Origin of the sequence: Bacillus sp. FJAT-50079, assembly GCF_018343515.1 — a bacterium.
In the GTDB taxonomy this organism is placed as follows: Bacteria; Bacillota; Bacilli; order Bacillales; family Bacillaceae_C; genus Lederbergia.
This window is the reverse complement of record NZ_JAGYPD010000006.1, coordinates 1-57,671: the sequence shown is the minus strand read 5'-3', so window position 1 is coordinate 57,671 and position 57,671 is coordinate 1. Positions and strand designations below refer to the sequence as shown.

Genomic DNA, 57,671 nt, shown 5'->3' with positions numbered 1-57,671 from the left:
TCTACTTTTTTCAAGGCACGTTCTTTATTATAACCATTTAATTCATCTGCAACATTAATAACACCACCCGCATTGATTACATAATCAGGTGCATACACAATGCCAAGCTCATGAATTTGATCTCCATGGCGAGCTTCTTTCAATTGATTATTCGCAGAACCAGCAATCACTTTTACTTTTAACTGCGGGATCGTTTCGTCATTAATTACGGCTCCAAGCGCACATGGAGAAAAAATATCCGCTTCAACATTGTAAATGTCAGCAGGATCAACTGCTTTTGCTCCAAAAGCTTCAACGGCGCGCTGAACAGAATCTTTATTAATATCTGTTACAATCAGCTGTGCCCCTTCTTCATGTAAGTAGCGTGAAAGCTCAAATGCAACATTTCCTACACCTTGAAGCGCAATCGTTCTTCCTTCGAGTGAATCCGTTCCAAACGCTTCCTTCGCTGCCGCTTTCATCCCGACGTAGCAGCCATACGCCGTTACAGGAGCAGGATTTCCTGATGAGCCAAACGCCTGTGATATACCCGTTACAAAGCTTGTCTCTTCATGAATAATATCCATATCGGCTACCGTTGTTCCTACATCTTCCGCTGTTATGTATCTGCCATTCAAACCTTGCACAAAACGACCGAAGGCACGGAACAATGCCTCACTCTTATCTTTTTTCGGATCGCCAATAATAACCGTTTTTCCGCCGCCAAGATTTAAGCCAGCCGCAGCATTTTTATAGGTCATCCCTCTAGCAAGTCGCAGTGCATCCTCAATTGCAGCATCTTCGCTCGCATATGTCCACATTCTTGTACCACCAAGTGCAGGACCTAACGTTGTATCATGAATCGCAATAATCGCTTTTAAACCTGATTGTTCATCTTGACAAAATACGAGCTGTTCATAGTCGTAACTTTCCATATAATCAAAAATTTTCATCTTTATTCCTCCGCCTTTACTCTTTCGCTGTTTATTAACAAACTTCTCAATTCGATTTTTATCGGATTTTCCATACCATTACATTGTAACGAAAAGCCGGTTTCTTGACAAATGATTCCGTTGGTATATGATTTTTTTAAGTACTAAAAAGTATGTAATTTTCCATCAAGTAGATAGGCAAAATGAAAATATTACTTTTTTTCTATAAGTGCGGGTTCAAAAAAGAGGAGAAAAAGGACCAAGAAGTCGAGGCGGCGCAGCTTTGAGCAGCAGACTTGTACAGGATGTACTAATTTCCGTGTTGCCCACAGGACGTGGGCGGTTTTAACGGAGGTTCCCCCTCGTAATGAAGACATTCGAAGTGTCATTTTTACCGAACTTTTTGAACATCCTCTATTAAGATGGAATGAATGAAGGAGAATGAAATGGTAAGGCTAATTGCACTTATAATATTATTAATCCCCGGAATTCTAGCAGGATATGGCATTAAATTGATGAGGGATATGTTGTTTGGAATACTTTTAAGCCCGTTCCCTTATTTATGGTTGCAATTTTTTGCAGGATTATTGTTTTTCATTATCGGACTTGGTTTTATTGCTGGTTTTATTTTACATCGTGATCGTAAGCGTAATAAGGTTCAAAAGCGGTTTAAAAAACAGTAGAGTATATACATAAGAAAAGCGCAAGCGCCCGTTTAGCAACGTACAAACTGCGCCATCAAGATGTTGGTGCGTCGACGTTACCACAGGACGTAGCGACCTTAGTCGACGATCCTTAACGTAGAAAGTGTTAGTCGCTGGGCGACTGGAGCTAGACAAGAATATGCTACTTCTTGAAAACAACAAAAATTTATACTTTCTTTTAAAAAGAGCGTTTGGGAAAATGTCCCAACGCTCTTTTTTAGGCAATTCCACATTTGTTGAGCCATTCTTTTTGGAGCTTCTTCGCCTTTTTTGGGTAGTCAGTGATGATTGCTGTACAGCCAATCGCTAGCAGTTTTTTCATATCACGTATACTGTTGATCGTATAGGGCCTAACTGCTACACCAGCTTCCATCGCCGCTTGAATATCCGATAATGAGATGGAAACAAGCTTTGGATGGATACCGCTACATTGTAATGACCAAGCATACTCCCATGGTTTCGTTATTTTTCTTTTGTATAGCGGAGCTGTTTCAATTGTTGGAGCTATCCGCTTAATTCGGAGAAGGGATTGATGATTAAATGACGAAATGACGATTCGCTTTTCTAACCCGAATTCTTTAATAAGCCCGATCACCTTTTCCTCGAGCCCTTCATATGGAATATCATTGTTTTTCAATTCAATATTACAGCTCAACTTATTACATTTCATCCATTCAAATACTTCCCTTAATGTTGGGATTCGTGAAGCTCGTTTAAAAAAATGCTTATAATGACAATTTGCCTTTAGTTGTTTTAATTCAGCTAATGTAAAATCTTTCACTTTTCCTGTTCCATTTGTCGTTCGATCGAGCGTCGTATCGTGAATGACAACGACTTCTCCATCCAAGCTTAGTTGAACATCCAATTCAATTCCATCTGCTCCATACTTTTCCGCTGCAATAAAAGCGTCCATTGTGTTTTCCGGATGCGTTCCAGCAGAGCCACGATGAGCAATAATCAGTGTCATGCAATCACCACCTAGCATAGTGTATACTCTCATCATACCGTGACAAAACGGTAAATGTGAATAAAAAAGACACCATGCTCATCATTAGTCTTCAGATAAAACAGAAGGATAGATACATGCATTGTTTTGAAAAATAGTTAAATTCTTTTTCTGTTCCCTCCAATGAAAATAACGCCGTACATAAAAAAGAGCCAGGCTAGTAAAAGAATAGAACCTCGATACTTAAACTCAGTAAATTGGATAATCAATCCCATAGCTATTATCACAGCCACCATAATAATAAACCATACTTTAACTTCCTTGTTTTTAAAGCTTACTTCAAGTCAATTGCTCATCTGCCTCGCTCTATCGGCTTCATAGTATCCATCGTTTTTTTGAAAAAGGGAATTCACATTTAATGAGGTATTATCGACTTCATTAATAAATAATTGCACGACTTTAGAATGAACTTGCATACCTTCGAGTACAAATTGGGTTAGTATGTAAAAAGACACCTTTCTTTACTGATAATTTAACCAATAAAAAATGATGTCTTTGCAAAAATGAGCTACTTATGTTTTGTTACAATACTGGATAAGTGCTTTTAAACGAATTTAAATCTTTTTAATTTTAAGAAGCTTGATGTTCCAGTCTTAGCTTGTCTGCAACCATCGCGATGAATTCTGAATTTGTAGGTTTTGCTTTAGACATGCTGATCGTATAGCCAAATAAGGAGGAAATTGAATCGATGTTGCCTCTGCTCCACGCTACTTCGATTGCGTGACGAATCGCTCTTTCTACCCGGCTTGCTGTCGTGTTAAATTTCTTCGCGATATCTGGATAGAGAACCTTTGTAATCGATCCAAGCAATTCGATATCATTATAAACCATCGAAATCGCTTCACGTAAATATAAATATCCTTTAATGTGAGCCGGGACTCCAATTTCATGGATGACAGATGTGATGCTCGCTTCAAGATTAAGCGGCTTTTTGTCTTCTTGAACTCTCGTAGGTGCCGATTTTCTTGGTGAGTATACTCCCTTTCCACTAACTTGCCGTATATGGTTCGTTAAATGTTCCATATCAAATGGCTTGAGAATGAAATAAGAAGCTCCAAGCTCAACCGCTTTTGTTGTTACGTCTTCCTGACCAAAAGCAGTTAGCATAATAACATTTGGAAAAGGAGTTGTATGCGCTTCCCGCAAGTGTTCTAGCACACCTAGGCCGTCTAAATGTGGCATAATAATATCTAATATGAGTACATCTGGGGAGACTTCTTCGAGCAATTGTAAGCAGTCTTGTCCGTTGTGCGCAGTCCCGATTACTTCCATATCTTCCTGTGAAGAAATAAACTCATCAAGTAAGCCGACTAGTTCACGATTATCGTCTACAATACAAACTTTAATTTTTCTCAAATCCAACTTCCTCCTCAAATTCCAAAAATTGATTTTATTTTGTATTTTATATTCTAACAGATAATTTCTCCAAAAAGTCGCAAATCCCTGCAATTTATATTAAAAGACATAACATTACATATGTTTCCTCTTTATTCCTTCATATATCTCTATTTTACGACTTCTTCCGCCAAGAAATCGCCACTTTGTCGAAAATTCTTTATTTTTTATATCATAGCATATAAAATGAACTACCGCTACGACCGTTAGACCCAAAAAAAAGAGGGTTTTCACCCCCTTAACTCGCTTTATCCTTTTCGTAAATATCAATCCCAGCTTCCTGCAACATCCATTCGATATGAACTCCGTATCCAGAAGTCGGATCATTCACAAATACATGTGTAACTGCACCGATTACTTTTCCATCTTGAATAATGGGACTACCGCTCATCCCTTGCACGATTCCACCTGTTTTATTTAATAACGTTGGATCGGTCACTTTTATAACCATCCCTTTTGTCGCCGGAAACTTTTGCGGAACGGTACTGACAATTTCCACATCATATTCCTCAACATTATTTCCGTCAACAACGGTTAAGATTTTTGCCGGTCCTTCCTTCACTTGACTCGACAATGCAATTGGCATTGGCTTATCAAGAATGCCATTTTTAATTGGTTTATTTAGTTTGCCAAATATTCCAAATGGACTATTTAGTGTAATATTGCCAATCACTTCTTGATTCTCGGAAAAACGGGCAAGCTTTTCTCCTGGTGTTCCGTTTTTCCCTTTCTCAATCGCTGTTACGGTTGAATTAACAATTTGTCCATCTTCAACTACGATCGGCTTTTTCGTATCCATATCTGAAATAACATGACCAAGCGCCCCATATTTTTTTGAATTTGGTTCAAAGAAGGTCATTGTTCCGATTCCAGCCGCTGAATCCCTAATGTAAATACCGATTTTATACACTTTTGCCTTGTCATCAAAAATTGGCTTTAACATCGTATTAAATTTTTCTTTTCCTCGTTGCACGCTCAATTGCAGCGCCTGTCCATTTTTCCCAGCTTCTTCAACAAATGGTCCTACATCCGCCATACTGTTAATTTTCTTTCCTTCGATCGATGTAATAATATCTCCAACTTTGATCCCCGCATCCTCTCCAGGGGACAATTTCTCGTCCTTCGTTGCCACAAGATGATGCCCGACGACGAGTACGCCAAGTGTATTTAATTTAACACCAATCGATTGTCCACCGGGGTATACTTTAAAATCCTTTAAAATGTTTACATCGACTTTTTTGACTGGAAAACCAGCCATTTCTAATAATAATTTATCTTCTCCCGCCTGCATTCCCTCAAGTGAAATCGCATATTGACTTTCATTCACATCGATATGCTCATTCGTCGCTGCGGTCGCCACCGCTAGATGATCTGCTTTGTTAAACGTTAGCTCCTGTCCTTCAAAAATGGTTATTTGATCAGGAATTTGGATATATTGTTGAAAAGGCTTATAAAAGCCAAGCAATAATAGTGAAACAAGGAGAATTCCACCTGTTATTTTTCTTATGTGTTCAAATCTCAATTATGTTCACTCTCCTCGCTTTCTGGCCCACACCTTTAATTTAGCCTCCTTTCCATCCATTTATAACTGCTTAACAGGAAAAAAGCTCTCCAAAGTAGGATAGCTTTTCAAGTAACTTTTAATGTATAGGCAATTTCTAACAATTCCTTAGCATGTTGCTTCGTTAAATCCGTTATTTCTGTTCCAGAAATCATCCGACCAATTTCCTTCACTTTTTCTTCTTCGTTTAAAATCAAAAGCTTTGTTCGTGTTCGGTCATTATTGACCTCTTTTAATATGAGTACGTGTGTATCAGCCATTGCCGCAACTTGTGGCAAATGGGAAATACAAAGCACTTGAGAATGGGTAGATACTTGATTAATCTTTTCAGCAATCGCCTGGGCCACTCTGCCGCTTACACCTGTATCGACTTCATCAAAAATAATCGATGTTACCCCTTGATGTTTTGAGAAGATCGTTTTAAGTGCAAGCATAATCCGTGACAGCTCTCCGCCTGAGGCAACTCTTGCTAACGGCTTTAATGGTTCACCAGGATTCGTGGAAATATGAAAGACAACGTCATCTAACCCATGTTTAGTTATTTTCGGTTCATCATATTTAAGAAACACTGGCTCAAATATCGTTTTATCCATATAAAGCTGCTTCAATTCATGATGGATCGCTTTCGTTAATTGCTTTGCCCATCTTTTTCGCAAATCGGTTAATTGTTCGCCCTCTAATAATAAATCTTTCTTTAAAGACGTCAATTTTTTTTGAAGCTGATGAATGCGGTCATCTTTATTCGTAATCAGCTCAATTTCTTCTTCGATTTTTGCACTATATTCGAGAATTTCTTCAATCGTTGATCCATATTTACGTTTCAACTGATTAAGATCATGTAAGCGAGATTCAATTTCGTTTAATCGGACTGGATCAAATTCCAGCTTTTCCATTTCGTTTCGCAACGTCGCAGCCGCATCTTCAAGGGCATAATAACTATTTGCGACACTTTCAAAAACCGAGGCATACTCCTTATCCAAATCAGCAGCGATTTCCAAATGTCCCATTGCATGTCCAATGAAATCTAAGCCTCGCTGCTCTCCTTGCAATCCTTCATAACTCGATTTCACCGCAGCAAATAGCTTCTCAAAATTCCCAAGACGATTTCTTTCCTTCGTTAATTCCTCATCTTCATTTAGCTTCACATTCGCTTTGCGAATTTCATTAAGCTGAAATTGCAATAAATCAAGGCGATGAGCCATTTGCTGCTCATTTTCAGTTAGTTGTTTTAATTGCTTTTCCGTCTGATCATAAGCCATATATGCTTCCTGATAACATGCATAGGCTTTTTCGATTTCTTGTTTGCCGTACTGATCAAGTAAATGAAGATGGAGCGATTCATCCATTAGTTCTTGATGTTCATGTTGTCCATGAATATCAATTAATGTGCTGCCAATTTCACGCAACGTGGAAATTGTTACGAGCTTACCGTTCACTCGGCAAACACTTTTTCCGGTATTGGAAATATCACGGCGTAAAATGAGCATTCCCTCTTCAATCTCAATTCCAAATTGAGTGGCTCGTTCAAAGCATGGATGATGTTCCTCAAGAAAAAACAAGCCTTCAATTTCTGCTTTTTTTTCACCGTGGCGTACAAATTCAGACGATCCGCGTCCGCCAACGAGCAAATGGAGAGCGTCGATAATAATGGATTTTCCCGCTCCTGTTTCACCCGTTAATACGGTTAAACCTTTCTCAAATGATATCGATATTTGATCAATAATTGCAAAGTTCTTAATTGATAATTCTTGTAGCAAAAATAAATCGCCTCACTTCCTAAAAATCCAATTACAATGTGTGTTCAAAAAAGAGGATAAAACTTCGAGCCGCGCAGATTGGGACAACAGGCTTATGCAGGATGTACTTACTTTCGCGTTGCCACAGGTTTGGACGCTATTAACCGAAGTTTATCTCTCACTAACGAAGAAATTCGATGCGCCATTATTTCCCGCACTTTTTGAACATTCTCTTACAACATTTCAATAAATTTATCGTGAATGGTTATCGCATCATCATTTGTTCGACAAATAATTAAGCATGTATCGTCCCCACAAATCGTACCCATAATTTCGGACCAATCTAAATGATCAATCAGCGCCCCAACTGCTTGTGCATTTCCAGGCAATGTCTTCATTACGATTAAATTTTGTGCATAATCAATTCCAACAAATGAATCCATTAATGATCGTTTTAATTTTTGCAATGGATTAAAACGCTGATCGGCTGGTAGGCTATATTTATACCGACCATCCGCTAATGGGACTTTGACAAGATGTAACTCCTTAATATCACGTGAAACCGTCGCTTGTGTGACATTGTAGCCTTCCTTTTTCAATTGATCGACAAGTTCATCTTGTGTTTCAATTTCCTTCGTTCCAATTAATTCTCTAATCTTAATATGTCGTTGACCTTTCGTCATCATTCTCATCCTTTAATAAAAAACTTGTATTTTTATACTTCATTATACATGTATTATATAAATTCAAAGCAAAAAGGGCAATTCTTAACGAATTGCCCTTCATTTCCAATATCGGTTCATTTTAAGCTTTGATGCGCTTCCTTTACAACATCGATAACCGTTACATCAAGTTTATCGGTGCCTTGATCACCATGATCATCCCAGCGTAAATGAATTAAAAATTCAATATTTCCTTCACCGCCGGTAATGGGTGAATACGTAAGGTTTTGAACATCGTATCCTTGCTCAAGCGAAAAGGTTTTGATCTTATTAATCACGGCCTCATGGATGCTCGCCTCGCGAACAATTCCTTTTTTCCCGACTTGATCCTTACCAGCTTCAAATTGAGGCTTAATTAAGGCAATAACATCACTTCCTGGTGCAAGCAATGTTTTTAAGACAGGCAGGATGAGCCTTAATGATATGAACGAAACATCGATTGTCGCAATTGTCGGTATTTCTTTCTTTAGATCTGCGGGCTCGACATAGCGGAAATTGGTCCTTTCCATTACAATGACACGTTCATCTTGGCGAAGTTTCCATGCGAGCTGATTATAGCCGACATCGATCGCATAGGACATAATTGCGCCGTTTTGGAGCGCACAATCCGTAAAACCGCCAGTCGACGCACCAACATCAATCATTACTTTACCTTCCATCGAAATCGCGAACTTTTCCAAAGCCTTTTCTAGCTTCACCCCACCGCGACTTACATAAGGCATCGTATTTCCTTTTACGGTAAGCGGAATATCTTCGCTCACTTTATCACCTGGTTTATCAAGGCGAGTTTCATTTGAAAAAACAATGCCGGCCATAATCGCACGCTTTGCTTTTTCCCGTGTTTCACATAAACCCCGTTCAACTAATAGTACATCTACTCTTTGTTTTTTTACCTTCATCATGTTACGCCCTTTTTTTTCTTTCCGGTAAAATCATTTTTACTTTACGAATGATATTTTCCGGCGTCATGCCAATTTCACGATATAATTCCTTCACAGATCCATGTTCGATAAAGTGGTCTGGTACACCGATTCGATCGATTGTAATATGATGATAGCGGTGATCATGAGCAAATTCCATGACCGCGCTGCCGAACCCACCTTGAAGGACCGCTTCTTCCACGGTTAAAATTGGCATGTTTTTCTCCATTAAATCGTGAAGCATAGCCTCATCCATTGGTTTGATAAACCTTGCATTAACAACTTGAACGGAAACGCCCTGCTTCTCCAAGTGATAGGCCGCTTCCATTGCCATTGGAATCGTTGTACCAAATGTTAAAATCGCAACATCATGGCCCTGTTTGATGACTTCCCATTTTCCAATTGGAATCGTTTGTAGTTCCGAATCCATTTGAATTCCATAGCCATTCCCACGTGGATATCTAATCGCAATCGGCCCATCATCGTATTTTACCGCCGTATTGACCATATGTTGCCCTTCATTTTCATCTTTCGGCATCATAAGGACCATATTTGGCAAGCTCCGTAAAAAAGCAATATCAAATACCCCTTGATGTGTTTCACCATCGGCACCAACAAGTCCGGCGCGATCAATTCCAATAAACACGTTTAATTTTTGCCTGCAAATGTCATGCAATACTTGGTCGTAGGCTCTTTGGAGAAAGGTCGAATAAATCGCAAGAAAAGGTTTCATCTTTTGCGTTGCGATTCCAGCAGCCATCGTTGCCGCATGTTGTTCCGCAATGCCGACATCAAACATGCGATCTGGAAACTCTTCAGCAAATTTTTCAAGTTTCGAACCAACAGGCATCGCAGGTGTGATCGCTACAATTCGTTTATCTTCACGAGCAAGCTTACGCACCGTTTCACTGATGACGGAGCTCCATGCTGGTGCGGGATTGACCGCTTTAATTAAATCACCTGTTTCAATTTTATATGGACCTGTTCCGTGCCAAGTTCCAATTGTATCTTGTTCAGCTGGAGTAAATCCTTTGCCCTTTTTTGTGATGACATGCAATAAAACCGGGCCTTTTGTTTTTTTCGCATATTGAAGATTTTCAAATAAATCTTCATAATCATGTCCATCGACCGGCCCTAAATAAGTAAAGCCAAGCTCTTCAAAAAAGACCCCTGATACGAGCAAATATTTTAAGCTGTCTTTAACCCGCTCCGCTGTTGCCGCTAACTTTCCACCGACAGCAGGGATCTTTTTCAACAGATATTCAAGCTCATCTTTCGCCCACTTATATTTCCCAGCCGTGCGCAGCTTGCCTAGAATATTATGCAAGGCTCCAACGTTTGGAGCGATTGACATTTCATTATCATTTAAGATGACGATCATGTCTTTTTTCTCATGACCAATATTATTTAACGCTTCTAAGGCCATTCCTCCTGTTAATGCCCCATCGCCAATGACTGGGATGACATAGGAGTTTTCACCTTGAATATCACGGGCAACCGCCATTCCCATCGCCGCTGACAGCGATGTTGAGCTATGACCCGTTTCCCAAACATCATGCTCGCTTTCCGACATTTTTGGAAAACCGCATAATCCTTTATATTGCCTAAGGGAATCAAACTGTCCCGCTCTCCCCGTTAAAATTTTATGAACATATGATTGATGCCCTACATCCCAGATAATTTTATCCTTGGGACTGTCGAAGCATTTATGAAGTGCAATTGTTAATTCAACGACACCTAAATTTGGACCAATATGCCCACCTGTGATTGAAAGTTTTTCAATTAAAAAATTTCGTATTTCTTCGCTTAATTGTTCTAATTCTTGTTTGTTCATTTTTTTTAGAAATGAAGGGTCTTTAATAGACATAAGATCCAATGGGACCACTCACTTTCGCTTCTTGAATTTTTGCTTTGCTTTTTTCTTCTTATTCTCTTTCATTATAGTCAAATGGAGGTTTTCCTCAAGAAATTGCAGTACTTTTCCTACTTGAAAAATAATATCTTTCGAATAGGTAATGGCAAATGTTTTCCCAAACGCCTTTCCCCCGACTGTAATGGCCGCAATTAAGCTCGTTAAGCCTATATTGATTCCATATTCAAACGGTGAATGTCTTGCGATGTCAGCGCTCTGAATAAGCTGAATAATCACTAATGCGGTCGCTGTTCCACTAATAATACCCGATATATCCCCAATCACATCATTACAAAAGTTTGAAAAACGGTCAGCATTGCGAATGATTCGAATGGAATACTTAGCGCCGAATATTTTCCTAGCAGCCATTGAGTGGAATGGTGTTTCATCTGCCGCAGTAGCAGCAATTCCGATCATATCAAAAAGTATACCAATTAATACAATGAAAAGTACAACAAGAAGACCAAGTGACCATGGCGCCCCATTCAATATGCCATTTGAAGCAACTGAAAAAATAGCCGCTAACACGAATGTGATAACGGCAATTGTAATACTCCACTTCATTGAGTTTTTTACGATTTCTTTCATTTTATTATTCATTCACCATTCATCGAAATGTAGTGGATGGTCACAAATTGAGTAAAATTTACGGCTTAGGTCCAGTAGGATTTCCCAAACAAGTACCAGCTGTCGCCATACTGACGGTTTCCCTTTAAACCTGTTTTGACAGTGTCACCATCTGTCAGACTGGATTACCACTTAGTCCGCACTCTAATCCTCAACTTGTGTCAATGAGAATAGTCTAGGAGATTTCCTCAACGACCTTTAACCTGATTTCTAGCCTCTTTTGCAAAGCCGATTTCATATGGACGAAAGAGTACAGGTCGATGGCCAACCGAGACTGTTCTCCTATAACCATAATCCCCTCAAACTTCACGCAAGGCAGGCTACGCTGCTAGTGGTGCCTTCACCACATCGCAGGTCTATACTCCACATGTACGCGCATGCATTTGAGCTAGCCGAGTAATGTGAAGCCTCCGCGGTAAAGGGTCAACGCCCACATGCCTTTGTGGATCGCCCTTACACCTTTACTCCCAGCTCCGACCCAAGGCTGGGCGCCCTAAGCCGAAACAAGGAACTTCATCGATGTGCCCTTTAGTGGATTTTTAGGCCCACCTTCAAAATCGGTAGATCGACTAGAATACTACACCATCCATCAATCTGGTGAAATTATAACATAAAAATAGGCGTTTTTCAATGTTAGGAGTTACTCGGATTTAGCGGTTTCCATATGGACCTGCTTTTTGAACGGATTGCTAAAAAACGGACATCACTATCTATTTGACGATGCCTTATATAAAAACAACCGTCGCTGTCTATTAGACGAGCGTTTATAGACTGGATTCATTAATAAACAGCCTTCACCGTCGATTAGACGAGCGCTTATAGACTGGATTCATTAATAAACAGCCTTCGCTGTCGATTAGACGAGCGCTTATAGACTGGATTCATTAATAAACAGCCTTCACCGTCGATTAGACGAGCGTTTATAGACAGGATTCATTAATAAACAGCCTTCACTGTCGATTAGACGAGCGCTTATAGACTGGATTCATTAATAAACAGCCTTCACTGTCGATTAGACGAGCGCTTATAGACTGGATTCATTTAAAAACAGCCTTCGCTGTCTATTAAACGCAGTCTCTAATAGAGCAAATTAAGAAAAGCGCAAGAAGCCCGCTGTAAATGAGGACATTGTCTAAGCTCGAATAGAGGAATAAAGTTTAATTTCGCCATGTCCTGTTGTAACACCTCATTGTGCTAGCGCCTATGCAACTCACGGCGTGCGGCCTCGCGGGAGTTCTTCAGCCATCACAGCAAGCGGCCCGCCTGCTTTGCTATATCCAATCTATGCCAATTGAGCATAAACTTCTCGAATAGGCTTCCCTGAGGATTATGACCTGAGTCGATAGCTTTTAAAGCTAAATACGTATACATAAAGCGATATCTTTTCTATAAAAACAGGCATCATTCAACCCGATTTTCCATCGAGTTTGATGATGCCTATTTCCATATAAAGGTTTGTCTAATTAATGATCACGAGCACCAATCATTGTTGTTATTTCTTCTAGTAATGATGTTTGTAGGTTCGTTTCAATGAGAGCTTGCTTCGCTGCCTCAATATGCATTTCAAGTTGTTGCTTCGCACCTTGTAAAGTTAATACAGATGGGTACGTACTCTTTATATTTCCCGTATCGCTGCCAACTGGCTTGCCTAGTCGTTGTTCGGTCCCTTCAACATCCAATATGTCATCGCTAATTTGAAAAGCAAGTCCTAAATGCTTAGAAAAAGTTTCAAATAAAGCAAGTTGTTTCGGGGTGGCCCCGCCGATCATCGCCCCCGCCATGACGGCATAGGAGAGCAGTTTCCCCGTTTTATGGAGGTGAATATACTCCAAGTCCTCGAGTGCTAAATGTTGATTTTCTCCTTGAATATCTGCCGTTTGTCCGCCAACCATTCCTTCTGGGCCCGCACAAGCAGCAAGTAAAGAGATTAATTTAATTTTCAAATCAGGATTTAAGTTTTTGTCTTCGGCAATTAATTGGAAGCTGTACGTTAATAGTCCATCTCCAGCCAAAATAGCGATCGCTTCCCCGAAAACTTTGTGATTTGTTGGCTTTCCGCGTCTTAAATCATCATCATCCATGCTTGGCAAATCATCATGGACGAGCGAATAAGTATGAATCATTTCCAATGAGGCAGCCGCCGTTAATCCAAGCTCTGGCTTTTTTTCGAATGCAGCGATCGCCGCAAATAATAAAAGCGGTCGTATTCGTTTTCCACCAGCTTCTAATGAATATCGCATCGATTCTTTAAGTATGCTCGGTGCTTTCAGTTCATTAACTGCCGTTATCATTGTCTGGTCAAGTATCGGCTTATACGTGTTGATGAAGCGATCTAATTGATTCATCAAGCCTGGTCCTCCTCACGAAGTTGGAAATCCTCTTCGCCATCATCCGTTAAAACCTTTGTAAGCTGGGCTTCGGCATTTTTTAATTTATCATGACAAAGCTTTGATAGTTCAACACCCTTTTGATAAATAACCAATGCCTCTTCAAGAGGAATATCTCCTTCCTCCAATTTTTGAACAATCGTATCCAGTTGATCCATTGCTTCTTCAAACGTTAATTTATCACTCATTTTGCTCACCTTTTTCAATTTGGTTAATCGTACACGATATCTTACCATCTGTGACGATTAGTTTCATTGTTTCTCCTGGCCGCACCTGATCCACATTTTTTACAATTTTCCCTTCTTGATCATGAGCAATGCTAAAGCCCCTTTGCAATGTGCTCAACGGACTAAGCGCCTCTAAAGTTGCAACTTTGCCGATAAACGCCTGTGATTTATCTTTCAATCGCTTTCGTGCTTCAAGTACGAGTCTACGTTTTGTTTGATTATACCTTTCAACACTTAACCGCAATGTGTTTGCGGGATGATATCTACGCAATGAACGATTCAACTGAATATAGCGCTCCCTACGTTCTTTGAAAATCGTCGTTTGACCTACGTAAAGTCTTTCGGATAATCGATCAAGCCGTTCCCATTTTTGCTCGTATAGTTTCTGAGGATTTCTCATCATATATGATTGGTCAAGGGCTTTAAGCTTGTTTCTTTTCTCTTTCGTTAGCTGACTCATGCTTCTGAATATCCGCATTTTCCGATTCATCAGTCGCTCTAATAACTCTTCAATATGCGGGACCGCTATTTCAGCCGCAGCGGTCGGCGTTGCCGCTCTTACATCAGCAACAAGATCGGCAATCGTGAAATCCGTCTCATGACCAACAGCCGAGACGATCGGAATGCTTGATTCATAAATCGCCCTTGCAACGATTTCTTCGTTAAAAGCCCAAAGCTCCTCAATCGATCCGCCTCCCCGCCCAACGATTAAAACATCGATATCTGCTCGACTATTTGCTTGTTGAATTGCTCTAGCAATTGAGGTTGAGGCTTGCTGTCCTTGCACGAGGGCGGGTATGAGCAAGACTTTTCCAATAGGATAGCGGCGGCGAATCGTTGTAATAATGTCTCGTATGGCTGCACCTGTTGGAGATGTAATGATTCCAATCGTTTGAGGATAAATAGGTAGCATCTTTTTTCGACTAGGATGAAATAAGCCTTCTTTCTCTAGCTTTTCCTTAAGCTGCTCATAAGCGAGGTATAATGCGCCAATTCCGTCTGGCTGCATTTCTTTTACATATATTTGGTATTGCCCAGAAGCTTCATAAACAGAAATGCTTCCTCTCACAAGTACATTCATCCCATTTTCCGGAATAAATTTCATTCCCTTTGCCGAGCTCGCAAACATAACAGCTAACATTCTCGCCTTTTCGTCTTTTAAAGTGAAATACATATGACCACTTGAATGTTGCTTAAAATTGGAAATTTCACCTTTTACAAATACATCTGTTAAGTGAGGATCTGCATCAAACTTTCGTTTTATATATTTCGTCAACGAATGGACGGTTAAATATCGTCTATTTTCCATTTTTCCGCACCCTTTTTTGAACGTCATTTTATCACAAGAAAAGCTGCATCTAAGATGGCAGCTTTTCTTTTTTTATGACTGATACCATGTTTAGCGATTAGTTAGTAATGCTTGGGCTGATTTGACAGTATTGTATAAAAGCATCGTAATCGTCATTGGTCCAACTCCACCTGGAACTGGTGTAATATAGCCCGCTTTTTCTTTCACATCGTCGAAATCAACATCCCCACAAAGCTTGCCATTTTCGTCTCTGTTCATACCAACATCGATGACAACTGCCCCTTCTTTTATCTGGTCAGCTTTTAGCATTTTCGCCTTTCCAACGGCAGCAATGACAATATCCGCTTGTTTCGTAAATGAAGCAAGATCTGGTGTTTTTGAATGACAATACGTAACCGTTGCATTTTCGTTAAGCATCAGTTGACCAGCTGGCTTGCCAACGATATTGCTTCTTCCGATAATGACTGCATGTTTCCCAGTGATTGAAATTTGCTCATGTTTTAACATCTCTAGTACACCAAACGGGGTACAAGGTAAAAATGTATCCTGTCCAGTCATCATTTTTCCAATATTCACTGGATGGAAGCCATCAACATCTTTCTCAGGAGAAATTGTTTCGATTACCTTTTCTTCAGAAATATGTTTTGGCAATGGTAATTGCACTAGAATTCCATGAATATTATCTTGCTCATTCAATTCATGAATTTTTTGCAAAAGGATTTCTTCCTCTACATCTTCTGGCAGCTCAATGAGCAACGATTCCATTCCAATCGCTTTACAGCTTTTTTGCTTGGATGTGACATATGTACGTGATGCAGGATTATTACCGACAAGTATAACCGCTAGCCCAGGCTTAATTCCTGCTTCTGTTAATTTAGCAACTTCAGATTCCAATCCTTTACGAATATGGTCTGAGATTTCTTTTCCATTAATTAATTTTGCTGTCATTTCCATTCTCCTCTTTAGCAATGATTAGCTGCTATTCCCCACTTATCTTTGACAAAATACCATTGATAAATTTTCCGGATTTCTCATCACCAAAAAGTTTGGCAATTTCAATTGCTTCGTTAATGGCAACATTATCTGGTACTTCATCGCTGAACAATAACTCAAACACACCGATTCGTAAAATATTTACATCGACTTTCGCTAAGCGATCAATCGACCAGCGTTCTAGATGCTTGCTAATTTCTTCGTCAATTTCCTTTTTATTGGCTAGTATCCCTTCAACAAGGTTTTGTAAAAACGGATCAGGCTTCGCATCTTCAAGCACATGATTCAGTGCTTCGGCTGGATCCGCGCCACCTAAATCAATTTGATACAATGCTTGCAAAGCCTTTTCACGCGCCACTCTTCTTTTCATCATGTAAAACTCCTTTTAGAGGATGTTCAAAAAATCCGACGACTTTGGAACTTTGTACATTTTATACAAGTAGCTCTTCAAAGCGGTGCCAACTCGCACCTTAGGTCCTACTATTGAACACACAACTTTAATCGCCTAGCAGTTGATTGAAAAAGCCAAAGGATTTCCCTCTGGCCATTTATTTATCCTGCATCATGCGTTGCCACTCAAGTGGCGATTTCAGCATATCCCAATTTATTGAAGTTTGTTTTATTGTTCTTCAAATTCATCGGCTTCATCTTGACGCTGATGTTCAAATGCAACGCCAACGATATGAACATTCACTTCTTCAGCTTCTAATGCAGTCATATTATACAATGTTTGCCGAATATTATCTTGAACTTTTTGAGCAACGTTCGGAATGGAAACGCCGAAATTCATAAGGCAGTAAACATCTACTTTAATTCCTTCATCGGAAAGTTCAACTCGAATCCCTTTTCCATGGTTTTTCTTTCCAAGGCGTTCAACAACCCCTGTTGCGAAATTGCCGCGCATTTGTGCTACACCTTCAACTTCAGAAGCGGCAATACCCGCAATGACTTCAATGACTTCAGGTGCTATTTCAATTTTCCCATGGTGATGCCCTTCTTCTACTGTCATCTCCAACATATTTACGTTTTCTTCCATTTTCCGCACCTCCGCTTATTTTTGATTCATTACATCATAGTTCTCTAAAAACTTCGTATTAAACTCTTTAGAAATAAACGCCTCATGTTCGAGTAAATTCAAATGGAATGGAATCGTCGTTTTAACCCCTTCGATAATAAACTCTTCCAAGGCCCGTTTCATTCTTGCAATCGCTTCTTCCCTCGTCGCTCCGTATGAAATGACTTTAGCGATCATCGAATCATAGTATGGTGGAATCGTGTAACCAGGATAAGCCCCTGAATCTACTCTTACTCCAAAGCCACCTGGCGGTAAATACATTTCGATTTTTCCTGCGGAAGGCATGAAGTTTTTTTCCGGATTCTCAGCATTGATTCGGCATTCAATTGACCAACCGTTAAATTGTACCTCTTCTTGAGTGACAGACAATGTATTGCCTGAAGCAACATGAATCATTTCTTTGATTAAATCGATTCCTGTCACCATCTCTGTGACCGGATGCTCTACCTGAATCCTCGTATTCATTTCCATGAAATAAAATTCACGATTGCGGTAATCGTAAATGAATTCAATCGTACCTGCCCCAGTATAATTAACTGCTTTTGCTGCTTTTACTGCCGCCGCACCCATGATTTCTCGCATCTCTGAATCAATCGCTGGTGAGGGTGTTTCTTCGATCAGTTTTTGCAGCCTTCTTTGAATCGAACAATCTCTTTCTCCAAGATGTATGACATTCCCATGACCATCAGCCATAATTTGAATTTCAACGTGGCGGAAATCTTCAATGTATTTCTCAATGTATACACCTGGATTACCGAAAGCTGTCAATGCTTCCTGTTGTGTAATTGTAATTCCTTTTGCTAGCTCTTCTTCGTTTCTAGCTACGCGGATTCCTTTGCCACCGCCGCCTGCTGTTGCTTTTATAATTACAGGATAACCAATTTCGTCTGCAAGCTCAACTGCTTCATCAATATCTTGAATGATGCCATGTGAGCCAGGAACGATTGGTACTCCTGCCATTTGCATCGTTTCTCTTGCAACATCCTTCGTTCCCATTTTAGATATTGCCTCTGGACTTGGTCCAACAAAAACAATATTACAGTCGCGGCATAGCTCAGCAAAATCAGCATTTTCAGCTAAAAATCCATATCCCGGATGAATCGCATCACAGCCAGTTAATTTCGCAACACTAATGACATTTGCTGTATTTAAATAGCTATCCTTTGATGCTTTTGGTCCAATACAATAAGCTTCATCAGCAAGCTGGACGTGCAACGCTTCTTTATCAGCCTCCGAATAAACGGCAACCGATTCAATATCCATTTCTTTACATGCTCGAATAATTCTAACGGCGATTTCTCCCCTATTAGCGATTAATAGTTTTTTTATCATCTCTTCTACTCCTTATCTAGGCTTTACGAGGAATAATGGTTGGCCATACTCAACAAGCTGACCATCTTTAGCAAGAACTTCAACGATCTCGCCTTCCACTTCCGCTTCGATTTCATTGAATAGTTTCATCGCTTCAACGATACAAACGACCGTGTCTGCTTTCACTTCTGAACCTGAACTTACATATGGAGGGCTATCAGGTGAAGAGGATTGATAAAAAGTTCCAACCATCGGAGAGGTGATTGTATGTAAGTTGGCATTATCCACCCCACTTTGTTCTGCTGCGGCTGGTTGTGCAGCTGGTGCGGCTACTTCTGGTGCGCTTACCGGTTGAACAGGAGCTTGCTGAACAAATGTCGGCTGTGCAGCGATTGGTGCTGAAGTGACTTGCTGTACAGGAGCATGGACGTTTTTCTTTAAGACAATTTTTGCTCCTTCATGCTCATACTTAAATTCTTCGATATCAGATTGATCAATTAATTTTATGATTTCACGTATTTCCTGAATTTTTAACATATTTGACACTCCTTCAAAAATTATGAGTAGATGCTAACATCATATTATAAAACAGGTTCATAATTCAATGCTGAAGGGTAATATTAATAAAAATGACGGATGCACTTGGCACATCCGTCATTTTTCAAATCATTTAATTTGGCTGAAACACAACGGTTGCGACCGTTTGCGTTCCAAATTCTTCGCGAACAATACTTAATATTTTTGCTGCATCCTCACGTGTATGTTCTGTCTTTTTCACGGTCACTTTCACCTGACCTTCATCCGCTCTAACTAATGCATCGCTATATCCGAGTGATTTAATTAAGCTCTCGATTGTACTTTCTTTTGTTTCATACTCAGCTAAGTCCTCCATTTGTTCATACAGCTTATTTTTCTCTTCAGCAGTTAGTTCGGGTGAAGCAACTTGCATTGTTAGATCAGTGCGTTCCTTGCTTCGCTTATCTTGAAGCTCAAGCCGCATTGTTTCAAATGCCTCATCGCCAGCTGCCTCCGTAATGACTTTCATGTCTTTATCATCTGCCGCCGCTTCTTCCTCTTTCGCATCTTTCTTACCAACTGCGGCTAAATCAGTCGTCCCTGGGTCAGATGTAACATAATAAACCGATAATACAACAACGAGACTTAACATCGTTAATAGCCAGACGGTTTGTTTCTTCAATAGCATTTAAGAATCCCCCTTTGATTTTTTAGGAATGACGGCAACTTTATGACTCGGAACATCAAGCAAGCGTGTAACAGCCTCAATAATCCATTTTTTCACTTGGATGTTTTCTGCACCACCAGCAACAATGAGTACGCCCTTAATTTCTGGTTTTCTAATCTCCTTAACGACTGGAGTGTCTTTTTCGCCTTCATTGATGAGGACGAGCTCTTCCTCTTGTGATTGATCTTCAATTTGGCGAGTTCCGCCTTCTTTATCTTCTTCACTCGTCGTTTGATTTCGTAAAATGGTATTTTTCTCAAACACCTTTTGTTCGGTCGATCCGACATGGACGACAACCGACACGTGAGAAACACCAACAATCCCTTCGAGTGCTTCCTTTAGCTGATTTTCATATTGATCCTCTAATTGTTTCATTTCATCATTTTTATTAGAATCTTTCTTTGCAAACGTCTCTACTTCCTCACTCACTGTATTTTGATCGGCCGATACTACTGTTGCTTGCTGATCCGCCGTATCATTTTTCCATATACTTCCGATTAACATAAAGAGGACACCCGCTAGAAGCAAGATAAGCAAATAATAGTTTTTTCCATTTTTATTCCCGGGAGGCATCGAATCTAATTTTTGTTTTAGCCAGTCAAGAGGCCCGTTTTGCTTGCTCATTCGTTACATCAGCCCCTCCCTTCGCGACAATTTCTATAATCGAAATAGGGATTTCCCAATTAGTTGATAAGACGTCGATGATTTCCGTAAAATCTTCTAGCTTTTCTTCTTTTGCCTGTCCATTAATTTGAATATGAACGGGTACAATTTCTCTCGTTCCTCCTTCTCCCCGCTCTACGGTTACTTTCACCTTTTTCAGTTGTTCAGTCGTAATAATTTCTCGATCTTCCGCTTTTATATCGATGTTCGTTATGATTAATCCAAATCTTTCCATCAACTCCTTTTCCACATCCGCTTTCATTAGGACAGCCATTTGCTCTAATGTATATGCATCCAAACTAGCTTGTATTTCTCTTTTTTTATTTTCTAACAAACTTTCCTCATGTTGAAATTGTTGCTCCGCCTCGATAGAGATATTGCGCAACAGTGTTTCAAAGTCGGTCGACATAAGTTTGAATAGCGGGGTAATGATAATTGCAATTAGGACGAGTCCAGTGACAAGCTTTGTATATTTTTTCATTGCAGAATTAGGAAGCAGCATATCAATGACCATCGCGAGCAGTAAAAAGATAATAATGGTAAAGACCCACTCACTAATTGCATTCATTCAAGCTCCCCCCTTATCGAACCATCATCGTTATGTTACTCGAGGCGATCAATAGCGTTAAACTAAGAAAAAACATGAAAGATACAATCGCAAGAGCAGCGAATATATAAAGCATCGTTTTGCTTACTTGGTGTAAGCATTCGATGACGGGTCCATTTCCTAGTGGTTGCAGGAGTGCTGATGCTAATTTATAAATAAACGAAATCACTAAAATTTTAATCGCAGGAAAAGCGGCAATAAGTAAAACGATGGCAGCACCAGCAATCCCAACCGTATTTTTCAGTAGCAAAGAAGCGGCGATCACTGTGTCTGCAGCATCCGTAAACATCCGACCAACAACAGGTACAAAATTACCGGCAACAAATTTGGCTGTCTTAATCGCAACCCCATCTGCCACGGCTGCGGCGGCTCCGCGCACGGAGAGGACACCAAGCAAAACAGTAACAAAAACACCGAGAACACCAATGCTCGCTTTTTGCAGCAATCCTGACAGCTGTGTGACTTTAAATTGACTGCTTAGTGAACTCGTAATATTAAGCAATGTTGAAAGAAATAATAATGGGAGAACGACATTTTTAATGACGATTCCACTCGTATGGATAAGAAATAATAAGATTGGATGAAAAAATGCGGATGAAGCCAACCCGCCTGAAGAAGCAATTAATGCTAAGACGAGCGGAATAAGCGCGAGTATAAATTGACTCATCGTATCGATGGCTCCAATCGCATAATCAGCCGCTACCCTAAAACTATTTAACGCGACAATGATTAACACGATAAAAATAATCGAGTAAGCAACCTTACTTACTGCTCCATTTTCAAACGATGTTTGCAATGATTGTAAAAAGGCACTAAAAATCGTTAAGAGCATAAGCGAGCCAAGCAATTTTGCATTAATCGCAATTTCTTGAAAAGCAAAGGCAATCATTCCCCTAAATAAACCATTCAATGAAAAAGCTTGATCTCCCTTAATAAAATCTAACAATGTCCCCCTTTGACTTTCTGGTAAGTAGCTCCCATATTCCGAGACGATCGCTTCCCAATGCTCCGTTAATTCTTCAAGCCCAAGTTGATCCAATTGCTTATCTAACAACGACGAACTACTGTCTTCACTATTTTCACCCTCGATAGCTTGTACATTTCCAACATGAAAAAAAAGAAAAAAACAAACAAGCAATATGATTCTTTTAGGCATAACGTCCACTCCGATCAAACAGTGCATTATCTTACGGGCATCATTTGGATGATGGTTTCGATCATTGCAGTTAATATTGGTACAGCTAATGCTAAAATTAATATTTTTCCAGCTAACTCCACTTTTGCCGCCATCGCTCCTAGACCTGCATCCTTGCTAATATGTGCAGCAAATTCAGCGATATAGGCGATTCCGATGATTTTTAGAATCGTTTTCACGTACATTACATTGACATTCGCACTTGATGCTAATTGTTCAATTAAGCGAATGATCAATTGGATTTGATCGAGTAAGAAAATGAAAATACCGCTGCCAACAAACAAGACGAGTAAGAACGCAAAATTAGGCTTCTGTTCTTTAATTGCTAAGGCGAGAAACGTTGTGATTAAAGCGATCCCGGCTATTTGTAAAATCGCGATCACGGATCCCTCCCATCACTGGAATAAAAAGACCGATCTTATTTTTTGAAAGAGACCGTCAACGATCGTTACAACTAAAAATAAAATGTAAATAAATCCGAAAAGAGTTACCCATTGCGCATATTCTTTTTTCCCTACTTGATCAAGAATTGTATGGAGAAAAGCAACAACAATTCCGACTCCCGCTATTTTAAATATGACATCTACATCAATCCCCATCACTTTTCCCCCATTCATCCAAAAAGCATAAGTCGACCACTGATCGCCTCATTGCACTCTCGCCATCCACTACATAAGCAATATGATGAAAAGAATTCCTGTTAATAGCCCCAGGCTTTTGGCCATTTTTTCATAGTTTTTTTGTTTATCACGTGCATTTTCTTCTTCTCGTTCAAGATGGGATAATGTGAGCATGATTTGCTTTTGCTCGGTCATCCGATCATGCTTACCGAGGTTCTCTCCAAATTGTTGAAGAATTTCGTATTCACTTTTTTGCAAAGCCGTCTTGGGCCATAATTCACGTAAACTCTGTTCCCAAGCAGATGAAACGGTCGCATTTGCCTCTGTTAACTTTTCTGAAAATGATTGATATTGAAGAGAAATCGGTTCTGACAGCTGTGCTGCAATCCTTCGGGCCGCCTCTCCCAATGGTGCATGGCTGTACATAATTTCTGCCTCTAATGTTTGTAGGGAGCTTCTAAAGTGCCTGAGCTGCTTTGTTCGGTCGCTTAAACGTTTTGAAAAACCAAAACCAGCCCATGTCGTTGCACAAACAATGAAAATCGCACCGATAATTTTCAGCATATGACGAGCCCACCCTTTTTATGAAGCGGAAATCCGCTCCCATCCATGACAGCGCTCATCTTGCCACGTTTGTTTTCACCTGATAATTGTATGACGCGCTCAAACACTTGTTGTTCAATGATTGGTTGCAAAATCGGACGTTTCTTTATTTCTTGAAAATCACGCCCATGCGTCGTCATCACTAAACGAATGCCAGCATTAACCGCTTCTAAAATCGCCTCGCTATCTTCTGGTCGACCAATCTCATCGACGATTAATAGCTCGGGACTCATCGAGCGGATTAACATCATCATCCCTTCTGCTTTCGGACAAGCATCAAGCACATCCACACGTGGTCCAAATTGCAATTGAGGAGTACCATGAACACAGCCGGCGATTTCTGAACGCTCATCAACGATTCCTACTTTTACAGCTGGAATGTTTCGATCATCCATCCCCATCGAAGCAAGCCTTGCAATATCTCTTAATAATGTTGTTTTTCCCGTTTGCGGTGGACCAATAATGATTGTATTTTTCCATCCATGTTCATATAAAAAGGGAAGATAACTTTTAGCAATTCCGATTTTTTCCCGAGCGATGCGAATATTAAATGAGGCAACATGCCTAATTGCTTTCACAGATCCATTTTCCAAAATTACTTTTCCAGCTAAGCCGATGCGATGACCGCCAGCAATCGTTATATATCCTTTTTGCAATTCCTCATCCAAAGTATAAAAAGAATGATTTCCTAATTTACTAATGAACTGGTCCGCATCACTTTTTGTGAAAACATAGGGAAGAAAATGAGGCTGTCCGCCTGCACAAATTTCCACAGGGCGGCTAACTCTTAATCTAATTTCTTCGATTTCCTCCTGTACGTGCAGAGGCAGGCAAACGAGTAACTCCTTTATTTGCCTAGCTAAAAATGGCAGTACCGTCTCCATCTCACTCCTCCTTTCCACAGCTCCCACTACTTCATATGTATTCGGCCAAGCTTAATATATGAAAAATTTTTTAAGGAACAAAGCCGTGCCTAGTCGAGTCTTTTTTGAAGTTGCGCAATTAAGCCTTGAACTGGCGCAATTAATCAAAAAAATACGCAATTAATCAAAAAGGCGCGCAATTCCACCCCGAAGTTGCGCAATTATAGAAAAAAAGAAATAAGGGTGTTCAAAAAGCCAGAGAAATTGACTTTTTAAACACCCTTATTTCTTTTATTCATGTATTATACTTTTAAATAATTATGCTCTTGAAACGTATGAACCCTCTGACGTATTAATGACGAGCTTGTCTCCAACGTTCACAAAAAACGGTACGTTGACAGTTAGACCTGTTTCCATTTTAGCTGGTTTATGTCCGCCTGAAGCTGTGTCACCCTTAATTCCTGGTTCCGTTTCAACCACCTCTAGTTCAACGTTAACAGGAAGCTCAACACCTAATGTTTCTCCTTGATACATCATAATATGAACTTCCATGTTTTCTTTTAAAAACTTCAATTCATATTCGATTTGTGATGCTGGCAATTCGATTTGCTCATATGATGTGTTGTCCATAAATACGTGCATATCACCGCTCGCATACAAATATTGCATTGTTCGATTATCAATTTGCGCTCTTCCAACCTTTTCACCAGCTCGGAATGTTTTTTCTTGGATCGCGCCATTACGTAAGTTTCTTAATTTAGAACGAACAAACGCAGCCCCTTTTCCCGGCTTAACATGTTGGAAATCCATTACCCGCCAAATGCCGCCATCTACCTCAATTGTTAATCCTGTGCGAAAATCATTTACTGAAATCATTCTGTTTCCTCCTCGTTCATTATAAAATAAGCAAATTCTTCGTTGAATGCGTCAATGTTTCATTACCCGTTTCCGTTATGACGATATCATCTTCAATTCTTACTCCGCCGATTCCCGGTAAATAAATTCCCGGTTCGACCGTTACGACCATTCCTTTTTCAAGCTTCACTTTAGAGCGAAAGGACAAGCCAGGGCCTTCATGGACTTCAAGACCGATTCCATGACCGAGCGAATGCCCAAACTGCTTACCAAAGCCTTTTGCAGCAATAATATCGCGTGCTAGCGCATCTGCTTCAATCCCCGTCATTCCGGGCTTAATTTGCTCCATTGCATGCAGCTGTGCCTCCAGTACGACATCATATACTTCTTTTAACTGTGCAGATGGCTCCCCAACCGCAACCGTTCGTGTAATATCAGAAACATATCCTTTATGGAGCGCTCCAAAATCGAGCGTAATCATATCGCCTAGTTCAATGATTTTGTCGGTTGCAACTCCATGCGGCAAAGCAGATCGTACACCAGAAGCCACAATAATATCAAAGGATGATGACGTTGCACCGCATTTTCTCATGAAAAATTCAAGCTCATTGGCAACGTCTAATTCGGTTAACCCTGGTTTAATAAATTCCGTGATATGTTTAAAAGCAGCATCGGCAATATCTGCCGCTTCTTTAATCACACCGATTTCATCATTTGTTTTAATTAACCGCATGTTTTCAATGCAATTTGAAACGGGCACAAGCTCGGCATCAACGGCTTCTTTGTACTCATGCCAGATCGCATATGGCATATGATCCTGTTCGAACCCTAGCTTACGAATTCCTAATTCTTTCACTTTTTCTGCTACTTCTTTAATAAGTGATCCTGAATGCTGGACAATATGAAAGTCTTTAGCCTGTTTTTCAGCCTGCTCCGTATAACGGAAATCGGTAATAAACATCGCTTTATCAGCACTGATAAGAGCTACCCCAGCCGTTCCTGTAAAATTCGTCACATAGCGGCGATTGTATGTGCTTGAAATTAACAAACCGTCAATTTGATAGTGATCGAATTGTTTACGAAGCTTATCTAGTTTCTTCATCCTATCCTCTCCCTCGCAAATAGTCCTTCATTGCAAGTAAACCAAGTTCGTATCCGTAAAAACCAAATCCGGCAATTTGCCCGATGACAACAGGTGCAGTCACAGAATTTTTTCTAAATTCTTCACGTGCATGAATATTAGATATATGTATTTCAATAACTGGTAAATCGATGGCTGCGATTGCATCCCGTAAAGCAATACTATAATGGGTTAAAGCACCGGGATTAATGAGGATCCCACTATAACCATTGTCCATCGCTCCATGAATGTCATCAATCAATGTACCTTCATAATTAGATTGCTTACAATTGATCTCAATTCCATCCATGTTGCCAATTTCGATTAATTTTTCTTCCAATTGCTGCAATGTTTGTGTCCCGTAAATTCCTGGTTCACGTTTACCAAGCATGTTTAAATTAGGGCCATTTAATAAAAGAATTTTCATTATTTCCACACCTTACAATAGGATATTCGCCATGAATATTCTACCATAAACGTGCATGCCAATCCTAACATTAATTAAACTAATCGCTAAATTCCTTTATATGAAGCTGTTCTTCATATTCATACGAGATCGAATAGCCAATAAACGTTCCATACAGTAAATAAAAGCAAATTTCTGTACAAAATGTGATAAAGTCTTTTTTCCAAATCGGCTCTCCTCCAAGGAGGATCGGATAAAACACAAAAAAAACAAGAATGAATGTCACCACTCCATACATCATGCCCCATACGATTGAATTACGCTTCCGTAAAAGAACATAATAAAGTGCGGCCGCCACAATCGATAAAATACCGTATATTAAAAGTGCAACGACAAAACCAATCCATGTTACCTTCCATTTCCCGCTTAGAGCGGCAAAAACAACGGTAGGATGAATGGATGTTAAATGAAAATAATGAGCGAGATAATGAAATCCCGTTCCGAAAACTCCTGCGATAAAACCCGTCAAAATCGTTAAATGTGTAAGTGATATTTGATATGCATCGATCGTTGATTTTCTTTCCATCGTACCCACCTCCAATCATAGTTTGTCCAAGCAACCGAAATTTTCCTCACAAAATTATTAGCACTGGTGAATTTTTCATTTCTTTAGTACACTTAGAATAACTAAAAATTACAATCAATGAAGTTGGTGCTATAATGAAACATTCACAAAAAGGAACGTATGGAGGGCAAGCGGTCGTTGAAGGAGTAATGTTCGGTGGCAAGCATCATATGGTAACGGCGATCCGAAGAAAAGATGATTCAATCGAATATTTTCATATGCCACGTAAACAAAGACCGGCGTTGCAAGCTTTAAAAAAGATCCCTTTCATTCGTGGGATCGTTGCAATAATTGAAGCAAGTGCAACAGGCTCACAACATTTAACCTTTTCAACCGATCGATACGATGTCGATCCGGAAGATGATAAAAAAATTGAAAGCGAAAAAATGTCGAAAACAACATTAATTTTAAGTGTTGCTGCAATCGGTGTCCTTTCCTTTCTATTTTCTAAATTTATTTTTACACTTGTGCCTGTCTTTTTAGCAGCTCTTACAAAGCCTATCTTTCCTGGAGATGTGGCTCAAGTATTAATTGAAGGCTTATTCAAGCTCATTCTACTGCTTGGCTATATTTATTTTATTTCTTTAACCCCAATGGTTAAGCGCGTTTTCCAATATCATGGGGCTGAGCATAAAGTAATTAATGCTTATGAAAATGATTTAGAATTGACAGTGGAAAATGTCCAGTCAGCTTCTAGATTACATTATCGATGTGGAAGCAGCTTTATTTTGTTCACAGTAGTAATCGGAGTTTTTATTTATTTACTTGTTCCAACTGACCCATTAATTGTGCGTATTTTAAACAGACTCGCTCTAATTCCAGTTGTACTAGGTGTTTCTTTTGAAGTTCTTCAATTAACGAATAAACTTCGCCATGTCCCAGTTCTTCGATTTCTCGGCTATCCAGGGCTATGGCTGCAGCTTCTTACAACGAAAGAACCTGACAATAAACAAGTAGAAGTTGCAATTGCCTCGTTTAACGAATTACTAAAAGTGGAAAAAGAAAAAGAAGAAGCAGGAAATAGAGAAATAATTGTCTAATTAGTATATTAGCTGTACTTTTAGGGAAAAATACTCCCGAGGAGGTGGCACTCTTGAATGTACGAAACTGGTTTTTTATTGGGATTCTAGTATTTGCTGCAATTGGGTTAGGTTCATCATTATTTACGAACCCACTCGGACTCATGAAACAAGTAATCTTCATCATTGTGGTCGCAGCTGCTATTTTTGGAGTGTATAGATTTTTGAGTGGAAGAAGACCAGGAGCAGGTGAGTACAGATCATTTGCTAAAGCTGCCAAACAATCGAAAAAACGAATGAAACATAGGCAAACCCCTTCTAAACAAAGTAGCTCAGCTAAAGTAAAACCTTTGCGTAAAAGATCAGCAGCGCATTTAACAGTGATTGAAGGAAAAAAGGGCAAGAAGAAGGATCGTGCGATTTTTTAATACGTCCAAGTCTTCAAAAATTCCGTTGCCCGCACCCGTCCGCTTTCGATGAGAGCGGCTTTTTTTTCGTCTGATAGCGCAAATTCAGCAGTAGACGCTTCACTCGTAGGAATAAAAATGATATTCTTTTCATGTTTTCGAGAAATATATTTAGCATCATGTGCATCTTTCATCGTTTGAAAAAGAGCTTCAAATAATTGGAGCCCATTCCGAATGTTCATTTTCGGTGCTTCCTCAAAATTTTGACTTAGTTTTAATCCGATTACTGGTCTTTTCGGCCGCAGCTTATCTTTTTGAAATAGCCACATCGGAAAATTACTGAGTATTCCTCCATCAACAATAATATCTACTCCTGAAAGTGAACGCATTCTCACTGGTTCAAAAAAATAGGGCAAGCCACAGCTCATCCGAATCGCCTTTGCAACTGGAAAGGTTTCTTTGGGAATTCCATAATCACCCAAATCATCAGGCAAGACAAGCATTCTCCCATTAGTTAAATCAGATGCTATAACACGTAATTTATTTTTCGGCAGATCAGCGAAAGTATAGACTCCTTTATGTGCTAATTGCTTTGCAATCCATTCTTCTAATGCTTCTCCTTTATACAATCCCATCCTCCAAAATAATAATAACCATTTGGAAATCGCAAAAGGCAGAAGTGTTTTTCTTTGATCCATAAACGCTTTTACTCCAAGAGTATTTAACATCGCTTTAATTTCCTCGCTATGATAACCGGACGCAAGAAACGCAGCTACGATGGATCCAGCACTCGTACCCGCAACATCTTTAAAAACAAACCCTTTTTCCTCCAATACTTCAATTGCACCAACTAATGCAAAGCCCCTTACGCCTCCTCCCGAAAATACGGCATCAATGTCCATATTCTCCCTCCCTTAGCAAAGCTTCTTATTAAATGTAAGCACCGTGGGAGTGAATTAGAACAACAAACAAGCCAGTCGTAAAAATACGACTAGCTTGTTTGTTTTACTGCTTATTATAAACCACATTTTAATTGGGCATTACAATTGTCACATGTATTGCAGCCACCGATTTCTTTTACTTGTCCTTTTCGGCAGACTGGGCATGTGTTACCAACTTCCGATCCAATTGTTACACTCGTGGAGCGTACATCTTGAATCGTATCGACTAATACGACTGGTTGTTGAAATTCAAGCTGTTCGCTTGCATCCATTTGATTTTCTTCGGCTTTTAATGTGAGCACTTGTGAATCGCGGCTTCCATCTACGTATACCGTACCGCCTTTTGCTCCACCTTTGTATAGACGCTCATACACTTTCTCAACTTGTTCAACGGAATAGCCTTTTGGCGCGTTAACCGTTTTTGAAATCGAGCTATCAATCCAACGCTGAATGACACATTGTACATCCGCATGTGCTTCAGGTTTAAGTGACATTGCCGTCACAAACCAATGTGGAAGTTGATCCGGATCAGCATTTGGATGATCTTGTAAGTAATCTTCAACAATATCTGCCTTCACTTCAATGAACTTACCGAGACGCCCGCTACGATAGTAGGTGAAAGAGAAATATGGCTCTAAGCCTGTTGAAACGCCAACCATTGTTCCAGTACTTCCCGTCGGAGCAACTGTCAATAAATGAGAGTTTCTGATTCCCGTTTCTAATATCGCTGCACGCACATCTTCTGGCATTTGCTTCATATATCCAGTATTGATGAATGCTTCACGCAATCTGTTTGTTTCTTCCTCCGAGTCTCCGTTTAAGAATGGGAAGCTGCCTTTTTCTTTTGCAAGCTCCACAGACTCACGATAAGCAGTTGTTGCAATAGCTTCAAATACTTGATCAACAAGCTCATTGCCTTCAGGTGATCCATATTCTTTTTCACAATAGATTAATAAGTCAGCTAGACCCATGACTCCTAGGCCAACACGGCGTTCGCCAAGTGCTTGCTTTTTATTATCTTCTAAGAAATATGGCGTTGCGTCGATGACATTATCTTGCATTCTCACGCCAACTTTTACTGTCTGCTCTAGCTTTTCAAAATCAACCGTTTTATTTTTGCGGTCGACCATCTCTGCTAAGTTGACAGCGGCTAGGTTACAGACTGAATATGGCGCGAGTGGTTGTTCCAGTTTTTGTTATCCTAAAGGCTTTTTATCCTTTAGTTCTTACAGTTGATTTCCTGTAAGTTCAGCATACATTTTCACTACAATTTCGTAGTGTTGCGGTCTCGTGGGAGGATTATATTCTCTTTCGAGTTTCACCTTCTAATTAAACAAATCTACGGTTTTTTTCTCATATTTTAAATCTATCTTGTAATGCATACATGGCACCATTTTGACATATGGTGCGACCAACTTCAAAAATTTTATAGAGTTAGGAACATTCATCCAAACTTTGTATTTATCTCTTGACTTATGAAGTCGAGCTTCAATATCCCAAATCTCTTTAAAATAGCCAATGATATTGTTTTGGCTTTCACTGTCAAAACCCTCAGTATGGAGCGTTACATTTCTACTTTTAATAGAACCATTGGGGTTTTTACGATACCCCAGATTTCCATCATCCATGTACCAAATAGCTAATCCTAATGGAGTCAATTGATTGAGTAGGTGTCTGGTTACAATTTTCTTATTTGATATATAAGACTCCTTATATACTTGGGTAACAAGAGGATGAGTACCTAGTTGCCCAACGTGCATGGTATATACCTTGCCTGCATTTCCACTATAGGATCCTTTACCAGTGAATTTTGTCTCTTTGGTTGTCAGCCAATAATTTTTGGTCAAATTCTGTTTAAGAATTTCCATTTTCCATACAAGATAATCATACTGTTTAGGATTATGAGTACATGAGATATTGTAATTTACAGCTTTCTTTCCTTTACGAATATGCCCATCCCCCATAATCATTCCAATGAGAAAACTCTTCTTGTCCGTAGTAGATAATTTCATAAAATCACCTTTTACTTTGCCTTAAAAGGCAAATCTAATTTATTGTTAATTAGTCCTATGCGTTGCCCCTGACTAAAGCTTTACTTTTAGTCTTCGGTTCGGATTAGCATCTCAGCCTTCCCGCTTTATCCCGCAATGTTTAACGTGAGGCGAACTCCACCACACGGATTCGTTGCAACTACTTTTTGACCGTAAGCTTTTGCATTTGTCATATCATTAGCATTATCAATGAAGAAAATCCCCGGCTCTGCCGAATAAGTCGCACAAATGTTAATCAAATTCCAAAGTTCTTTTGCCTTGATTTTTCGGTACGTACGAACCTTATAACCCATCTCATTCCATTCGCGTACATCACCGATATTATGCCATTCTTCATTATAGGCTTTCATTTCTTCTGGACTGTAATTTTCTACATCAGGGAAACGAAGTTCATATTCTTCATCATTTTCAATGGCTGCCATAAATTCTTTCGTGAGGCAGACAGAAATATTTGCACCAGTTAGAAACTCCGGATTATGAACTGAGTATGTACCGCCTTCAGTCAATTTTTCCTCAGCCTCACGGAAAATTCTTTCATCAAATCCACCAAGGCCTGGCATGTTGCGATAATTAAGAATCCCTTGGTACATCGCTTCTTCCGTGTCCGTTAACGGCGTAAATTTCAACTTATCCTTCGCATGCTTTTTAATCACTGGATCTGAAGTTGTTTCGATTAAAAACTTTAAAATTCTTGGATTTTGCATTTTCGAAATAATGAATTCAACAATGTCTGGATGCCAGTCCGATAGCATAATCATCTGAGCTCCGCGTCTTGAACCACCCTGTTCGACAAGATGCGTCAGCTTCGCGATATCATCTAACCATGATACCGAACCAGATGATTTACCGTTTACTCCACGTGCAAGTGTGTTGCGCGGTCTTAATGTCGAACCATTCGTCCCTACGCCACCACCGCGGCTCATGATTTCCATTACTTGTTTACGATGCTCGGAAATTCCTTCGCGTGAATCAGCAACAAAAGGCATAACGTAACAGTTAAAGAACGTAACTTCCGTCTCTGAACCCGCTCCATATAGCACGCGCCCCGCTGGAATAAAATTAAGGCTAGCCAGCTCTTTATAAAACTTCTCAAACCATTCCTGTCTTTTTTCTTCCGTTTTTTCAACCGCAGCTAAGCCGGTCGCATTTCGCTTGGCAATTTGCTCATAATAGATTTCCAACGGTTTTTCAATTATATCAATTGGACGGACAATGATTCCCGTTTCTCTTTCCTCTTGACTATCAAGCGCATTGCGGAATTCTTCCTCTACAATGACCGTTGCCGTATTTTCTTCCCAATCGATCGATTGAACGAAACCAAGTCCGCGAGCTGGAAACTTCGGATCTTCTTTAATGGTTAATACGACAAAATCCCCATCAGATAATGTGATTTTCTCCGTATCCTTATAAGCATAACGGTCAATCATGACAAGGCGTGATACCCCTTTATGCGTAATCTTCATGTCAGGTGTAATTGGATGGACCTGTTTAAACAATTGAATGTCTTTATTCAGTTTTTCTACATCTAGATTCATTTCTTTCAGATAAACTGTAGACACAACATCAACTCCTCTACAATATTAACTTAACTAAACTTACCATATACACAACCTAAAAATCAATCATTAAACACAAGATATTGTATTAATCCAAAGAAACACAACACTACATATAGTTAAACAGCCAAGGATAAATAAATTTGTCAAGTTTAAAAATTGGAGGGATTGAAAGGAATCCAGTCATTTTATAAGAAAAAACCGCTTTAATCCCGTTATTTCGACATGTTTTACAGTTGCATATTTAAATATCGCTTTAACATTAGGTGGCATAAAGGTCTCTTCATTTTTTATTTAACAAAAATTTTTTTTGCCATGAATATGTCGAAAAAAACGAGAAACAAGCAAAATAGTTTTGATTCATGGCGATAAGATGAATATAATAGGAATAGTGTCATTTAGTAGAAGGGGGAAGAAAAAAATTGACGGCCGTTTATACGATGCTCATTTTATTGGGAGTCATTATTGCTTTTTCTTTATATAATTACTTCCATCAAAAGAAAATTTTAAAAACACTTACAGAGGATGAATTCCGAGCGGGCTATCGAAAAGCTCAGCTGATCGATGTACGGGAGGCAAATGAGTATGAAGCGGGACATATACTCGGAGCACGTAACATTCCGATCTCACAACTAAAAGCGAGAATGAAGGAAATTCGTCCTGATAAACCCGTTTATCTTTATTGTCAAAGCGGCTTGCGTAGCGGAAGAGCGGGACAAACGCTCTATAAAAAGGGCTATAAACAGCTTTACCATTTAGAAGGCGGCTTTAAAAAATGGTCTGGAAAAATTAAAACAAAGAAATAGATGGACCAGATTCATTTTAAAGTCCAAAAGAAACACACTTTGAAATTTTCGAAGTGTGTATTTCATTCTAATGGGGTCGATGAATAAAATAATGTATATACAACAACCCGCAGAAATTTCTTCTGCGGGTTGTTTTATATACTTATGCACTGATTGCTTTTTTCGAAAGGACCTCGTTCATACTTCCTGTGCGATAGCCGCATAGGTCTAGTGAGACGTAAGCAAAGCCTAATGAAACGAGTTTCTCATGAATTTCATCTTTATGCTTCACTAATTCAACAATTTGCTCTGCTGTTACTTCAATTCGTGCAACATTATCATGATGACGGACACGAACATGAGCAAAGCCAAGTTCAGCTAGGAAAAGTTCCGCTTCGTTCACTTGATTGATTTTTTGTTGATTCAGTTTGATTCCATATGGAATTCTTGATGCTAAACTGCATGATGCCGGTTTATTCCAAACTGGAAGCTCTAATTCTTGCGCCAGTTCACGGACTTCATCCTTATACAGATCAGCTTCCTGTAATACGCTGCGAATCCCCTCTTCATCTCTCGCTTTTAATCCTGGTCGGAAATCGTCCATATCATCCATAATCATTCCATCAAGAACATACGGAAAGTCCTTTTCCTTTGCCAATTCATTTAAACGAGTATAAAGAAGCTTTTTGCTATAATACCAGCTTTCTGGATTGTTCGCTACAATCCCCGGATGCTCGAGCTCTTTCACTTCTGTTTCATATACACGGACACCGATTTCCTCCGCTAATTTCACAGCCGCATGAAACTCTTCTTCTCGAAAAAGTTCCGATTTAACGACGACCGCTGCTACTTGATCACCTAACTCTTGCTGCGCGCGCTTTAAAACAACTGCACTATCTACACCGCCAGAAAAGGCGATCATTACCCGTCCCATGTCAGATAAAATTTCGCCCAATCGACGATTTTTTTCATTAATTGCTTCGTTCATGTTTGCTTGCCTCACTTTCCCCTTTAAAAGGATGTTGATATACACTGAATTTGATGACCTATCTAAGGCATCATAAATGAAATTATTAAAATAGTTTACACACTCACATTACTTCTACTAGGATTTTTTGTCAATAAAAACGCTCACAAACCGCATCTTTACAGCTTATAACGAAGAATCGGTTTACGCGCTGCTTTTGTTTCATCTAAACGTTTTACGATTGTCATATGCGGAGCTTCTTGGACGATTTCAGGATCTTTCTCTACTTCCTTGGCAATCTGAATCATCGCATCGATAAACGCATCCAACGTTTCCTTTGATTCCGTCTCCGTTGGTTCAATCATCATACATTCATCGACGATTAACGGGAAATAAATCGTCGGCGGGTGATAGCCAAAATCAAGCAATCGTTTGGCGATATCGAGCGTTCGAACCCCAAGTTTTTTCTGGCGTTTGCCGCTGAGAACGAACTCATGCTTACAATGGCGATCATATGGTAGATAGAAATAAGGAGCTAGCTTTCTCATCATATAATTCGCATTTAATACAGCATATTCCGTCACTGCCTTTAGCCCATCTGGTCCCATCGTCCGAATATACGTATATGCACGAACATTGATTCCAAAGTTCCCGTAAAATGGTTTCACCCGCCCAATCGAAGCTGGACGATCATCCTCCATTACGTATTGATCTCCCTTTTTTGTAATGATTGGCTTAGGCAAAAACGGAATAAACTCCTTTTTTACCCCGACAGGACCCGAACCAGGGCCACCCCCACCATGTGGACCAGTAAATGTTTTATGCAAATTTAAATGGACGACATCAAAGCCCATATCTCCAGGACGTGCTTTCGACATGACCGCGTTTAAGTTTGCTCCGTCATAATAAAGCTTACCACCAACATTATGAACAATAGCAGCCATTTCAACGATTTGCTCCTCAAACAGACCGAGTGTGTTTGGATTTGTTAACATAAATGCGGCTGTTTTATCATCAACAAGCTGCTGCAAATGTTCTAAATCAACAAGCCCATCTTTTCCCGATCGAACGGTCACTGTTTCAAATCCAGCTACGGTCGCCGATGCAGGATTGGTTCCGTGCGCCGAGTCAGGTATAATCACCTTCGAACGAGCAAAATCACCATTCGCTTCATGGAAGGCTCGAATCATCATCAGTCCTGTCCATTCCCCATGTGCCCCGGCTGCTGGTTGAAGCGTAACGGCATCCATTCCAGTGATTTCTTGCAAATGCTCTTGCAAGTCATACATTAATTCTAATGCTCCTTGGATTGTAGAAGCTGGCTGTAATGGGTGGATATGGGCAAATCCTGGCATTCTAGCTACTAGTTCATTTATTTTCGGATTATATTTCATCGTACAGGAACCTAATGGATAAAATCCGGAATCCACCCCGTAATTACGAGTCGATAATTCAGTATAATGACGAACCAAATCAAGCTCGGAAACTTCAGGAAGATCAGGCTCATCTTGGCGAATGTAGCCACTTGGCAAACATTCACTCATTTCCACATTAGGAACATCCAATTCTGGCAAACTGTACCCGATTCTTCCAAGTGTTGATTGCTCAAAAATGAATGGCACTTCCTGTCTTCTCATGCCGATCCCTCCATCCCGCTCACTAAACGATCAATTTCTTCCTTCGTTCGCAGCTCCGTAACGGCAATTAACATATGCCCTTCTTGCTTTGGATCATCACGGCCTAAATCGTATCCTCCAATAATGCCTTGGGATAATAGCCTGTCGTTAACAGCAGAAATCGATTCCGTTAATTTGACAACAAATTCATTGAAATGGAAGCCATCAAAAGGAAGCAAAAACCCTTTTTCCTTAAAACGTTTTTTTGCATAATGCGCTTTTTGGACATTTTGGACAGCCATCTCTCTTACTCCTTTTTTTCCAAGTGCCGCGATCGCAACAGATGCAGCTAACGCATTTAAGGCCTGATTAGAGCAAATATTCGATGTCGCTTTATCACGGCGAATATGTTGTTCCCGCGCTTGTAACGTCAATACGAAGCCGCGCCTTCCTTCCTCATCCGTCGTTTGGCCAACCAATCTGCCTGGAATTTTTCTCATTAGTTTTGTCGTCGTGGCAAAATAGCCGCAATGCGGGCCACCTAATGACGTGGGAATGCCGAATACTTGAGCATCACCAACGACAATATCGGCATTTAATTCACCAGGAGGCGTTAAAATTCCGAGTGAAAGCGGATTGCTGGAAACGATAAACAATGCACCTTGTTGATGAATGAGCGGCTCGATTTCCTTCAACGGCTCAATCAGACCAAAAAAATTTGGGTATTGAGTAATTACAGCAGCAACATTGTCTGCTAATTGTTCCTTTAGCGATTCGATATGGATGATGCCATTTTCATGTGGAATTTCAATCACCTCGAGTGATTGGCCTTTTGCGTATGTTTTCAATACTTCTCTCGCCTGCGGATGTACGGTTTGTGCAACGAGAATTTTTTTGCGCCGTGTATGTGAACAACTAAGCATCGCCGCTTCAGCAAGTGCTGTGCCACCGTCATACATCGAGGAATTGGCGACATCCATACCCGTTAGTTCACAAATCATCGTTTGGAACTCAAAAATTGCTTGTAGCTCCCCCTGTGATATTTCCGGCTGGTACGGAGTATAGGCCGTGTAAAATTCCGAGCGGGAAATAACCGCGTCAACAATCGTTGGAATGTAATGATCGTATACCCCTGCACCGAGGAAAGAAGGATATTGTTTAAGATTCGCATTTTTCGTTGCCATATTTGTTAGCTCTTTAATTAGATCTGTTTCGGCCTTTGCTTTTTTTATGTTGTAATCCCCTTTAAAACGCACCTTTTCTGGAATATCGGCAAATAACTCATCAATTGACTGAACTCCAATCGTCGCTAGCATGTCTTTTTTATTTTGCTCAGTCATTGGTAAATAGCGGTGGCGAAACATACGCATCCCTCCAATCTTTAAGAGCGAGTATAAAATGGTGTTTGCACAACTTTGGCTTTTAACCGTTTCCCTCGGATGTCTACGTACAATTCATTCCCAATCTTTTTATGGATCGAATCAATCAAAGCAAGCCCAAGATTTCGTTTTAACGTCGGTGATTGTGTCCCCGAAGTAACTATTCCGATTTCCTCATTCTGGTTAAACACTTTATAGCCATGCCTTGGGATGCCACGCTCGATCATTTCAATTCCGACAATTGTTTTGCTAACTCCAATTTCCTTCTGCTCCATTAAAGCTGCTTTCCCGATAAAATCATCCTGTATATTCAATTTAACAGCAAATGATAAGCCTGCTTCTAGCGGAGTAATATGTGGAGCAAGCTCTTGACCGTATAAAGACAAGCCCGCTTCAAAGCGCAAAGTATCCCGTGCCCCGAGACCACATGGAAGAAGTCCGTTCTCCTTGCCGGCTAAAAGCAAATCAGTCCATAGTTTTTTTGCGTCATGTGGATGACAATATAGCTCGAAGCCATTCTCTCCCGTGTATCCCGTTCGCGAAACAAGGGTTATACAATCATTTACGAAAACATTTTCCGAAAAGGTGAAATGTTCAATCTGCTTTAAATTGAATGAGGTTAGCTTTTGCATAATTTTTTCAGCACTTGGACCTTGGATGGCGAGCAATGCATATTCCCAGGAGCGATCGTCTATTTCAACAGCCCCCCTTTGATGCTTCCTTAGCCACTCAATATCTTTCTTTGTATTCGCTGCATTGACGACGAGAAGATAATCGGTTTCTGTTCGTTTATAAATGAGCAGATCGTCAAGTACTCCACCCTTTTCATTGCACATAAGCGTATATTGAATACTGCCCGCCTTTAAACGAGAAAGATCATTCGTCATCATCTTTTGTAAAAACGAAGCACTATCCTTACCCGTAACAGCAATTTCCCCCATATGCGACACATCGAATAGCCCGGCCTTCGTTCTTACCGCCTCATGTTCTTGTTTAATGCTTGTAAATTGAATAGGAAGCTCCCAACCGGCAAATGAGCCCATTTTTGCACCAAGCTTTTGAAAGTTTGAATATAGTGGAGTTCGGTTTACATTGATCATTTCCCTTCCTCCTACGCTTGAACATATTTTTTTATAAACAGGGCATAATAACGAAGAAAGCGCAATCACTTTATGAAAATAGCGTAACATTGATTGCCTGTTTGCACAATATATCCCTTCCATTTGTTAGGAGGATTACGATGGTCGTTACGATTGAATTTGATCATGATTGGAAAAATGAATTTTTACATAGAGTTGAAAAAGATGGGCCATGGTCCCGGCAAGATATGGCGCGTTTGACACTTCAAGGTGAACAGCATTTATGCATTCCAGAATTTGAAGGTTTGCTAGCAACAAAGTTTCTACCAAATCTGACACCATTGCCCCATCAATTGGAGACCGCCCAGCAAGTGGTTGAACAGATGAATGGAAAAGCCATATTGGCTGATGAAGTCGGACTTGGTAAAACGATTGAAGCGGGATTAATCTTAAAAGAGTATATGATTCGTGGGCTTGTCAAAAAAACATTGATTCTTGTACCCGCGTCACTCGTATCACAATGGGTTGCTGAACTAAATACAAAGTTTCATATTCCAGCTGTCGCTCAGCGGAAAAGCTATGTATGGGAACAGTATGACTGTGTTGTTTCTTCGATCGATACGGCAAAAAGAAGCCCTCATCGAGAAATCATCGCTCAGCAGCAATATGATTTGATTATCATTGATGAGGCACACAAACTTAAAAATCATAAAACAAAGAACTATGAATTTGCTCAATCATTAAAAAAGAAATTTTGCCTGCTATTAACGGCAACACCGATCCAAAATCGAATTGAAGAGATCTTTTATTTAGTCTCGCTTTTAAAACCTGGGCATTTAGGGAGTCAAAGCGGATTTTTGGAAAAATACAAAAATAAAAAGCTATCGGTTCAAGAGGATGAACATTTAAAAAACCTCGTCAATAAAGTAATGATTCGCAATCGCCGAGCAACGACAGGAATTGAATGGACAGAACGGCGTGTCGAAGCAATTCCGATCGAGTTCACAGATGAAGAGCGTGATTTATATGATTCACTAGAAATTTTAAGAAATGCCGAGCCTGAGTTTGCCGCACACGGTTTTTCTTTGCTTACATTAAAACGAGAGGCTTGCAGCAGCAGAGAAGCGGTTTTCTTCACATTAAAAAACATGCTGAACAAGCATGAGCAGCCATCAGAACGGTACGTCAAGACGCTTCAATATCTCCAGAAAAAAATCGAAGCAGTCACGCAAAACTCAAAAGCGGAAAAAGCGCTTGAATTAATTCAAACGATTAATGATAAAGTGATCATTTTTACAGAATATCGGGCAACTCAATTGTATTTGCAATGGTTTTTGCAACAACACGGGATTAAGTCCGTTCCTTTTCGAGGAGGGTTTAAACGAGGGAAGAAAGATTGGATGCGCGACTTGTTTCAAAATCATGTGCAAGTATTAATCGCCACAGAAGCAGGCGGCGAAGGGATTAACTTGCAGTTTTGCAGTCATGTTATTAATTTCGATCTTCCTTGGAACCCGATGCGTCTAGAGCAAAGAATTGGACGTGTCCATCGGTTAGGACAAGAAAATGACGTCCATATTTATAATTTTGCCGTAAAAAATACGATTGAGGAACATATATTAAAGCTTTTATATGAGAAGATTAAGCTCTTCGAACGAGTGGTCGGGGAACTGGATGAAATTTTAGCGAATCTTGATTGCAATCATTTGGAAGATCATTTCAAAGATATCTTTCAACATTCACAAACCGAAGGCGAAATGAAGGTAAAAATGGAAAACCTTTCATCATTAATCCATTTTGCCGATTCGCTGCGAAAGGAAGAGTTAACAAATGCTTCAGAAAGAAATTCATCAATATCTTGAACAGTTTTTTCAAGCGAGTGAATGTGAAATCATCGAGCAAGGCCCTGGATTTCTAACCATTCAATTAACAGTTGCGATGGATAAAGAGTTAATGAATCGACCTTTTTATTGGACATATTTAGAAAAAACAGGTGGCATTCCGAATCCGTTTGCGGTCACCTTTATTACTGATCAGGAAAAAGCCCCGGATGATTTAAAAGGGGAAGTGATTCATTTTGGTGCTCCCCGACTTCATCAACTATTTCGCACAGCAAAAAAATTCGGGGCATATGTCCGCCTCTACGAGGATCCGAGAACAGCCGATAGCCAACGGCATGTTCCTCTCCATCCTTGGCTCACTCTAAATATGAAAGTTTCTTACCAATGCGATCGCAAAAAAGATCAGATCATTTCGCTCGGCTTAAACTTAATCAACGGAATGATGAAGGAAGATATTCAAGCCGTTATTGAGCAAGCACACCTGACATCAAGCATTCCTGACTATTGTTTTACAGTTTCCCCCATTATAAAACCGGTGAGCGGATTAGCACGTATTGAAAAATACATGACGGATTCGATTGCAAGCAAGCCGCATACATGGGCTGAGGAAGCGCGCCAAAGATGGGACGAAGATGCCGCATTATTACATCATTTTTATGAAGAGTATGATGAAATGCCAGAAACATATGAAATCGAAAAACAAGCGTTACAGGAACAATATGAACCAAAAGTCAAGATTGAAGTCATTAACGGAGGGTTGATATATCTTGCTGCTGGTGCTTAGAGCTCCTTATATAAAAAGCTGACCCATCGTCTATCTAAGATGGGTCAGCTTTTGCGAAATAACATCGTAATTGATGCCGGAATAAGTCCAAACCAGTGAAAGAGGGTTGGCGGTCTTGCTTCCTTTCGTTCCAGCCTTATCTGCTTCCTTTCACTTTTAGGCTGTTCAAAATGACGGACAAATGTTTCTGTCATATATTTTAAGTAATCGTTGCCGGACATATTCTGCAACTCCTTCCTGTTATTAGGAAGTATAGCCAGATGTAGCGATGTTCATTCGTTCAATAATTTGATTTGCCACTTCATCGATTGATGCGCTTGTCGTATCGATGATCATTTCTGCACATTCCTTATATAAAGGGAGCCGTGCTTCATACATTTCCGCAATATCAGCTTGGGATTTTTTTTGAATCAATGGGCGTGTCGTGTCATGTTCAAGCCTTACAGCGGTAATGGCTGGATCACAAGCTAAAAACACAGTCTGCTCCCCTTTTAAAAATCGGCGATTCTCTTCATTTAAAATGACACCGCCACCCGTTGTAATGATGCAATCCTGTTTTGCGATTTTTCTTAAAACTTCGGATTCCTTATGGCGAAAATACGCTTCCCCGTCTTCACGGAAAATATCAGTAATTTCTTTCCCCTCTTCTCGAACAATTTGCTCATCCATATCAAATACGTCATAACCACAAATTTCTGCCATTCTTTTTCCTACTTCTGTTTTCCCCGCTCCCATAAAGCCAATTAAATAAATTGGTCTAGCCATGTTGTCCACCTCTATAAATTTATGTTTCTAATCGTATTATAATCGATTTTGTCATTTGTCGCATCGATATTTAAGAGAAGCTGTCGAAGCTCACTCTCATAGTAGTGCTTCATTTCCGTTACATACCCGTATTCGGATACATAAATATGCGTTGCTTCGATTAAGATGAATAGGGTAATAAGAGTTATGACTAATGTGAGCGGATAAATCATCCCTTGCTCATTTCGAATGATGAGCACCTCCTCACTTTTTAATTGGAATTCTCGTCTCATCCTTCGTTCCATTTAAAAATTCAACGGAAAGGATCAGAAAATCATCTTGTTTTGAAAAATGAGCATTTTTCAACTGCTGTAACACGACTTCATGGCCAAGTCCGTGATTTTTTCTACGAATAACATCCTGATATACTTCGTATTCAACAAATGTATGACGAATATCAATGAACATCCGCTCTTTGCCAATTGTTAGCTGATCACCCATTTCCACTTCTTGACGAAATTGAATAAGAAAGAGATTCCATTCATAATCATCAGCAACATCCAATGAACGATCTAATGCAGTAAAGGCGGAAAAAACGAGTGGTATAATCAACATAATCATCGTTAATATAAGTATCGACAAGGTCATCTCCAACAGCGTAAAGCCCAATTGACTATTCCATACATTTTTGCTTTCCTTCATAACCCATACATGCCTTCCACATTCCATCCCCGTTTCTTTTTAACGAAAGCTCATAATCCACCATCCTTACCGATCGAGTAACATTCCCTTCACTGCCAAGCACTAACTGCTGCTCAACATGTTCATATAATAGCCTTAGCCCTGTCATTTCCTTTTTTCCTTCACTTATATTAGCTAACATGGAATATAGTACGGGGATAAGTGTAAACGCTAATAATACGATCATCGTAAAAGCAAGGATTCCTTCAAGAAAAGCGATTCCTTTTTCATCTTCTAACATTGAATCTCCCCCTCCCGATATAAAAAGTTAGCTGAATCGAATGGTCCTGATGTTTAAAAGTAACCGTCCCGAAATGTGACACTGTCCCCTCCGATGTAATTGTATAGCTTAAAACAGACAGTTCACTAATATATATAGGTGTACGGATTTTTCGTTTAAGTAAAAGCTCACCACTTTGTGCAACCGCTTCGTATTGATTTTCTTCTTTTAAAAATTTAACATGTACCGATTCTTTCCGATTGATGGCAAACGCTTGAGCGTAATAAAGATCAGATTGCAATTGAGTGATAAACAGTTCCCGTTGCATCCAGTCATGGAAATGCTTGAATGAAAACAGACTAAAGCTAAGTAAAATGGTTAAAACCGATATTACTACGAGCATCTCAATCAATGTAAAGCCATCTTGCCGATTATTTCTCTTGAACCTTTCCATCGACAATCTCCAATTCGCTTCCGTTTGGACAACGGAGTTTACCATCCTCCTCATTTTGTTTAACATATCCTTCCGTAATAAGCTGTTCCATCGTTGGTGTTACTCCGTTTTCCAATTCATACGCTTGAGCTTGCCCTTGAACCATTTGAATAAGCGCCGCACAGCCTTTTTTATTAATCGCTGAACTATGTGTCGTCACATTTGGTAAAGCAACGAGCAAAATAATCGTAATGACGAGCATAACGATCATCATTTCCACTAAAGTGAAGCCCTTTTCTTTTTTTAGCCATTTCAACATGCTTCTTCTCTCCTTTTACATTGATTCAATCATCCGAAACATCGGTAGAAAAATAGACATATACATAATGATCACAACGAAGCCAATGACCGCGAAAATCGTAGGTTGGATCACTTGAAAAAGTTTCATCGTCATTTCCTCAAATCGTTGTAAGCAGATTTGACTATAATAAAGTAATTCACGATCAAGCCGACTGTTTTGTTCGCCATGGGCAACAATAAGAGCCATTTCATCTTCGAGAAAATGCAAGTGGGCTAATGCTTCTGAAGTAGAGTAACCGACAAGCAGTAATCGCTTCACATATTCTGCTGTCTCCCGCATCAAAGGGCGTAAGTTTTGCTCCTCCATAATGTGCATAATTTCATTCATCGAAAAACCACTTTTTAAGAGAAAGCTCCACTCCCTCGAAAGAAAAATCGTCTGATATAGCTTGTAAAACGATTTTATAAACGGCAGCCGGGAATAAAGTGAAGCGATTTCCAATGCGCTATATTTGCGGATGATGATAACTGCTGTTACAGCAAAACCAACACTTAATATGATAAAAATGAATGAATAGATAGGAAGATAGGTTGTCAAATGGAGAAGGAGCTTTAGGCCAGTATTCGGCTCATAGCCCATTGTTTGATAAAAGAGTTGGAAGCGTGGAAGCAAGAATAGCTGCATAAGAAGCCCAACGATCAATAAAACAAAAAATAAAAGTAGTGGATAGTAGAGCAATTGAACGAGTTTTTTACGTTCAGTGTCTCTCCGTATTAAATATTGACCAGCTTCTTCCAATGATTCTGCTAAAAAACCATGTTTATCAGCAAAATATACTTGAGTGCAAGCTTTGCGATCAAAATCGTGCCCAAGCATTACATGATGAAACGGCTGTCCCGTTTGTAGCTGATCAATCATCGAGGAAAAAAACATTTGATGTTTACGGTACATTCTTCCTTGAAAATCGAGTGCCTGCTGCAATGTAAATCCATTGTTAAGCATATTACCTGTCTTAAGGAGGATTTCACCTTGAATATGAAGTGGTAATCTCCCCTTCAACGTTCCAGCGACGATATTCTTTATACGAAATAAATCCAAGTGCCATCCCCTTCCTCATTAAAGAGTGAATCGTTTCATATTTTCCAGAATCATTTCCGCGCAAGATATTTTGTAATGCATGTCCGTATAAAATCTCATACACACCAACCCTTTTGGAGTATTCCTTTCGAATGCAGTACTTTGAACAATCCTGTCCGCAAAATGGACATAATAACGTTACAAGTCGTTGAGCACTAACAGCAAGAAGCGTTTGTTCAATTTCCTCGTGATTGATCCCAAATTCCAATAACCGATAAATCGCACCTTTGGCATCACGCGTATGCAAACTCGATAAGACGAGATGACCAGTCATCGCTGCTCGTATTGCAATTTCTGCCGTTTCCGCATCACGGATTTCTCCAATGAGAATCACATCCGGATCATGGCGCAAAATGGCTTTCAAACCTGTCTGATACGTAATTCCAGCCTTTTCATTTAGTTGAACTTGTAAAAATAAATCATTTTGTTTTTCTACTGGGTCCTCAATCGTTACAATTTTACGCTGTAATTGCTGAGCACAGTATTCTGCGAGGGCGTACATCGTTGAAGATTTGCCGCTGCCGGTTGGACCTGTGAATAATAACAATCCGAATGGATGATCCATTAATGAAGTAAGTGTTGTCATTGCTGACGGAAAAAGAGCTAGCTTTTGCAGAGAAATGCTCTGGTCTTGAGGTAAAATACGAATAACGAGGCTTTCGCGAAAAAGCGCAGTAGGAAGAGTGGATATACGTAATGCTGTCGGTCTGCCACTGATAGCCATCTGTAAGGAACCGCTTTGTGGCTTCCTTTTCTCACTAATATCAATCGATGCCATAAACTTTAAATGGGAAATCAATCTTTCGCCTGATTTTGGGGGGACCATCTTAATTGTTGCAAGCGAACCTTGAAGTCGAAATTGAACGAGGTAATCATGCTTTCGTGGAGTAAGATGAATATCTGTTGCTTCTAAATAAAGAGCATGCGATAAAATCTGGTCTGCTATTTTTTCAATCGACATTTTTCATGAAACACACCCTTTCTTTTTGCTTAGTACACCTTATTCGACATTCTCCCCTGTTTTCCTTCAAAAAAAGAAAAGTTTATTTCTTTTTTTCATTTTCTATAAAATGGGGTATAATATAAAGTAGATAAGCATGTTTGTTTATCACGTATTCGTCACAAACAAAACAGCACTTATATTTACTTTTTTATCATCATTCCTTTATAATAAGGAATTGATGGACTTTAGCTGCAAGGGAGGGATACATATGGAACGTATGTATAGGGTATTAGGCTTCTGGACTGCCATTTTTGCGATTATGTTTTATTTAGGCGGCATGGACAAAACCGCTTTGCTTTTTCTCGGACAAACGGGCTTCTTTGTACTACTTAGCTATTTAAAATTAACGGAACGCATGTATTTGTATGTATTTGGCGCATATTTAACCGTATTCTTCGCTGGATTTACATACTATACATTATTTATAATGCCTCCGGGTGGCGGATTGTCCTAATGACAAAAAGACTGGTTAATGAAACCAGTCTTTTTTCATTTTTATAGAAATGGATTAACGTCTTTCTCTCTTCCGATCGTTGTTGCCGGACCATGCCCTGATAGTACAACCGTATTATCTGGTAATGTTAGCAGTTTATTATGAATGCTTTCAATTAATTGATCGTAATTCCCATCAAGTAAATCCGTTCTTCCAATCCCGCTAGAAAAAAGAGCATCACCAGAAAAAACGGCATTTTCCTCCTCTACATAATAGGAAAGACTGCCCGGTGAATGGCCAGGCGTATGCATATACTTAAGTGTGAAAGGACCAATTTCGAGTGTCGCGTCCCCTGTTAATTGATGATCTGCCGGCCTTGCTGTAATCTGTGTTGGAAAGCGGGCAGAACCATTAAAACTAGGATTCGTTAACCATTCAGCCTCCACTTTATGAATATAAACGGGTATATTCCATTCATCCCGAACCGCATCAACAGCACCGATATGATCGAAATGAGCATGTGTTAATACAACCGCAAGCGGCTTAAATTCTTCTCTCTTTATGTAATCATTGAGTGCATGTCCCTCATGACCTGGATCGAAAATAATACACTCTTTTTCTTGATTATAAAGTATGTAACAATTTGTCTGATAATCCCCTAATGGGATCTGCTTCCAATTCATTATCTTTTTCCTCACTTTAGCTTTTTCTTAAGTTTAACATAAGATCTAGCGGGATTCTAAGTTTACCCGAAAATCAAGATTGACCTTCGTACGATGAATAAGTATTAAAAAAACAATGAAAAACGGAGGGTACTGAAAAAGCCCTCTTAATCCAGGGATCATTCATACTGTTGATTTTCGCTCCAGATAGACGCGTTCCTCGGAAAGCGTCCAATCAGAACGGAAATCAACACTCACAGCACACCACCATTTTGACACATTTTAATCAATCAAACGATTTCTATACTTAAAATACTTGTATGATGAAAAAGACCTCCATCTCTAATGATAATTGGTAAACTTAAACGTTGATTCTTTGATGAGAACCCTTCATTTGTGTATACTATACATAGCCATTCATAGAAGTGTCACTTTTGCAACTCGACAAAATCGAGAAAAAGCTATAAAATATGTAAGGACGTATTCATTTTACTTATATGATGGACAATATTGCAGAAAGGGGCTTTTTAAAAATGGGCACAGTGATCATTTTTCTTTTAGTTGCTTTGCTTGCTGTATTCGGTACAATTAGTGCACTTAAAAACAAAAATCCACTCGGTATTATTTTCGGATTAGGAGCGGTTGGTGTATTCGGCTTTTTCGCGATCGCTTCCTTATTAAAAATTTCGGAGTCTTTACCCGAACTATAATTCAAACGAATACATAAAGCGAAGCTTCCTTAATTGGAAGCTTCGCTTTTTTCGTTGTTTACAATCGACTCTATTTTCCCTGACTCTAAATGAAGCAGCTCTTCTAATTGGTAGCCGTATAAGCAAAGTTCTCCTTCAGGAGCACAGCGAATCGGCTTGTTTTCCAATTGATCGGACACGACAGTTTCTGATAAATCATCTAGATCTAATTGAATCAATGCAAATCCATCATTGTACATATCGACACTTCCATGTTTTTGAGGAATAAACGTAAAAAACTGATGATCACTCACTCGATAATCATAATGTGGAATCAGCCAATCGGAAAATTGAGTTAAATTAGGCACAGCCCGTGTTCCTAGCTCTTCCATGGATTGATTGTAGAAATGATATTCAATTTTAGTTTGGTCGTTATCAGGAACCGTAATGGCCATCAGATAATCTGAAAACACATCAAAGTGATATACATTCTCCAGTAATAAAGCAGATGATTGCTGATCAGCCAGCGGTGTTTTCCATAGAGGAGCAAAGAAAGAAAGTCCATTCTCCTCCCATCTTTGTTCAATAACAGTTTGATCCCCATACCATTTCATAAATGGCTGTAAATGGTTTCGTTCAGTTAACTGCTTTGTCGTTGTATTCACTGAGTATACTTTATATGACCAATCAGCATTGAAGGCGGTAATAAGCAGTTTAGAATCGTCTGTATCGGACCATTCAAATGCAAGCTCATGTGATTCAATCTCGGTGGAATAGTCCATATCTCCTTTAACATCTATTATAAAAATTTCTGCCCCATATGTATGTGGTGATGTGTGAATAAGAATCTTTTCTCGATCTGGATGAACGATGACATCAACAATCGGAGCGGAGGTTGTAAAAATGATTGTCGATTCATTCGAGAATAGTTGATGAGTTGAAAGATAATACGTTCCAGCCTGTTCATATGACCATAAAATCGTTTCTTGATCAAGCCAACCATAGATTGATTGAAAATGCCCTTCCCTGATTGTGAGCGGATTGACTCGCTTAACCTCACTAGCCTCGTCCACCTGCTCTTCATTCAAATCGTGAGGAAGCTGCGGAATCGTCTGGGAGGGAATTTGTTCAATTTGCGTTTTTGCACAACTCGTTAGAAAAAAAAGCCCAAAAACCAATAAAAATAGTAGATAACAAAATTTTAGTCGCACAAACTCCCCCCCTTTTTCATTCCAATTATTTCAAAAAATTGTTTGAAAAACTCCCACAGAATGTTTCTATGGGAGTTGTTTTTCTAGCTCTTGTTCAGACTGTAAATAATTTGGATTTTCGTAAAAACGAAGCAGATCTCCGTAAATGATTTTATCTGAATAATTCAATTCTGTTCTTGCCTTTTCTTTAAATGGTTCACAGAAAGAATCATCAACTGGCTCTTCTGTCTCTTTTGAGTAACAAACATTATCAGCATATACATAATCCTTTGTTACAAATCGACCATCGCGGAAAACAACAAAGTCATGGTGATCAGGAGAAAATAGGTCTGCACCAAATTGAATATCATTCTTCGTATCTACACCGAGCAAATGCAATAACGTCGGTTTCAAATCAATTTGACCACTCACTTTTGAAATCGTCTTCCCTCTACCATGATCGGTTACACCAGGAATATGGACGAAAAATGGTACACGTTGCAGCTGCGCACTTACAAATGGTGTTACCTCTTGACCTAAATATTGCTCCATTGCGGCGTTATGATTTTCTGAGATACCATAATGGTCGCCGTACATGACGATGATAGAATTATCATAGATGCCTGCTTCTTTTAACTGCTCAAAGAACACTTTGAGTGCTTCATCCATATAACGGACGGTTGTGAAATAGCGATTGAGCGTACCGCTTTTTGAGTCATATTCATCAATCATCTTATCTTCACCTTCCACTTTAAATGGATGGTGATTCGTTAGTGTAATCATTTTCGTATAGAAAGGTTTTGGCATATCTTTCATTAGTTCAACGGATTGCTCGAAAAATGGAATATCTTTCATGCCCCAACCAACTGAATTTTCAGGAGTGATCGTATAGTCTGTTGCCGAATAAAAATAGTTATAGCCTAAAGCTTCATACATAATGTCTCGATTCCAAAAGCTTTTATTATTCGCATGCATTGTCGATGTGAAATAACCTGTCTCACTTAGCTTTTCAGCCATCGCATCAAACTCGTTGCCTGAGTGCGTAAAGAAAACTGCCCCACGGTTTAATGGATATAAGGAGTTTTCTAATAAAAACTCAGAGTCTGATGTTTTCCCTTGACCTGTTTGATGGTAAAACTGGTCAAAATAATAACTATCATTTATTAGACTATTTAAAAACGGCGTTACTTCTTGGCCGTATACATCATTATTAATAACGAAGTTTTGCAATGATTCTAATGAAATGACGATCAAGTTTTTGTCTTTGGCAATCCCGAACATTTCCTCGTCTGGTTTAGCATAGCTTGCATTAATATAATTATCGATATCAACTAATTCACTGCCATCCGCCATTGCTCTTTGTGCAGACGATTTTGACTGCAAGAAAATATCATAAAGATGATAATTGTACGTGCCAAGATTTTTAACGAGCATTTCTCTATCAAATGTCCGTGTTAATAACTGAGGACGTTCTGTTTCTGCTAAGCCTAAATTTAAAAAGAGCATGGCTGCTGCGACAAGAAAATAGGCGCGGCGATTTGCTTTTTTAATTGGAGTACTTTTTATTGTTTTCGGCTTAAATTTCATGAGCACAAGCAATAGAACAACATCAATAAAATAAATGATATCCATTAGATGGATTTCCGTTGCTGCACTATCGCCCAAATCGGCAAAATTACTCGTTTGGAACAATACTGGTAATGTTAAGAAGTCTGTAAAAAAACGATAAAAAGCCACATTCGCATATAATATGAATCCTAGGATAAAACTAGTAATGACAACATAGCGATTTCTCGCTTTTTCCGTTTGAAAAAATAAGGCTATACCAAATGCAAATAGCAAGAAACTTAATGGATTAATAAATAAAATAAGCTCTTGCATGAAATTTTCAATTTTAATATTAAAACTTGTTTTATAGACAATATATGTTTTGATCCAAAGCATAAGTGCTGCTATGATTGGAAAAAAGATACTGCTTTTTCTAAGCTTACTCAAAGCGTTAACCTCCTACCTAATGTTGTTGCGCCATGAATGTATTTCCATTTAATTGAAATTAATAATATGAACCAACGAATATCATAATATGTTTCTGCCAAAAAATCAAATCCAGCCTTCTCCTTCTATACCATTCAATCGCCGAATCGATCGTGCACATATATATAGACGACTGAGCGGCAAAAAAGTTTCATGTCTGTCCAAAAAAATGCAAAAACAGCCTATTTTCCTACAACTCATTAGGTATTTTCTCATATAATTAATAGAGAAAGGGCGAGGTTCTTGTCGCCCTAGCCCTTTTAACGATAGTTTATTTTATTCGCCGCAATCCATGCTGCGCCAACAATTCCAGCGTCATTCCCCAACTCCGCTAGGACCATTTCCGTATTTTCTGCAACAGGTTTAAAGGCATATTTTTTAAAGTATGTTGTGAGTGGCGTCATTAAACCATCTCCAGCCTTGGAAACTCCTCCGCCAATAACGATTTTCTCAGGGTTAAGAACGACTGATACATTCGCTAATGCAAGCCCTAAATAATTAGCAAGATCGTGAACCGTCTCCTGCGCCAATGAGTCCCCTAATGAGGCCGTTTCAAAAATATCTTTTGCAGAAATCGTTCCTTGCTCCGCAAATTGCTGCTTTAACTTGGAATCTCCTTCAAAATCCGTCATCTTTTCTTTAGCCATTCTAACAATGCCTGTGGCCGATGCGACGGTTTCTAAACAACCAGTTTTTCCACAATTGCAGCGCGCACCGCCATGAGGAACAGATGTAATATGGCCGACTTCTCCAGCAGCGCCCTTACTGCCATGAACGATATCTCCATCGTTAATAACGCCTCCACCAACTCCTGTACCGAGTGTAATGCAAATCATATTTTTTGCGCCTTTTCCAGCCCCTTGCCACATTTCACCTAATGCTGCACAATTCGCATCATTGTCAATTGCTACTGGAATATTTAGAGCGGTTTCCATTAAATCACTCAATGGGTAATCGTCAGGCCAACCAATGTTAACAGCCTCAAAAAGCAAGCCTTTTTCCGTATCGACTGGACCCGGCGCACCGACACCAGCGGCGATAAGCTGATCACGTTCCATATGTAATTCCTCTAATTTTTCAAAAATCGATGCGGCAATTTCAGAAATCACATGTTTGCCACCCTCTTGTTTATTCGTAGCGATTTCCCATTTATGATTAATATTCCCGCTCTCTGTTAAAAATGCAAGTTTTATAGATGTCCCACCAATATCAATGCCAACAAGTTTTTTTTCATTCATTTCATTTTCCCCACATTTCCTATTTTTTATTTTTTTCTTTAGTAATCTCGCTTCGTAAAATAAGTAATGCTTGCTGAAATTGTTCCGAAGTGATTAATTTTGATCCATAAAGTTCTCTAACTTCTGCTTCCATTAATTCTAAATCTGCCAATCGGTCCCCAATATAAATAAAAATCCCAAAGTTTTTTAAAAGTTGTTGAACATCAAATGCTGATTTCATTTTTCTCACCACTATGTTTTTCTAATTCATGAATGAATTGTTCATACTTATCATTTTGAAAGAGGTCATTCGCAATTTCCGCGTGAATTTTCGCTTGCTCAATCTCACCCGTTTCCAAGTAAAGGATCGCTAAATTGAAATGTGCTTCATGAAATTTTGGTTCAATTTCAACCGCCTCTTCCAATAAGTCTCTCGCTTTCAAATAATCTTCTTGATAGATTTCAAGAAGTGATAATTGAAAATACGATAATTCATTTCCTTTCCCATCGTTTACATATTGTGACAATAAATCATAGGCCTTTTGCCATTCGCCTTTTTCGACATACTCTTGGGCCATTTGATTAAAAACGGCGGGGCGATCGTTCGCAAACCCGATAGTAAACATAAGCCAAATGGCTGCTGCCGTTAATAAAGCGAAAACCGCTTGAAACGAAATACGACGTTTTTTCGGAAAATGAACGATTCCAGTAGCGAAAAATCCTCCGATTAATCCTCCGATATGCCCAGCATTATCAATGCCTGGAACGGAAAAGCCAAATATTAAGTTGATTCCGATAAGTGCGATCACATTCATTCCTACGGTTCTGAAAAACAGTTGTGAGTTCACAACCCCTAAATAAAGCAATGCACCGAAGCAACCGAAAATAGCCCCGCTCGCACCTGCTGATAAATGATCGGTGAATACGAAGCTTGCAAGTGTACCAGCAAATCCGGAAAATAAATATATCCAAAGAAATCGTATGCGTCCAAACATTCTTTCCACTGCAGTTCCTAAATAATAAAGAGCTAACGTATTCATAAGTAAATGTAAAATACCAATATGTAAAAAGACAGGCGTAATAAAACGCCACCATTCTCCAGCCAAAATAAGCGGATTATATTTCGCCCCAAATGTAATCAAAGTCTCTGTATTCGTACTGCCACCTTTTGCCTCCATCAATAAAAACATGATGATTTGAACAGCCATAAAGAAATATGCAAAAAAAGGCTTAGCAAAATCAAATAATTGTCGTTCTTCTTGGACCTGATCTGAAGTTTGCCTAATAATATTTTCTTTAAGTGAAATAATTTCACTCTCTTCATACTCTTCCTTTATACGAAGGTCAAGCGGCGCCCCGATTATTTTTCCAACTTCGTCGAGCGCTTCATTAGCATATTTCCTTGTGATGATGACAGTCGGGATCCTTACCTTTTTATTTCCGATGTTCGCTCTAGTCAATTGATCATCGTCTACTGGGGGATGCTCTGATACATAAAGATTTAACACCGTTAAATGCCTAGCATAAAAATGCTTTCTTAGTCTTTCTGCTTGCATATATACCATTTGTAAATCTCGTCGTATTTTCGCATTCCAATCAAGGTCATATCTAACTAAACGGATCATTCTTGCTTGTTTATTTTTTCTATTTTCTAACCAGATTTCCGTCTGTGATTCATTTACTCTAACTAACCGATAATTTTTTTCTGAGATAAACTCGTTGATCAATTGCCAAAACAAAAAATCTTCTTGTCCTGCCAAGACGCAAGCCCCACTTTCATACGTTCGAACCGTTTTGTATATTATTTTTACTATAACGAAAACCCTCAACGGTTGCAATTAGAACGCTAGCTCTTTGTAATACGCAAGCACCCGTTAGGATTTATGTTCCAAGCGGATGCCTAAAACATAAATCCACTAAAGAGGTTTCTATTAAAAAATCTTAATTCCATATAGTTATTCCGTTACATTGTTCAGTAGATGAATACTAAAAAATCATCATGAACAAAAAAAGATCATCACTGATCTTTTTAGCATGAAATGACTTCTTTATTTGTAATAATTTTATGTACCGGAATATCATGAGCTTCAGTTGGAATATCATCGATAATTTGTTCAGCAAAAGCAAGTGAGATCATCTTCCCTTGAAACCGCTTTAAATATCGATCATAGTAGCCGCCGCCAAAGCCGATGCGATATCCGCTTCGATTGTAAATTAACCCTGGAACAATGATTAATTGAAGCTGCTCTTTTTCAATCGCTTCCGTTTCTTCAATCGGTTCAAGTAAGCCATAATAAGCTGATTCCAATTGATCAAACGATGTAATTTTTTTAAATACCATCTCCTTTGAAGCTGGAATACATTTAGGCACGGAAATAATTTTCCCTTGGGCCCACCCTTCCTTAATAAGCCGTCTCGTTTCAACTTCTGGAAACTGAGAAATGGTGATTGCGATTGTTTCCGCCTTTATCCACTCTGTTGTATCTATTAACCGATCGGCAATCTGCCCTGACTTTTTCTTATATGTCATTTCGTCCATTTCATTTAAGTAATCACTCATTTGTTTTCTTATCATTTTTTTATCCATAGCAGAAACTCCTCTTAATGAAAAAAGACCAAAACACTGGTGCGTACAATGTTTTGGCCTTTTATTAATTACTTCGTTTCACGATGCAAAGTAACCCGTTTTTCTCTTGGGCAGTATTTTTTAAGCTCAAGACGGTCAGTATTATTACGTTTGTTTTTTGTTGAAATATAGTTACGCTCACTGCATTCCGTGCAAGCTAGTGTAATATTTACGCGCATGTCTTTCCCTCCAAACTTCAATGCATTCTTCACTATTCATACGACCTTTTAATAATATCACTATTGTTTAAGAAATGCTAGTAATTTTTCATCTGAATGTTGTACTTAGATGAGCGATTGATATAATAAGAATATTGAAAAGGTAGAGGTGGAATATGAATACAATTATTATTATTTTATTAAGCGCATCAGCATTATTATTGTTCATTTCCTTTTTCCAAAAAAATCGTACGCGCGAATTGGAAAAAGAAATGGAACAATTATCGATCCAAATGCTACAAGAGCATTATTCCCTCAAGAAAAGAATGAGCATTCTTGAGGAAGAATTACTTTTAGAGGACGAGCCTTTGGAGTTTAAAAAAGAACCAAATGAAATATTAATGAATCAAGTGTTAGCTTTATTTAATCAAGGGCTCGATATCCACCAAATTGCTAAACAATCCTCCCTATCGCTTGAAACGGTTCGCGATATATTAAGCAGGAGGTCGTAATGATGGATAAACAGACAACGAGAGGATTAGCAGCCGGTTTATTTCTTGCCGCTCTCATTTTAATTATCTACCATTCTTTTTTTGCCAAAGAAGAAAAGATAGCGAAACAGCCTGATCCCGATTATATTGAAGTAAAGCTTGCTGATTATGAGCGTATCGTTGAGCAAGAAAAAGAATGGAGAGAAAAATACGAGTCCCTTTTAGCTGAAAAAGAGCCAGTAAAGCAAGATGATGTCGAGCCAAAAATCATCACCTTTAAATTGGATATTGTTGAAGGGATGTCATCGAAAGAAATTAGCAAACAATTAGAGGATGCCGGAGTGATCGATAGCTCTGAACAGTTTAATGCATTTCTTGGAGAAAAAGAGCTCCAACGTTATATTCAAATTGGCACATTTCAATTAGACAACACGATGACAAACGAACAAATTGCCAAAATGATTACGAAAGAATAGAAATAAGGTATGCATAAGCAAAAACACACTTCGTATGAAGTGTGTTCAGACTGTAGACAAACACAGAAATTTAGGTGTTTGCCTACGGTCTTTTTTCTTTTAAAATAGTGGTAACCTAGGAAAGTTGATTTCCGCTTCGGGCGGACGCGTTCCGCGGGCACGGCTTCAGCCGCTTCCCTCGCTGTGCTCAGTCCAGGGTCTTCAGCTCGCGCTGTTCCCGCAGGAGTCGCCGCCCTACGCTCCAATCAACGGTATTTCTTATTAAAAATAGGAGGTGATGGATATGATGACGAAGAATCAAATCAATGAGCGCGAACAGTTGGAAATGCTGACCATAGAGCAGTTGGTTCCTCAAAATCATCTAGTTCGCAAACTAGATGCGGCTATTGATTTCTCCTTCATCTATCCATTAGTTGAAGATCTTTACTCGACCATCGGTAGACCCAGCATAGATCCTGTAGTGCTGATCAAGATGACATTCATTCAGTATACCTTCGGCATCCGCTCCATGCGCCAGACAATCAAGGAAATTGAAACGAACGTGGCATATCGCTGGTTTCTAGGCTTTGGCTTTCATACCGAGGTTCCTCACTTCTCCACGTTTGGGAAAAACTATGTCCGTCGATTTGCAGATACTGATCTGTTCGAGCAGATTTTCTATAAAGTTCTAAACGAAGTGACAAATCGTGGGCTTCTCAGCCCAGATCATGTCTTCATTGATTCGACCCATGTTAAAGCGAGTGCGAATAAGAGAAAGTTCGAGAAGAAGGTTGTTCGTAAAGAGACGCGAGCTTATGAGAAGAGGCTCCAGGAGGAGCTCAACCTTGATCGTGAAAAGAACGGGAAGAAACCATTCCCACCGGAAAAGTTTGAAACAGAAGAGTACAAGGAGATTAAAGAATCGACAACGGACCCTGAGAGTGGTTATTACGTTAAGGATGAACGGACAAAGCAATTTGCCTATTCTTTTCACGCTGCTACGGACGAGAAGGGATTTGTACTCGCAAACATCGTCACTCCAGGAAATGTTCACGATAGTAATATGCTTGAACCGCTAGTCCAGAAAATCATCGACCAGGTAGGACGTCCAATCGT

General features: G+C 39.4%; 63 protein-coding genes and 2 pseudogenes (1 of these 65 running past the window's edge). 11 read left to right on the top strand and 54 right to left on the bottom strand.

Annotation, left to right across the window (positions count from 1 at the left end; genetic code table 11):
* Positions 1-932 carry the 5' portion of a branched-chain amino acid dehydrogenase gene (gene bcd / locus KHA95_RS16465; protein WP_213138648.1) on the bottom strand. Its footprint begins 166 nt before the window's first position, so only the first 932 of its 1,098 coding nucleotides appear in the window; the start codon lies at positions 930-932; its stop codon lies beyond the left edge, outside the window.
* 425 nt (positions 933-1,357) lie between these two features.
* Between bcd and KHA95_RS16460 the strand changes: the two genes are divergently transcribed.
* On the top strand, positions 1,358-1,594 hold the full coding sequence (locus KHA95_RS16460) for a DUF2627 domain-containing protein (protein ID WP_213138647.1): 237 nt from the start codon (positions 1,358-1,360) through the stop codon (positions 1,592-1,594).
* Between the two features lie 238 nt (positions 1,595-1,832).
* Here the strand turns inward: KHA95_RS16460 and KHA95_RS16455 are convergent, their stop codons facing one another.
* The 28 genes from KHA95_RS16455 to KHA95_RS16320 all read right to left on the bottom strand — a co-directional run bounded on the left by KHA95_RS16455 (position 1,833) and on the right by KHA95_RS16320 (position 27,557).
* Positions 1,833-2,582 carry a glycerophosphodiester phosphodiesterase gene (locus KHA95_RS16455; RefSeq protein WP_213138646.1) on the bottom strand — a complete coding sequence of 250 codons (750 nt, stop codon included), beginning with the start codon at positions 2,580-2,582 and terminating at the stop codon, positions 1,833-1,835.
* A gap of 609 nt (positions 2,583-3,191) precedes the next feature.
* Positions 3,192-3,977 (bottom strand): sporulation transcription factor Spo0A, encoded by a 786-nt coding sequence (gene spo0A, locus KHA95_RS16450; protein WP_213138645.1) that lies wholly within the window; start codon positions 3,975-3,977, stop codon positions 3,192-3,194.
* Positions 3,978-4,254: 277 nt separating this feature from the next.
* Positions 4,255-5,538, bottom strand: coding sequence for a SpoIVB peptidase (spoIVB, locus tag KHA95_RS16445; protein ID WP_213138644.1), 1,284 nt, complete (start codon positions 5,536-5,538; stop codon positions 4,255-4,257).
* A gap of 107 nt (positions 5,539-5,645) precedes the next feature.
* The gene (recN, locus tag KHA95_RS16440) at positions 5,646-7,334 is read right to left on the bottom strand and encodes a DNA repair protein RecN (protein ID WP_213138643.1); all 1,689 of its coding nucleotides are present in this window, start codon (positions 7,332-7,334) and stop codon (positions 5,646-5,648) included.
* A 212-nt stretch (positions 7,335-7,546) separates the two neighbouring features.
* On the bottom strand, positions 7,547-7,996 hold the full coding sequence (gene ahrC, locus KHA95_RS16435) for a transcriptional regulator AhrC/ArgR (RefSeq protein WP_213138642.1): 450 nt from the start codon (positions 7,994-7,996) through the stop codon (positions 7,547-7,549).
* 116 nt (positions 7,997-8,112) lie between these two features.
* Positions 8,113-8,934: a TlyA family RNA methyltransferase gene (locus KHA95_RS16430; protein WP_213138641.1), complete on the bottom strand. Its 822-nt coding sequence runs from the start codon at positions 8,932-8,934 to the stop codon at positions 8,113-8,115.
* A gap of 4 nt (positions 8,935-8,938) precedes the next feature.
* Entirely contained in the window at positions 8,939-10,831 is a 1,893-nt protein-coding gene (gene dxs / locus KHA95_RS16425) for a 1-deoxy-D-xylulose-5-phosphate synthase (protein WP_213138640.1), read from the bottom strand.
* Between the two features lie 9 nt (positions 10,832-10,840).
* Positions 10,841-11,467, bottom strand: coding sequence for a hypothetical protein (locus tag KHA95_RS16420; protein ID WP_249317017.1), 627 nt, complete (start codon positions 11,465-11,467; stop codon positions 10,841-10,843).
* Positions 11,468-12,957: 1,490 nt separating this feature from the next.
* Positions 12,958-13,839: a polyprenyl synthetase family protein gene (locus tag KHA95_RS16415; RefSeq protein WP_213138993.1), complete on the bottom strand. Its 882-nt coding sequence runs from the start codon at positions 13,837-13,839 to the stop codon at positions 12,958-12,960.
* Positions 13,839-14,069, bottom strand: a complete 231-nt coding sequence (xseB, locus tag KHA95_RS16410) for an exodeoxyribonuclease VII small subunit (RefSeq protein WP_213138639.1) — start codon at positions 14,067-14,069, stop codon at positions 13,839-13,841. The genes KHA95_RS16415 and xseB overlap by 1 nt, the downstream gene beginning before the upstream one ends.
* A complete protein-coding gene (gene xseA / locus KHA95_RS16405) occupies positions 14,062-15,417 on the bottom strand; it encodes an exodeoxyribonuclease VII large subunit (protein WP_213138638.1) in 1,356 nt (451 codons plus the stop codon). Before xseA ends, xseB begins: the two co-directional genes overlap by 8 nt.
* Positions 15,418-15,507: 90 nt before the next feature.
* Positions 15,508-16,365 (bottom strand): bifunctional methylenetetrahydrofolate dehydrogenase/methenyltetrahydrofolate cyclohydrolase FolD, encoded by an 858-nt coding sequence (gene folD, locus KHA95_RS16400; RefSeq protein ID WP_213138637.1) that lies wholly within the window; start codon positions 16,363-16,365, stop codon positions 15,508-15,510.
* Positions 16,366-16,396: 31 nt separating this feature from the next.
* Positions 16,397-16,780 carry a transcription antitermination factor NusB gene (gene nusB / locus KHA95_RS16395; protein ID WP_213138636.1) on the bottom strand — a complete coding sequence of 128 codons (384 nt, stop codon included), beginning with the start codon at positions 16,778-16,780 and terminating at the stop codon, positions 16,397-16,399.
* A gap of 249 nt (positions 16,781-17,029) precedes the next feature.
* On the bottom strand, positions 17,030-17,446 hold the full coding sequence (locus tag KHA95_RS16390) for an Asp23/Gls24 family envelope stress response protein (RefSeq protein ID WP_213138635.1): 417 nt from the start codon (positions 17,444-17,446) through the stop codon (positions 17,030-17,032).
* 15 nt (positions 17,447-17,461) lie between these two features.
* Entirely contained in the window at positions 17,462-18,817 is a 1,356-nt protein-coding gene (accC, locus tag KHA95_RS16385) for an acetyl-CoA carboxylase biotin carboxylase subunit (protein WP_213138634.1), read from the bottom strand.
* A gap of 12 nt (positions 18,818-18,829) precedes the next feature.
* Positions 18,830-19,333, bottom strand: coding sequence for an acetyl-CoA carboxylase biotin carboxyl carrier protein (gene accB / locus KHA95_RS16380; protein WP_213138633.1), 504 nt, complete (start codon positions 19,331-19,333; stop codon positions 18,830-18,832).
* A 133-nt stretch (positions 19,334-19,466) separates the two neighbouring features.
* Positions 19,467-20,000, bottom strand: coding sequence for a SpoIIIAH-like family protein (locus tag KHA95_RS16375; RefSeq protein WP_213138632.1), 534 nt, complete (start codon positions 19,998-20,000; stop codon positions 19,467-19,469).
* Positions 20,001-20,663, bottom strand: a complete 663-nt coding sequence (gene spoIIIAG / locus KHA95_RS16370) for a stage III sporulation protein AG (protein ID WP_213138631.1) — start codon at positions 20,661-20,663, stop codon at positions 20,001-20,003.
* A complete protein-coding gene (gene spoIIIAF / locus KHA95_RS16365; protein ID WP_213138630.1) occupies positions 20,638-21,270 on the bottom strand; it encodes a stage III sporulation protein AF in 633 nt (210 codons plus the stop codon). The genes spoIIIAG and spoIIIAF overlap by 26 nt, the downstream gene beginning before the upstream one ends.
* 13 nt (positions 21,271-21,283) lie before the next feature.
* Entirely contained in the window at positions 21,284-22,465 is a 1,182-nt protein-coding gene (spoIIIAE, locus tag KHA95_RS16360; RefSeq protein ID WP_213138629.1) for a stage III sporulation protein AE, read from the bottom strand.
* 26 nt (positions 22,466-22,491) lie between these two features.
* Positions 22,492-22,878, bottom strand: coding sequence for a stage III sporulation protein AD (spoIIIAD, locus tag KHA95_RS16355; RefSeq protein ID WP_213138992.1), 387 nt, complete (start codon positions 22,876-22,878; stop codon positions 22,492-22,494).
* Between the two features lie 21 nt (positions 22,879-22,899).
* A complete protein-coding gene (gene spoIIIAC, locus KHA95_RS16350; RefSeq protein WP_213138628.1) occupies positions 22,900-23,103 on the bottom strand; it encodes a stage III sporulation protein AC in 204 nt (67 codons plus the stop codon).
* A gap of 69 nt (positions 23,104-23,172) precedes the next feature.
* Positions 23,173-23,688, bottom strand: a complete 516-nt coding sequence (gene spoIIIAB, locus KHA95_RS16345) for a stage III sporulation protein SpoIIIAB (protein WP_213138627.1) — start codon at positions 23,686-23,688, stop codon at positions 23,173-23,175.
* Positions 23,682-24,611, bottom strand: coding sequence for a stage III sporulation protein AA (gene spoIIIAA, locus KHA95_RS16340; protein ID WP_213138626.1), 930 nt, complete (start codon positions 24,609-24,611; stop codon positions 23,682-23,684). Before spoIIIAA ends, spoIIIAB begins: the two co-directional genes overlap by 7 nt.
* Positions 24,612-24,908: 297 nt before the next feature.
* Complete coding sequence (gene efp, locus KHA95_RS16335; RefSeq protein WP_213138625.1) at positions 24,909-25,466, bottom strand: elongation factor P; 558 nt, start codon at positions 25,464-25,466, stop codon at positions 24,909-24,911.
* 19 nt (positions 25,467-25,485) lie between these two features.
* Complete coding sequence (locus KHA95_RS16330) at positions 25,486-26,547, bottom strand: M24 family metallopeptidase (protein ID WP_213138624.1); 1,062 nt, start codon at positions 26,545-26,547, stop codon at positions 25,486-25,488.
* Between the two features lies 1 nt (position 26,548).
* The gene (gene aroQ, locus KHA95_RS16325; protein WP_213138991.1) at positions 26,549-26,995 is read right to left on the bottom strand and encodes a type II 3-dehydroquinate dehydratase; all 447 of its coding nucleotides are present in this window, start codon (positions 26,993-26,995) and stop codon (positions 26,549-26,551) included.
* A 76-nt stretch (positions 26,996-27,071) separates the two neighbouring features.
* Positions 27,072-27,557, bottom strand: a complete 486-nt coding sequence (locus KHA95_RS16320) for a YqhR family membrane protein (protein ID WP_213138623.1) — start codon at positions 27,555-27,557, stop codon at positions 27,072-27,074.
* Positions 27,558-27,691: 134 nt separating this feature from the next.
* Here KHA95_RS16320 and KHA95_RS16315 point away from each other — a divergent pair, with 134 nt between their 5' ends.
* Both KHA95_RS16315 and KHA95_RS16310 read left to right on the top strand, forming a co-directional pair.
* Positions 27,692-28,636, top strand: a complete 945-nt coding sequence (locus tag KHA95_RS16315; RefSeq protein WP_213138622.1) for a DUF1385 domain-containing protein — start codon at positions 27,692-27,694, stop codon at positions 28,634-28,636.
* Between the two features lie 53 nt (positions 28,637-28,689).
* A complete protein-coding gene (locus tag KHA95_RS16310; RefSeq protein WP_213138621.1) occupies positions 28,690-29,043 on the top strand; it encodes an SA1362 family protein in 354 nt (117 codons plus the stop codon).
* Here the strand turns inward: KHA95_RS16310 and KHA95_RS16305 are convergent.
* The 4 genes and pseudogenes from KHA95_RS16305 to KHA95_RS16290 all read right to left on the bottom strand — a co-directional run.
* Positions 29,040-29,924, bottom strand: coding sequence for a patatin-like phospholipase family protein (locus KHA95_RS16305; RefSeq protein WP_213138620.1), 885 nt, complete (start codon positions 29,922-29,924; stop codon positions 29,040-29,042). The two genes, KHA95_RS16310 and KHA95_RS16305, sit on opposite strands and share 4 nt — an antisense overlap.
* A gap of 113 nt (positions 29,925-30,037) precedes the next feature.
* Positions 30,038-31,150, bottom strand: a pseudogene (locus tag KHA95_RS16300) (vitamin B12-dependent ribonucleotide reductase); the annotation flags it as partial.
* Positions 31,151-31,288: 138 nt separating this feature from the next.
* On the bottom strand, positions 31,289-31,975 hold the full coding sequence (locus KHA95_RS16295; RefSeq protein WP_213138619.1) for a hypothetical protein: 687 nt from the start codon (positions 31,973-31,975) through the stop codon (positions 31,289-31,291).
* A 158-nt stretch (positions 31,976-32,133) separates the two neighbouring features.
* Positions 32,134-33,573 (bottom strand): annotated as a pseudogene (locus KHA95_RS16290) (vitamin B12-dependent ribonucleotide reductase); the annotation flags it as partial.
* A gap of 437 nt (positions 33,574-34,010) precedes the next feature.
* Between KHA95_RS16290 and KHA95_RS16285 the strand changes: the two are divergent.
* Positions 34,011-34,376 carry a rhodanese-like domain-containing protein gene (locus KHA95_RS16285; protein ID WP_213138989.1) on the top strand — a complete coding sequence of 122 codons (366 nt, stop codon included), beginning with the start codon at positions 34,011-34,013 and terminating at the stop codon, positions 34,374-34,376.
* A gap of 142 nt (positions 34,377-34,518) precedes the next feature.
* On the opposite strand, the gene larE is transcribed toward KHA95_RS16285, so the two are convergent.
* The 4 genes from larE to gcvT form a co-directional block, all read right to left on the bottom strand.
* Complete coding sequence (larE, locus tag KHA95_RS16280; RefSeq protein WP_213138618.1) at positions 34,519-35,343, bottom strand: ATP-dependent sacrificial sulfur transferase LarE; 825 nt, start codon at positions 35,341-35,343, stop codon at positions 34,519-34,521.
* Positions 35,344-35,501: 158 nt separating this feature from the next.
* On the bottom strand, positions 35,502-36,959 hold the full coding sequence (gene gcvPB, locus KHA95_RS16275) for an aminomethyl-transferring glycine dehydrogenase subunit GcvPB (protein WP_213138617.1): 1,458 nt from the start codon (positions 36,957-36,959) through the stop codon (positions 35,502-35,504).
* Entirely contained in the window at positions 36,956-38,302 is a 1,347-nt protein-coding gene (gene gcvPA / locus KHA95_RS16270; protein ID WP_213138616.1) for an aminomethyl-transferring glycine dehydrogenase subunit GcvPA, read from the bottom strand. Before gcvPA ends, gcvPB begins: the two co-directional genes overlap by 4 nt.
* A 17-nt stretch (positions 38,303-38,319) precedes the next feature.
* Positions 38,320-39,417 (bottom strand): glycine cleavage system aminomethyltransferase GcvT, encoded by a 1,098-nt coding sequence (gene gcvT / locus KHA95_RS16265; protein WP_213138615.1) that lies wholly within the window; start codon positions 39,415-39,417, stop codon positions 38,320-38,322.
* Between the two features lie 140 nt (positions 39,418-39,557).
* Between gcvT and KHA95_RS16260 the strand changes: the two genes are divergently transcribed.
* Together KHA95_RS16260 and KHA95_RS16255 are read left to right on the top strand one after the other, a co-directional pair.
* Positions 39,558-41,258, top strand: coding sequence for a DEAD/DEAH box helicase (locus KHA95_RS16260; protein WP_213138614.1), 1,701 nt, complete (start codon positions 39,558-39,560; stop codon positions 41,256-41,258).
* Complete coding sequence (locus tag KHA95_RS16255) at positions 41,227-42,021, top strand: YqhG family protein (protein ID WP_213138613.1); 795 nt, start codon at positions 41,227-41,229, stop codon at positions 42,019-42,021. Before KHA95_RS16260 ends, KHA95_RS16255 begins: the two co-directional genes overlap by 32 nt.
* Positions 42,022-42,065: 44 nt before the next feature.
* Here KHA95_RS16255 and KHA95_RS16250 read toward each other — a convergent pair whose 3' ends face one another.
* Genes KHA95_RS16250 through comGA form a run of 9 tightly spaced genes read right to left on the bottom strand, consistent with a single transcriptional unit; the run spans position 42,066 to position 46,558 of the window.
* Positions 42,066-42,242, bottom strand: coding sequence for a YqzE family protein (locus tag KHA95_RS16250; RefSeq protein WP_213138612.1), 177 nt, complete (start codon positions 42,240-42,242; stop codon positions 42,066-42,068).
* A 22-nt stretch (positions 42,243-42,264) separates the two neighbouring features.
* A complete protein-coding gene (locus tag KHA95_RS16245; RefSeq protein ID WP_213138611.1) occupies positions 42,265-42,786 on the bottom strand; it encodes a shikimate kinase in 522 nt (173 codons plus the stop codon).
* A gap of 11 nt (positions 42,787-42,797) precedes the next feature.
* Complete coding sequence (locus KHA95_RS16240; protein WP_213138610.1) at positions 42,798-43,058, bottom strand: hypothetical protein; 261 nt, start codon at positions 43,056-43,058, stop codon at positions 42,798-42,800.
* Positions 43,030-43,467 (bottom strand): competence type IV pilus minor pilin ComGF, encoded by a 438-nt coding sequence (gene comGF / locus KHA95_RS16235; protein WP_213138609.1) that lies wholly within the window; start codon positions 43,465-43,467, stop codon positions 43,030-43,032. The genes KHA95_RS16240 and comGF overlap by 29 nt, the downstream gene beginning before the upstream one ends.
* Positions 43,439-43,747 carry a hypothetical protein gene (locus KHA95_RS16230; RefSeq protein ID WP_213138608.1) on the bottom strand — a complete coding sequence of 103 codons (309 nt, stop codon included), beginning with the start codon at positions 43,745-43,747 and terminating at the stop codon, positions 43,439-43,441. Before KHA95_RS16230 ends, comGF begins: the two co-directional genes overlap by 29 nt.
* A complete protein-coding gene (gene comGD / locus KHA95_RS16225) occupies positions 43,734-44,180 on the bottom strand; it encodes a competence type IV pilus minor pilin ComGD (RefSeq protein ID WP_213138607.1) in 447 nt (148 codons plus the stop codon). The genes KHA95_RS16230 and comGD overlap by 14 nt, the downstream gene beginning before the upstream one ends.
* The gene (gene comGC, locus KHA95_RS16220; RefSeq protein ID WP_213138606.1) at positions 44,158-44,478 is read right to left on the bottom strand and encodes a competence type IV pilus major pilin ComGC; all 321 of its coding nucleotides are present in this window, start codon (positions 44,476-44,478) and stop codon (positions 44,158-44,160) included. The genes comGD and comGC overlap by 23 nt, the downstream gene beginning before the upstream one ends.
* Positions 44,479-44,493: 15 nt before the next feature.
* On the bottom strand, positions 44,494-45,558 hold the full coding sequence (gene comGB / locus KHA95_RS16215) for a competence type IV pilus assembly protein ComGB (RefSeq protein ID WP_213138605.1): 1,065 nt from the start codon (positions 45,556-45,558) through the stop codon (positions 44,494-44,496).
* A complete protein-coding gene (comGA, locus tag KHA95_RS16210) occupies positions 45,485-46,558 on the bottom strand; it encodes a competence type IV pilus ATPase ComGA (RefSeq protein ID WP_213138604.1) in 1,074 nt (357 codons plus the stop codon). The genes comGB and comGA overlap by 74 nt, the downstream gene beginning before the upstream one ends.
* Positions 46,559-46,808: 250 nt before the next feature.
* On the opposite strand from comGA, the gene KHA95_RS16205 reads away from it, so the two are divergent.
* On the top strand, positions 46,809-47,054 hold the full coding sequence (locus KHA95_RS16205) for a DUF2626 domain-containing protein (protein WP_213138603.1): 246 nt from the start codon (positions 46,809-46,811) through the stop codon (positions 47,052-47,054).
* Positions 47,055-47,095: 41 nt separating this feature from the next.
* On the opposite strand, the gene KHA95_RS16200 is transcribed toward KHA95_RS16205, so the two are convergent.
* Complete coding sequence (locus KHA95_RS16200) at positions 47,096-47,716, bottom strand: MBL fold metallo-hydrolase (protein WP_213138602.1); 621 nt, start codon at positions 47,714-47,716, stop codon at positions 47,096-47,098.
* Positions 47,717-48,228: 512 nt separating this feature from the next.
* On the opposite strand from KHA95_RS16200, the gene KHA95_RS16195 reads away from it, so the two are divergent.
* Positions 48,229-48,405, top strand: a complete 177-nt coding sequence (locus KHA95_RS16195) for a DUF2759 family protein (protein WP_213138601.1) — start codon at positions 48,229-48,231, stop codon at positions 48,403-48,405.
* A 29-nt stretch (positions 48,406-48,434) separates the two neighbouring features.
* Here KHA95_RS16195 and KHA95_RS16190 read toward each other — a convergent pair whose 3' ends face one another.
* From KHA95_RS16190 to rpmG, 7 genes are all read right to left on the bottom strand, one after another.
* Complete coding sequence (locus KHA95_RS16190; RefSeq protein ID WP_213138600.1) at positions 48,435-49,595, bottom strand: YqgU-like beta propeller domain-containing protein; 1,161 nt, start codon at positions 49,593-49,595, stop codon at positions 48,435-48,437.
* 66 nt (positions 49,596-49,661) lie between these two features.
* The gene (locus tag KHA95_RS16185) at positions 49,662-51,569 is read right to left on the bottom strand and encodes an LTA synthase family protein (protein WP_481748455.1); all 1,908 of its coding nucleotides are present in this window, start codon (positions 51,567-51,569) and stop codon (positions 49,662-49,664) included.
* 299 nt (positions 51,570-51,868) lie between these two features.
* Positions 51,869-52,846 carry an ROK family glucokinase gene (locus KHA95_RS16180; RefSeq protein WP_213138599.1) on the bottom strand — a complete coding sequence of 326 codons (978 nt, stop codon included), beginning with the start codon at positions 52,844-52,846 and terminating at the stop codon, positions 51,869-51,871.
* Positions 52,847-52,865: 19 nt separating this feature from the next.
* Positions 52,866-53,066 carry a YqgQ family protein gene (locus tag KHA95_RS16175; RefSeq protein WP_213138598.1) on the bottom strand — a complete coding sequence of 67 codons (201 nt, stop codon included), beginning with the start codon at positions 53,064-53,066 and terminating at the stop codon, positions 52,866-52,868.
* Positions 53,050-54,585: a rhomboid family intramembrane serine protease gene (locus KHA95_RS16170; protein WP_213138597.1), complete on the bottom strand. Its 1,536-nt coding sequence runs from the start codon at positions 54,583-54,585 to the stop codon at positions 53,050-53,052. The genes KHA95_RS16175 and KHA95_RS16170 overlap by 17 nt, the downstream gene beginning before the upstream one ends.
* A gap of 269 nt (positions 54,586-54,854) precedes the next feature.
* Entirely contained in the window at positions 54,855-55,412 is a 558-nt protein-coding gene (locus KHA95_RS16165) for a 5-formyltetrahydrofolate cyclo-ligase (RefSeq protein WP_213138596.1), read from the bottom strand.
* Positions 55,413-55,480: 68 nt separating this feature from the next.
* Positions 55,481-55,630: a 50S ribosomal protein L33 gene (gene rpmG, locus KHA95_RS16160; protein ID WP_213097383.1), complete on the bottom strand. Its 150-nt coding sequence runs from the start codon at positions 55,628-55,630 to the stop codon at positions 55,481-55,483.
* A 155-nt stretch (positions 55,631-55,785) separates the two neighbouring features.
* On the opposite strand from rpmG, the gene KHA95_RS16155 reads away from it, so the two are divergent.
* The 3 genes from KHA95_RS16155 to KHA95_RS16145 form a co-directional block, all read left to right on the top strand.
* A complete protein-coding gene (locus KHA95_RS16155; protein ID WP_213138595.1) occupies positions 55,786-56,121 on the top strand; it encodes a helix-turn-helix domain-containing protein in 336 nt (111 codons plus the stop codon).
* A gap of 2 nt (positions 56,122-56,123) precedes the next feature.
* On the top strand, positions 56,124-56,576 hold the full coding sequence (locus tag KHA95_RS16150; protein WP_213138594.1) for an endolytic transglycosylase MltG: 453 nt from the start codon (positions 56,124-56,126) through the stop codon (positions 56,574-56,576).
* A 283-nt stretch (positions 56,577-56,859) separates the two neighbouring features.
* On the top strand, positions 56,860-57,671 hold an 812-nt coding region (locus KHA95_RS16145; protein WP_213136950.1), incomplete at its 3' end, for a transposase.

What these genes read in the sequence shown, in the direction of transcription:
- KHA95_RS16295 (WP_213138619.1), bottom strand. Translation starts at nt 31,975, where the DNA reads ATGAAATTATCTACTACGGACAAGAAGAGTTTTCTCATTGGAATGATT.
- accB (WP_213138633.1), bottom strand. Translation starts at nt 19,333, where the DNA reads ATGTTAAAAATTCAGGAAATACGTGAAATCATAAAATTAATTGATCAA.
- comGF (WP_213138609.1), bottom strand. Translation starts at nt 43,467, where the DNA reads ATGAAGGAAAGCAAAAATGTATGGAATAGTCAATTGGGCTTTACGCTG.
- KHA95_RS16420 (WP_249317017.1), bottom strand. Translation starts at nt 11,467, where the DNA reads ATGAATAATAAAATGAAAGAAATCGTAAAAAACTCAATGAAGTGGAGT.
- comGA (WP_213138604.1), bottom strand. Translation starts at nt 46,558, where the DNA reads ATGTCGATTGAAAAAATAGCAGACCAGATTTTATCGCATGCTCTTTAT.
- KHA95_RS16245 (WP_213138611.1), bottom strand. Translation starts at nt 42,786, where the DNA reads ATGGCTAGACCAATTTATTTAATTGGCTTTATGGGAGCGGGGAAAACA.
- nusB (WP_213138636.1), bottom strand. Translation starts at nt 16,780, where the DNA reads ATGAAAAGAAGAGTGGCGCGTGAAAAGGCTTTGCAAGCATTGTATCAA.
- KHA95_RS16460 (WP_213138647.1), top strand. Translation starts at nt 1,358, where the DNA reads ATGGTAAGGCTAATTGCACTTATAATATTATTAATCCCCGGAATTCTA.
- KHA95_RS16375 (WP_213138632.1), bottom strand. Translation starts at nt 20,000, where the DNA reads ATGCTATTGAAGAAACAAACCGTCTGGCTATTAACGATGTTAAGTCTC.
- KHA95_RS16430 (WP_213138641.1), bottom strand. Translation starts at nt 8,934, where the DNA reads ATGAAGGTAAAAAAACAAAGAGTAGATGTACTATTAGTTGAACGGGGT.
- gcvT (WP_213138615.1), bottom strand. Translation starts at nt 39,417, where the DNA reads ATGATCAATGTAAACCGAACTCCACTATATTCAAACTTTCAAAAGCTT.
- KHA95_RS16155 (WP_213138595.1), top strand. Translation starts at nt 55,786, where the DNA reads ATGAATACAATTATTATTATTTTATTAAGCGCATCAGCATTATTATTG.
- KHA95_RS16165 (WP_213138596.1), bottom strand. Translation starts at nt 55,412, where the DNA reads ATGGATAAAAAAATGATAAGAAAACAAATGAGTGATTACTTAAATGAA.
- KHA95_RS16230 (WP_213138608.1), bottom strand. Translation starts at nt 43,747, where the DNA reads ATGTTAGAAGATGAAAAAGGAATCGCTTTTCTTGAAGGAATCCTTGCT.
- KHA95_RS16415 (WP_213138993.1), bottom strand. Translation starts at nt 13,839, where the DNA reads ATGAATCAATTAGATCGCTTCATCAACACGTATAAGCCGATACTTGAC.
- KHA95_RS16455 (WP_213138646.1), bottom strand. Translation starts at nt 2,582, where the DNA reads ATGACACTGATTATTGCTCATCGTGGCTCTGCTGGAACGCATCCGGAA.
- KHA95_RS16205 (WP_213138603.1), top strand. Translation starts at nt 46,809, where the DNA reads ATGGAACGTATGTATAGGGTATTAGGCTTCTGGACTGCCATTTTTGCG.
- spoIIIAB (WP_213138627.1), bottom strand. Translation starts at nt 23,688, where the DNA reads ATGCTGAAAATTATCGGTGCGATTTTCATTGTTTGTGCAACGACATGG.
- KHA95_RS16200 (WP_213138602.1), bottom strand. Translation starts at nt 47,716, where the DNA reads ATGAATTGGAAGCAGATCCCATTAGGGGATTATCAGACAAATTGTTAC.
- KHA95_RS16330 (WP_213138624.1), bottom strand. Translation starts at nt 26,547, where the DNA reads ATGAAGAAACTAGATAAGCTTCGTAAACAATTCGATCACTATCAAATT.
- KHA95_RS16320 (WP_213138623.1), bottom strand. Translation starts at nt 27,557, where the DNA reads ATGGAAAGAAAATCAACGATCGATGCATATCAAATATCACTTACACAT.
- efp (WP_213138625.1), bottom strand. Translation starts at nt 25,466, where the DNA reads ATGATTTCAGTAAATGATTTTCGCACAGGATTAACAATTGAGGTAGAT.
- KHA95_RS16305 (WP_213138620.1), bottom strand. Translation starts at nt 29,924, where the DNA reads ATGGACATTGATGCCGTATTTTCGGGAGGAGGCGTAAGGGGCTTTGCA.
- KHA95_RS16195 (WP_213138601.1), top strand. Translation starts at nt 48,229, where the DNA reads ATGGGCACAGTGATCATTTTTCTTTTAGTTGCTTTGCTTGCTGTATTC.
- KHA95_RS16180 (WP_213138599.1), bottom strand. Translation starts at nt 52,846, where the DNA reads ATGAATGAAAAAAAACTTGTTGGCATTGATATTGGTGGGACATCTATA.
- comGC (WP_213138606.1), bottom strand. Translation starts at nt 44,478, where the DNA reads ATGTTGAAATGGCTAAAAAAAGAAAAGGGCTTCACTTTAGTGGAAATG.
- KHA95_RS16250 (WP_213138612.1), bottom strand. Translation starts at nt 42,242, where the DNA reads ATGTCCGGCAACGATTACTTAAAATATATGACAGAAACATTTGTCCGT.
- larE (WP_213138618.1), bottom strand. Translation starts at nt 35,343, where the DNA reads ATGAACGAAGCAATTAATGAAAAAAATCGTCGATTGGGCGAAATTTTA.
- spoIIIAA (WP_213138626.1), bottom strand. Translation starts at nt 24,611, where the DNA reads ATGGAGACGGTACTGCCATTTTTAGCTAGGCAAATAAAGGAGTTACTC.
- ahrC (WP_213138642.1), bottom strand. Translation starts at nt 7,996, where the DNA reads ATGACGAAAGGTCAACGACATATTAAGATTAGAGAATTAATTGGAACG.
- KHA95_RS16150 (WP_213138594.1), top strand. Translation starts at nt 56,124, where the DNA reads ATGGATAAACAGACAACGAGAGGATTAGCAGCCGGTTTATTTCTTGCC.
- xseB (WP_213138639.1), bottom strand. Translation starts at nt 14,069, where the DNA reads ATGAGTGATAAATTAACGTTTGAAGAAGCAATGGATCAACTGGATACG.
- folD (WP_213138637.1), bottom strand. Translation starts at nt 16,365, where the DNA reads ATGACAGCAAAATTAATTAATGGAAAAGAAATCTCAGACCATATTCGT.
- KHA95_RS16240 (WP_213138610.1), bottom strand. Translation starts at nt 43,058, where the DNA reads ATGAGACGAGAATTCCAATTAAAAAGTGAGGAGGTGCTCATCATTCGA.
- spoIIIAF (WP_213138630.1), bottom strand. Translation starts at nt 21,270, where the DNA reads ATGAATGCAATTAGTGAGTGGGTCTTTACCATTATTATCTTTTTACTG.
- spoIIIAE (WP_213138629.1), bottom strand. Translation starts at nt 22,465, where the DNA reads ATGCCTAAAAGAATCATATTGCTTGTTTGTTTTTTTCTTTTTTTTCAT.
- KHA95_RS16390 (WP_213138635.1), bottom strand. Translation starts at nt 17,446, where the DNA reads ATGGAAGAAAACGTAAATATGTTGGAGATGACAGTAGAAGAAGGGCAT.
- KHA95_RS16260 (WP_213138614.1), top strand. Translation starts at nt 39,558, where the DNA reads ATGGTCGTTACGATTGAATTTGATCATGATTGGAAAAATGAATTTTTA.
- KHA95_RS16175 (WP_213138598.1), bottom strand. Translation starts at nt 53,066, where the DNA reads ATGAAATCAGCATTTGATGTTCAACAACTTTTAAAAAACTTTGGGATT.
- accC (WP_213138634.1), bottom strand. Translation starts at nt 18,817, where the DNA reads ATGATAAAAAAACTATTAATCGCTAATAGGGGAGAAATCGCCGTTAGA.
- gcvPA (WP_213138616.1), bottom strand. Translation starts at nt 38,302, where the DNA reads ATGTTTCGCCACCGCTATTTACCAATGACTGAGCAAAATAAAAAAGAC.
- rpmG (WP_213097383.1), bottom strand. Translation starts at nt 55,630, where the DNA reads ATGCGCGTAAATATTACACTAGCTTGCACGGAATGCAGTGAGCGTAAC.
- spoIIIAG (WP_213138631.1), bottom strand. Translation starts at nt 20,663, where the DNA reads ATGAGCAAGCAAAACGGGCCTCTTGACTGGCTAAAACAAAAATTAGAT.
- KHA95_RS16285 (WP_213138989.1), top strand. Translation starts at nt 34,011, where the DNA reads ATGCTCATTTTATTGGGAGTCATTATTGCTTTTTCTTTATATAATTAC.
- xseA (WP_213138638.1), bottom strand. Translation starts at nt 15,417, where the DNA reads ATGGAAAATAGACGATATTTAACCGTCCATTCGTTGACGAAATATATA.
- KHA95_RS16255 (WP_213138613.1), top strand. Translation starts at nt 41,227, where the DNA reads ATGCTTCAGAAAGAAATTCATCAATATCTTGAACAGTTTTTTCAAGCG.
- spoIIIAC (WP_213138628.1), bottom strand. Translation starts at nt 23,103, where the DNA reads ATGGGGATTGATGTAGATGTCATATTTAAAATAGCGGGAGTCGGAATT.
- comGD (WP_213138607.1), bottom strand. Translation starts at nt 44,180, where the DNA reads ATGGAAAGGTTCAAGAGAAATAATCGGCAAGATGGCTTTACATTGATT.
- KHA95_RS16315 (WP_213138622.1), top strand. Translation starts at nt 27,692, where the DNA reads ATGAAACATTCACAAAAAGGAACGTATGGAGGGCAAGCGGTCGTTGAA.
- gcvPB (WP_213138617.1), bottom strand. Translation starts at nt 36,959, where the DNA reads ATGAGAAGACAGGAAGTGCCATTCATTTTTGAGCAATCAACACTTGGA.